Origin of the sequence: Actinomycetospora straminea, assembly GCF_028737255.1 — a bacterium.
Classification (GTDB): domain Bacteria; phylum Actinomycetota; class Actinomycetes; order Mycobacteriales; family Pseudonocardiaceae; genus Actinomycetospora; species Actinomycetospora straminea.
In genome coordinates this window covers 1-51,415 of sequence record NZ_JAQZAN010000032.1, presented here as the reverse complement: position 1 = coordinate 51,415, position 51,415 = coordinate 1, and the positions used below count along the sequence as shown (strand labels likewise).

The window sequence follows — 51,415 nt, the reverse complement described above, 5'->3', positions numbered from 1 at the left end:
GTAGCCGCCCTGGCCGTGACCCTGCTGGCCGGGGTAGCCCGGCTGGCCGGGGTAGCCCTGCTGGGCCGGCCAGCCCTGCTGGCCGTGGCCGGTGGGGGCCGTACCGGGCGCCGCTCCCGTCGCCGGGCCCTGGCCCCACGGGCCCGTGCCCGTGCCGGACGCGCCCGGGGTGGGCGGCGCGGTCTGGCCGGCGGGGCCGGTGGCGGAGGCGGAGGAGCCGGACGAGCCCCAGGGCGAGCTCGCCGCCCCGACGGCACCGGCCGCGCCCGCGGCACCGGCCGCACCCGCCGCCGCGCCGGGCGCCCACGGGTCCGGCGTCGACGGGGCGCTCCGGGTCTCCTGCCCGCTCTGCGGCCCCGCGGCGCCCGGTGTCGTGTCGCCGGACGTCGTCACGCTGCCGCCCGCGCTCCCCGACGTGGGGTGGACCGCCGTGGGACGGCTGTCGTCGCCGGCGGCGTCGGTGCTCCCCGTGCCGTCGGTGCGCGGCGACGCGGCCCCGGCCGTCGGGTGCACGGTCGTCGCGTGAGCGTCCTCGCCGGCCGCGCTGGCGCTGCCCGACGCTCCGTCGTCCGGCGCGCCCGCGCCGTCGCCCGCGGTGGCGTCGGAGAATCCGGTGCGGTGCATCGTGGTCGCGGCCTCGGACGCGGTGTCCGGGGAGGTCGCGGCGGTGCGGTGGGCCTCGGTGGCCCCCGGCTCGGGGTCCGGCGGGGCGGCGGAGCCGTCGTGCCGCGTCTCGTCGTCGCCCGCCACGGTCGCCTCCCCGCCACCCGTCCGTCGCCACGCGGACCGTAGCCCGATCGTGCGCCACTGAGGAGACGTTCAGCGCAGAATTCGTGATCACGCCGCTCCGGGAATCGGCCCAGGCACCGGCGCGTTCGGCGTTGTACATTGAAGCTTCAACAAAGGAGGGACGATGCCCGCGCTGACGGTCGCCGATCTGACGGTCCTGCCCCGCATCCCCGAGCCCGACGGCCCCCGGGTCGGCGTCACCGAGCGGGGCGTCCGCTCGATCACCACCGCCCCGCAGGGCTACGAGGGCGAGGGCTTCCCGGTCCGCCGCGCCTTCGCGGGCGTCGACCTCGCCCTGCTCGACCCCTTCATCCACCTCGACCAGATGGGCGAGGTGGAGTACGCGCCGGGCGAGCCCAAGGGCACGGCGTGGCACCCGCACCGCGGCTTCGAGACCGTCACCTACATCATCGACGGCACCTTCGAGCACGCCGACAACCACGGCGGCGGCGGGACGATCACCAACGGCGACACGCAGTGGATGACCGCCGGCGGGGGCGTCCTGCACATCGAGCGGCCGCCGGAGGCGCTGGTCGCGTCGGGCGGGCTCTTCCACGGCCTGCAGCTGTGGGTGAACCTGCCGCGCGCGCAGAAGTGGGTGCAGCCCCGCTACCAGGACCTGCGCTCGGGCGCCGCCGCGCTGCTGACCAGCGCCGACGCCGGGACGCTCGTGCGCGTCATCGCGGGCGAGATCGCCGGGCACGCCGGCCCCGGGTCGACGTACACGCCGATGACCATGGCGCACGCCTCGCTGGAGCCCGGCGCGCAGCTGCACCTGCCCTGGGACCGCGAGCAGAACGCGCTGCTCTACGTCCTGTCCGGCGACGGCACGGTGGGCGCCGAGCGCCGGCCGGTGCGCACCGGGCAGCTCGCGGTGTTCGGCCCCGGCGAGTCGCTGCGCGTGGCCGCCGACCCCGGCCAGGAGGGCCGCCACCCGAAGCTCGAGGTGGTCCTGCTCGGCGGGCGTCCGCTCCGCGAGCCCGTGGCCTGGGGCGGACCGTTCGTCATGAACACCACGCAGGAGGTCCGCGAGGCCATGGTCGACTTCCACGCCGGCCGGCTCGGCGCGATCCCCGCCGAGCGCGTCTGACACACGCCTAGCGGAACACCACCGTCCGGCCCGCGTGCACCTGCACGCGGTCCTCGAGGTGGGCGCGCAGCCCGCGCGCCAGCACGAGCTTCTCGACGTCGCGACCCCGGCGGACCATGTCCTCCGGGGTGTCGGCGTGGTCCACGCGGCTGACGTCCTGCTCGATGATCGGGCCGGCGTCGAGGTCGGGCGTCACGTAGTGGCAGGTCGCGCCGACGAGCTTGACGCCGCGGGCGTGCGCCTGGTGGTACGGCCGCGCGCCCATGAACGAGGGCAGGAAGCTGTGGTGGATGTTGATCGCCCGGCCCGCCCAGCGGTCGCACAGCGCCGGGGTCAGGACCTGCATGAACCGCGCCAGCACCACCGCGGCCGGTTCGTGGGCGTCGACGATCTCGGCGACCCGCGCGAAGGCGGCGTCACGGCCGGTGCGCGCCTCGTCGTCCTCGGCGCGCGACGGGAACGGCACGTGGTGGAACGGCACGCCGTGCGCGACGGCGACCGGGCGGAGCACCTCGTGGTTGCCGACGACCGCCCGCACGTCCATGTCGAGCTCGCCGCCCCAGACCCGCCCGAGCAGGTCGTGCAGGCAGTGCGACTCCTTGCTGACCAGGATCACGACGCGCGGCGTCTCGCTGGTGTCGCGGACCCGCCACGCCACCGGCTCGCCGCCGGGCACCTCGAGCTCGGCGGCGATCTGCCCGATCACGGGTCGCAGCACGTCGGCGCCGCCCGGCACCGAGGCGGCGTCGACGACCTGGCGCGTCACGAACCAGCCGGCGTCGGTGTCGGCGTGGTAGGCCGCCTCGGTGATCGACGCCCCCAGCCCGGCGAGCCGGCCGGTGATGGTGGCGACGATGCCGGTGCGGTCGGGGCAGCTCAGCGTGATGACGAGCCGGCGGCTCACGAGCGGTCCTGGGCCAGCCGGCGGCGCGTGAAGTCGTCCTCGGCGTCGAGCAGCTGGCCCACCTGCTCGACGACGACGCCCTCGACCCGGCCGCCGACCATCGGCACGTTCACCGCCGCCTCGCCCTCGACCGTCGTGACCGACCCGCTGCCCGAGTCCTCCAGGCGCTGCGTGCCCGTCATCGACCCGGGCAGCCCGCGCACCGTCACCTCGAACGTGCCCTCGTAGCCACCCGCGTGGCGGGGCCGCCAGGTCTCGACCCGGTCGAGGACCAGGTCGCCCCCGGTGAAGCGGCGGATGACCGACGGGAGGAACTCCGCGGGAACCGCCTGGCGCAGCTTCAGTCGCGCCCCGGAGGCGTCGACGGCGTGCTCGACCAGCGCCGGATCGTTGCCGCCCAGCTCCTGCAGGCGGGCGCGGAGGTGGTCGGCGTCGACCAGCTCGGCGTAGACGTCGTGGGCGGGGACGTCCCAGGTGGCGCGGTGGGTGATGCGGCGGGGCACGCGCGGGAGGCTACCGTCGGGGGTGATGGCACCCGGTCCGACCGCAGCAGCGACACCCGCATCCCCATCGGCGGCGTCACCAGGAGAGGCCCCCGCGTCGGCCCGCTCCGAGGGCGGCGACGTCGACCCCGCGACCCTGCTCGCGCCCCAGACCACGCTCGGCCTCGGCGGCCCGGCGCGGCGGCTCGTGCACGCGCGGACCGCCGACGAGGTCGTCGCCCGGGCCCGCGCCGCCGACGGGGCGGGCGAGCCGTTGCTGCTGGTGGGCGGCGGGTCGAACCTCGTGGTCGGCGACGCCGGGTTCGCCGGCACGGCGCTGGTGATCGACACGCAGGGGCGCCACGTCGTGCACCGCGACGCGGGCTCGGTGGTCGTGCACGTCGAGGCCGGCCACGACTGGGACGCGCTGGTCGCCGATACCGTCGCCGACGGCCTCGGCGGGCTCGAGTGCCTCTCGGGCATCCCGGGACGCACCGGCGCGACGCCCGTGCAGAACGTCGGCGCGTACGGCGTGGAGGTCGCCGACCTGCTCGTCGACGTCGACCTCTACGCACGCCGCACCGGGCGCCGCGGAGCCGTGCCCGCCGCCGACCTCGACCTCGGCTACCGCACGAGCCGGCTCAAGGGCGACCGCAACGTCGACGGCGAGATCGTGCTCGGCGTGCGGTTCCGGCTGACGACCGACGGGCTCTCCGCCCCGATCCGCTACGCCGAGCTGGCGCGTGCCCTCGACGTCGAGCCCGGGACCCGCGTGCCGGTCGCTGCGGCCCGCGAGGCGGTGCTGGGGCTGCGTCGCCGCAAGGGCATGGTGCTCGACCCCGACGACGCCGACAGCCGCAGCGCCGGCTCGTTCTTCATGAACCCCGTGGTCGACGCGGAGACCGCCGCCCGCGTCGCGGCCGTCACCGAGGCGGCGGGCCAGCACCCGGTCACCGCGTGGCCCCAGCCCGACGGGCGCGTGAAGCTCTCCGCCGCCGCCCTCATCGAGCGCGCGGGCGTGCCCCGCGGCTACCCCGGGGAGCACGCCCCGGCCCGCGTGTCGACCAAGCACACGCTCGCCCTGACCCACCGCGGCGGCGGCACCACCGACGACCTCCTGGCGCTCGCCCGCGACGTCCGCGACCGGGTGGACGCCGCGTTCGGGCTGGTGCTGCACCCGGAGCCGGTGCTGGTCGCCTGCGCGCTGTGAGGCGCGCTGAGGCGCGCTGAGGCGCGCTGAGGCGCTCTAGGGCGCGGCCGCGCCGTGCGCCCGCAGCGTGCTGGCCACGACGCCCGCGGTCCGGGAGCTGCCGACGTCGGGGCGCTGCGCGAGCGCGGTGACCACGATGTCCGGGGCGTCGGCCGGGGCCACGGCGGTCATCCAGTCGTCCACCCCGCCGCCCGGGACCGAGGGGTCCTCGGCGGTGCCCGACTTCGCCGCCACCGTGATGCCGGCGTTCCCCAGCGCCCGGCCGGTCCCGGAGGTCACGACCGCCCGCATGCCGTCGCGGACCGGTCCGAGCCGGTCGGCGAAGGGCAGCGGGGTCGGCGCCGGGTGCGGCAGGGCGACCGCCCCCGGGCCGGTGCCCACCGCCATACCCACGTGCGGCGTGACCATCGCGCCCGTGGCCACCGCGGCCGTCCACCGCGCGGTCTGCAGCGGGGTCGCCAGGATCGGCCCCTGCCCGATGCCCAGGATGACCGTCGACCCGGGATACCACGTGCCGCCGGCCGCCGTGACGCTCGCCGGGGTGCCCAGGTAGCCGGGACTCTCGCCGGGCAGGTCGATGCCGGTGGGTTGCCCGACGCCGAGGGCGCGCGCGGTGTCGATCATGTTGTCCGGCCCGAGCCCGAGCGCGAGCTTGTAGAAGTAGACGTCGTTCGACCAGGCGATGGCGTCGACCATGTCCTGCGGGGGCAGCACCCGCCAGTTGCCGAAGGTGTGGGTGCCGTAGGTGAAGCTCCCGCCGGTGGGGATGACCCGGTCCGGCGGGAAGACCGGGTGGACCATGTTCGCCGCGGCGTTGACCAGCTTGTAGGTGGAGCCCGGCGGCAGGGCCGAGGCGATGGCGTGGTTGAGCGTCGGGGTGCCGGGTGCCCGCGACGCGGCCCGGAGGGCGGCCTCGTCGAGCGGCGGCCCGTACAGGGCGTTGTCGAGGCTGGGCCAGCTGGCCAGGGCGAGCACGGCGCCGGTGCGGGGATCCATGGCCACCGCGCCGCCGACCGCCCCTCGCGGGCTCCCCGCGAGGGAGGTGGCGACGTCCGCGACCAGGCGCCGCTGCACGCCGAGGTCGATGGTCAGGGTGAGCGTCGTGCCGGGCACCGGGTCCCGTCGTTCCCCGGCGGCCACGGGGCGGCCGACCGGGTCGACCCAGTAGCACTGCTCGCCGGGCACCCCGCGCAGGACGGCGTCGTAGCTCTGCTCGACGCCCGCGCGGCCGGTCGTGCCCCGGGGATCGAGGTCGGGGTGCCAGGCGGTCTGCGTCGGGGTCGCGCGCCCGACCCAGCCGAGCACGGGCGCGAGCACCGGTCCGGTGGGGTAGGAGCGGCGGGGTGCGGGCACGACGACGACGCCCGGCAGCCCGGCACCGGCCACGGTGTCGCCGACCGGACCGGACACCGTCCCGGCGTCGAGCCCCACGACGGTGTCGGGTGCGCCGGCGATCAGCGCGTGGAGCTCGGCGGGCGGGCGGCCGAGGAGCCCGGCGAGCCGCTCGACGGCGGCGGGGTCGTGACGCAGCAGCGCGGGGGCGAGGCGGAGGCCGCGGTCCCCGGCGTCGGCCGCGAGGAGCGTTCCGTGCCGGTCGACCACGGCCCCGCGGGGCGCCGGGATCGTGACGCACCGGGTCATCTGGTCGACGCTCGCGGCCGCCGCCACCGGGTCGCGCACCACACCCGCGCCGAACGAGGCGAACGCGACCAGCACGACGGTGAGCGCCGCGACGGTGGTGCGCGCGAGCCGGGGGCGGCTGCGGGCAGCCGGCGTCCACAGGGGGCGGCGCGCCCCGTCGCGGCGGCAGCTGATCGCGAGCCCGAGCGCCGCGAGGTGCACGACGGTCGCGGTGCCGCCACCCGACAGGACCGGGAAGGGCACGCCGGCGACGGGCAGGAGGCCGAGGTTCCCGCCGGTCGAGACGACGAGCTCGACGGCGAGCAGGACGGCGAAGCCCGCGCAGAGCAGGCGTCCGGTGGCGCTGCGCGGTGCCCGCGCGCCCAGCACGCACCGCCACACGATCACGAGCCCGGCCAGCAGGGCGAGGGCCGCCGCGACCGCGCCCCAGCCCGAGGCGAGCGAGGCGAGGGCGAGGTCGGTCTCGCGCTCGGGCAGGTAGCGGGCGGCCAGGAGGTGGACCGGGTCGGTCCGGTCCCCCCACCAGCCGCCCCGGGCGATCGCGAGCCGGGCCTGGCGCACCGCCCACCCGGGCCCCTCGGCGGACTGGGAGCCGGTGAGGAAGGTCCCGAGCCGCGCGACCTGGTAGTCGCGCAGGAGCCCGATCGCGAGCGGGGCGGCCACGACCGCCGCCGCGAGGACCGGCAGCAGGTACCGGGTCGGCACCCGGGCGATGACGAGCACGGCGGCCGCCGTGAGGGTCAGCAGCGTGGCCGTCGACAGGTCGGGCTGGTCGGCGACGAGCACGATGGGCACCGCCGCGAGCGGGAGCGCCACGGCGAAGCGCCGCCAGGTGGGGCGGCCCCGGGTGAGCACCGCGGCCAGCGCGAGGGGGACGGCGATCTTCGCGAGCTCGGAGGGCTGCAGCGTGATCCCGCCGACGGCGAGCCAGCGCCGGGCGCCGTTCACCTCGCGCCCGACGACGAGCACCGCGAGCAGCAACGCCAGCGTCGTGCCGTAGACCGTCCACGCCAGCGCCGGCGTGACCGAGCGGCGTCGCGCGGCGAGGAGGATCAGGAGCGCGAGGCCCAGCCCGCCGGTCGCGAGCTTCGTGGTGGTGGCCTCCACGTCGCCCATCGCCGCCAGGTTGGCCGCGCCCAGCACGACCAGCACCCCCGCCGCCAGGAGCGCGAGGACGTCGCCCCACGCCGCGCGGGACGGCTCGGCGCCGCGCTCCTCCCGGGCCCGGGCGCGCGCCCGGCGCTGTTCCTCGAGCTCGGCCCGGCTCGGACGCCCGGAGCGGCGGGTGAGCCGGCCCAGGGCGCGACGCCACCGGGACCGGCGACGGTCCCGTCCCCAGCCGTCGCCGGGCGCCGCGCGACGCGGCGCGGGCTCGTCCCAGCCGGCCGTGGTCTCGTCGCTCAGCACGGCCCGGCCCCGATCGGCACGGCCGGGGAGGCGGCGCGGGAGGGCCCGTCGGTGACCGCGACGAGGGCGAAGGCGCGTCCGGGCGGCACGGGGGCGGCCACGGAGGCGGTCGGGGTGACCTGGCTCGCGCCCGACGCGAGGGGGACGAAGACCCCGCGGCAGCGATCGACGGCGAGCAACGTCCAGGCCGGGGACCCGGCGACGGCGCCGGGATGACGGTCGACCCCGACGAGGACGGTGCAGGTGGCGCCCGGGCGACACGGAGGATCGACCACCCGGAGTCGCACGGCGGCGACGTCGCCGGCCGCCGGCGGCGCGATCACCGGCACCGGGGGCAGCGCGGGGAGCGGGACGGTGTCGGTCGGGGCCGGGGCGCCGCCCGCGGCGTGGAGACGCGCGAGGTCGGCCTCGATGCGGTCCTGCAGGAGACCGAGCTCGAGCGCCACCACCAGCACGACGGCGGCCACGGCGGCGAGCCAGGGCCAGGTCCGGCGCCACAGCCGGGCGCCGGTGGCCCGGACGTCACGGGCCGGACGCGGCGGCGGGAAGGCCGGCGTGGGCAGCAGGCGGTCCGCGGGGAGCGCCGGCGCGGGGCGATCGACGGGGGAAGCGGCGGCGGGCGGGAGTGGGCCTCGGGGGCGGCCGGGGGCAGTGGTCACCGTGGCGTCCGGGAGCTCGGTCGGGTCGGAGGGGGTCAGGCGGGACGGATGTCCCGGGCGGGGCGCCCACCGGCGAGGGCCAGGCCCTCGGCGACGCAGGTCCGCGGCCGCTCGGGCACCTTCACCGGGAAGCCGAGCGCGGCCTCGAGGTCGTCGCGCACCGGGGGCGCGAGCGCGCTGCCGCCGGCGAGCACCACGCCGCCGGCGAACAGGTCCGGGACGCCGGCGACGGGCAGGTCCTCGAGGAACGCCCCGAGGGCGGCCACCGCGCGACGCACGACGGGCGCCACCGCCGCCTCGACCTCGGCGACCTCGACCGTGACCACCCGCGGCCGCCCGGTCGCCGCGTCGCGGCCCTCGGCGGCGAGGGGCTCGCGGGTCGAGGAGGCGCCGACCTTCAGCGCGTCGGCGGCGGCGTCGGAGAGGTGCAGTCCGTGCTGCTCGCGCAGGTGCGTCCGCACGGCGGTGGTCATCTCGTCGCCGGCGTGGCGGCAGGAACGGCGGGTCAGCACGGTGCCGCGGCAGAACACCGCGATCTCCGCGGTGCCCGCGCCGATGTCGGCCACGGCCTGGACGCGGGCGTCGGTGAGGTCGAGCCCGCATCCGAGGGCGGCGGCCAGCGGCGCCGGGAGGAGGTCGACGTGCCCGAGCCCGGCCTCCTCGGCCGACTCGACGAGCGCCCGGCGCTCCAGGGGTGTCGCGTCCACCGGGCAGCTCAGCACGGCGTGCGGTCGGCGGGCGCGCCACCGGCTCCGGGACGTGCGTCGCAGGAGCTCGTGCAGGTACGTCCGGACGAGCGAGAGATCGGTGACCGCGCCCCCACGGACCGGCCGGCCCACCCGGGCGCCGGGGGGTGTCCGCCCCTCGAGGGCCGCGGCCTCGGTCCCGAGGAGCAGCTCCCGTCCCCGGCGCGTCGGCCACTCCACGAGCACCGACGGTTCGTCGTGCACCACCCCGTCCCGCGGGTGGCACACCACGGTCGTCCCCGTCCCCAGATCGATGCCGATGTCCGCCACCCCGACCCCCCTCGCGCTGCACCCGCGCCGCCCGGCGGCGCAGGACGTTACGACCGCTGCCGGGACCATCGGCAGGGTCGATGTCCCTCCCCGAGGCGCCCGAAGGTCCCTCGCGCCGTGACTGCTCGGTGACCGGACGCCCGCCCTGCCCGGTTCGCGCCGAGACGCCGCTCACGATCGCTGGGCCACCCGTGTGAGGGGCCGCCGCGCCTGACAACCGCCTCCCGGTCGGCCGCGTCGTGCGGTCGGTGGATCGATCTCTCCGAGGGGGTGCTCCGCGGGTGCGGGGACGTCTGCAGGGTGTGCTGGCCGTACTGGTGGCGCTGGTCGCCGTCGCCGGGGTCGTCGTGGGGTGCGCGGCCGCGGGCGCGACACCCCCGGTGCCGGGCGCGCCGTCGGCGGACGCGCCCCCGAGCGTCACGACGACCGCCGCCGCGGGCCGCACCGACGTCGACCCCGGCGGCGAGATCAGCGTCTCCGCGCCCGACGCGGCCCTGCGCGACGTCGCCCTGACCGGCGCCGACGGCCGCGGGGTCGCCGGCACGACCAGCCCCGACGGGCACCGCTGGACCGCCGACGAGGCGCTGGGCTACGGCAGGAGCTACACGTGGTCGGGCAGCGCGGTGGGCGCCGACGGCGCGGTCACGCCGATCGCGGGCGGCTTCACCACGGTGACCCCGGACCGGGTCGTCCGCGCGCAGTTCGCCCAGCCCGACGACGCGACGGTCGGGGTCGCGGCGCCGATCGTCATCCAGTTCGACGGCCCGGTGACCGACAAGGCCGCGGCCGAGCGGGCCCTGTCGATCCGCACCTCGGTGCCCACCGAGGGCTCCTGGGCCTGGCTCCCGGACGACGCCGACGGCTCGCGGGTGCACTGGCGGCCGAAGGAGTACTGGCAGCCCGGCACCGTCGTCGACGTGCGCGCCGACCTCTACGGCGTCGCCCTCGGCGACGGGGCGTACGGCCGCGAGGACCTCACCAGCCACCTCACCGTCGGCCGCTCGCAGATCGTGCGCGCCGACGTCGGCAGCCACCGCATGGTCGTCATCCGGGACGGGCAGCAGGTCATGGACGTGCCGGCGAGCTACGGGCTCGGCAGCGACCCGAACCGCATCACGCGCTCGGGCACGCACGTCGTCACCGAGAAGTTCGACAACAAGCGGATGACGAGCGCCCAGTACGGCTACGACCTGATCGAGCACTGGGCCGTGCGGATCTCCAACAACGGCGAGTTCATCCACGCCAACCCGGCGTCGGCGAGCGCCCAGGGCTCCAGCAACGTCACCCACGGCTGCGTGAACCTCTCCACCGCCGACGCGCGCGCCTACTACGACACCGCGCTCTACGGCGACCCCGTCGAGGTCACCGGCTCGCCGGTCCAGCTCTCCGCGGCCGACGGCGACGTCTACGACTGGGCCATCGGCTGGGACCAGTGGCGGGGGATGTCCGCGCTCTCCTGAGGGCTGTCCTGGGCGCCGTTCTGAGTCCCTTCTCGCGCGCGGCCGTCGGTCTCCCCTGACACGATGGTGGCGTCGGGGGAGACGACGGTCGGGGGTCGCATGGGTCGGGCGCTGCGGGTCGCGCCGGGGTGGCTGGGCGCGCTGCTGCTGGTGGTGCTGACGGCCTGCGGGTCGGGCGCGCCCGCGGCGCCGAGCGTGCCGCCCCCGCCGCCCGCGACCGTCCGGGTCGAGCCGGCCGGGGCCGTCGACGTCGCGCCCCGCGCCGCGGTCGCGGCGACCACCGACGGCACGTTCACCGACGTGACGCTGACGGCCTCACCCGGTGGGGCCGTCGCGGGCACGCTCTCGCCCGACCGCAGGCGCTGGACGCCCGACGGTCCCCTGGCCTACGGCGCGACCTACACCTGGGGCGGCACGGCCGCGGGGCCCGACGGGCGCACCGTGCCGGTCACCGGCTCGTTCCGCACCGTCGCGCCCGGCGAGACCGTGCGGGCGACGCTGAACATCGGCGACGGCCGCGAGGTGGGCGTCGCCGCGCCGATCACCATCCAGTTCGCCGCGCCGGTGGAGGACAAGGCGGCGGTCGAGCGGGCGCTGCAGGTGCGCACCTCGGTGCCCACCGAGGGGTCGTGGGCCTGGCTCCCCGACCAGGACGGCGGCTCACGGGTGCACTGGCGCCCGAAGGAGTACTGGCGCGCCGGCACGCAGGTCGACGTCCGCGCCGACCTGCTCGGCGTCCCGTTCGGCGGCGGTGCCTGGGGTCGCGAGGACCTCACGACCTCGTTCCGCATCGGGCGCTCGCAGATCGTGCGCGCCGACGTCAACAGCTTCCGGCTGGTCGTCGAGCGCGACGGCCAGCAGGTGATGGACGTGCCCGCGAGCTACGGCCTCGACTCCGACCCGGCCCGCACCACGCGCTCGGGCATCCACGTGGTCACCGAGAAGTTCCCGAGCAAGCGGATGGTCAGCCCGCAGTTCGGCTACGACGTCGTCATGGGCTGGGCCGTGCGCATCAGCAACAACGGCGAGTTCATCCACGCCAACCCCGGCTCGGTGGGGTCCCAGGGCTCCAGCAACGTCACCCACGGCTGCGTCAACCTCTCGACGGCCGACGCGCGGACCTACTTCGACTCGGCCCTCTACGGCGACCCCGTCGAGGTCACGGGGTCGGGCGTGGACTACTCGGCGCGCGACGGCGACGTCTACGACTGGACGGTGCCGTGGGACCAGTGGCGGTCGATGTCGGCGCTCACCTAGCCGGAGGTGCGCCGGTGGAAGCGCATCCCCGAGGCCTGGTCGCGGGGCTTGAGGACGATCGTGTCCAGGTTGACGTGCGACGGCCGCCCCATCGCGAACGCGACGACCTCGGCGACGTCGTCGGCGACCAGCGGGGTCAGGCCCTCGTAGACCTTCGCCGCGCGGGCCTCGTCGCCGCCGAAGCGCACCAGCGAGAACTCGGTCTCCACCGCGCCCGGCGCGATCTCGGTGACGCGCACCGGCTGCCCGAGCAGCTCGCCGCGCAGGGTGCGGTGCAGCGCGCCCTCGGCGTGCTTGGCCGACGTGTAGCCCGAGCCGCCGTCGTAGACCTCGAGGCCGGCGATCGAGGTGATGGTGACGACGTGCCCGTCGCCGGAGTCGATCAGCAGCGGCAGCAGCGCCTTCGTGATGCGCATCGTGCCGAGGACGTTGGACTCCCACATCCAGCGCCACTTGTCCTCGTCGGCCTCCATCACCGTCTCGGTGCCCTGCGCGCCGCCGGCGTTGTTGACCAGGCCGCGCAGCCGCGCGCCACCGGCAGCGTCGGAGACCAGCTCGCGCACCGACGCCGCGAACGCCGCCACCGAGTCGGCGTCGGTGACGTCGAGGGCGAGCGCGGTGCCGCCGACCTCGTCGGCGATCTCCCGGCACCGCTCCAGGCGGCGCGCGCCGAGCACGGGGTGCCAGCCGTCGGCGGCCAGCGCGCGGGCGGTGGCCGCGCCGATGCCCGAGCTGGCACCGGTGACGACGGCGAGGGGGCGGTCGGTTCCGGGAGGCGTGGTCACACCGCCGCACCCTAGGACCCCACGGGTGCGGGGGCGGGTTCGGCGAGGCTCCACGGCGGCCGCGCACCTAAGCTGACCACCGTGACCCCGGCGGCGACGACGGCATCGGCGGCCTCAGCGGCATCAGCCACCCCCGCGGTTCCGCGATCCCGGGGCACGGATCCGGTCATCCGTCACCATCCCGGGCGCCCGCGTCGCGTGGCCGTCATCTCGCTGCACACGTCGCCGCTGGCCCAGCCCGGCACGGGCGACGCCGGCGGCATGAACGTCTACGTCGTCGAGACCGCGCGGCGCATGGCCCAGCGCGGCGTCCAGGTCGAGATCTTCACCCGCGCGACGTCGTCGGACCTCCCGCCGGTGGCCGAGCTCGCGCCCGGCGTGCTGGTCCGGCACGTCACCGCGGGCCCGTACGGCGGGCTGGGCAAGGAGGACCTGCCGAGCCAGCTCTGCGCGTTCACCGCCGGGGTGCTGCGCGACGAGGCCCGCCACGAGCCCGGCTGGTACGACGTCGTGCACAGCCACTACTGGCTCTCCGGGCAGGTCGGCTGGCTGGTGCGCGACCGCTGGGGCGTCCCGCTCGTGCACACCGCGCACACCCTGGCCAAGGTCAAGAACGCCTCGCTGGCCGAGGGCGACCGGCCCGAGCCGCTGTCGCGGGTGGTCGGCGAGGAGCAGGTCGTCGCGGAGGCCGACCGCCTGGTGGCCTCGACGCAGGCGGAGGCCGACGACCTCGTCGCCGCCTACGGCGCCGACCCCGACCGCGTGCGCACCATCGCGCCCGGCGTCGACCTGCGCACCTTCACGCCCACCCGCGACCGCGAGGCCGCCCGGGCCGCGCTCGGGCTCGCGCCCGACGCCGTCACGCTCGCGTTCGTGGGGCGCATCCAGCCGCTCAAGGCCCCCGACGTGCTCCTGCGCGCGGCCGCCGCGATGCTGGCGCGGCGCCCGGAGCTGCGGCGACGGCTCGTCGTCCTCGTCGTCGGCGGGCCCTCGGGCACCGGCCTCGCCGAGCCGGAGTCGCTCGTGTCGCTCGCGCGCGAGCTGGGTATCGCGGACGTCGTGCGCTTCCTGCCGCCCCGCGGCGGCGACGACCTCGCCGCGGTCTACCGGGCCGCCGACGTCGTCGCGGTCCCCAGCCACTCCGAGTCGTTCGGTCTCGTCGCGCTCGAGGCCCAGGCGTGCGGGACGCCGGTCGTCGCCGCGGCCGTCGGTGGGCTGCCGACGGCCGTCGCGCACGAGCGCTCGGGGCTGCTCGTCACCGACCACGAGCCCGACCACTGGGCCGACGCGCTGGCGCGGGTGGGGCTCGACCAGGCCGAGCGGCAGCGGCTCGCGGCGGGCGCCGTCGAGCACGCCGCGATGTTCTCGTGGGACCGCACCGCCGACGCGCTGCTCGCCACCTACGCCGAGGCGTCGCGGGCCCAGGCGCGCGACCGGGCGCGGGAGGTGGCGGTGTGAGCGGTGACGTCGACCTCGAGGAGGTCGAGAAGGTGCTGGTCGCCGCGCTCGAGGAGCGCGAGCTGACCTACCTGCGCCGCGGGCCGGGGCGTCTGTTCGTCACGCTGCCCGGCACGAAGAAGCTCGCCACGCACTGCTGGCTGGTGCTCACGCCGCATGCGCTGCTCGTCGAGGCGTTCGTCTGCCGGCGCCCGGACGAGAACTTCGAGGAGGTCTACCGCTTCCTCCTGCAGCGCAACGCCCGTCTCTACGGCGTGCACTACACGATCGACCGCGCGGGCGACATCCACCTCGTCGGCCGGGTCGGGCTGCACGCGGTCACCGACGACGAGGTCGACCGCATCCTCGGGCAGGTGCTCGATGCCGCCGACGGCGACTTCAACACCCTGCTCGAGCTGGGGTTCGTCACATCGATCCGCCGCGAGTGGGCGTGGCGCGAGTCGCGGGGCGAGTCGTTGGCGAACCTCTCGGCGTTCGCGCACCTCGTCGACGGCGGCGACGGCGGGGAGAACTGAGCGGGGAGGCCGCAGGGCCACACCGCCGGCGTGGGACGGGGGGCATCCGACGCCGGCGGCGGGCGACTCGGGGCGCTCGCGCGGAGCGGCCGGTCCGCCGACCGACCCGTGGCGTCGAATCGGCTGACAAGGATTGAGCGTCCCACCACGCTGCACACAGGACAAGGCATCGCTCTGCGCTGAACGGGTGACGCGGGACGTCCCGGACGCCGGACTCGATCACGCAGGGATCGGCACGACCGCGTACCGGCAGGTAGGTTGGCCGCGCACCGCGGTCCGGCTTCGAGGAGGACGCCCCATGATCGTTCGCAGCCCGTACGACGACGTCGACGTCCCCGACGTGGGCCTGCCCGAGTTCCTGTTCGGCGACCTCGGGGACGCCGCGGAGCGGGTGGCGATCATCGACGGGCCGTCCGGGCGCGAGGTGACCTTCGGGGAGCTGGCCGGCGCGGTCGACCGCTTCGCGGCCGCGCTCGGCGAGCGCGGGCTCGGACGCGGTGACGTCCTCGCCCTGTTCGCGCCGAACAATCCCTACTACCCGGTGGTGTTCCACGGGGCGCTCGCCGCCGGCCTGGCGGTCACCACGATCAACTCGCTCTACACCCCCGACGAGCTGGCCTTCCAACTGCGCGACTCCGGCGCGAAGATCCTCGTGACGATCTCGCCGTTCCTCGACCGCGCCCGCGCGGCGCTGCGCGAGGAGGGGCTCGCGATCCAGGAGACGATCCTCCTCGACGACGCGCGCGACGAGGCCACGACGCCGATGCCGGAGAGCACGCTGGCCGACGCCCTCGCGACGACCGCCGAGCGCCCGCAGGTCACCGTCACCGGCGACGACGTGGCGGCCCTGCCCTACTCGTCGGGCACCACCGGGCGGGCCAAGGGCGTCGTGCTCACCCACCGCAACCTCGTGGCGAACCTCGTCCAGTTCCAGGCGGTCAACGCGAGCACCGGCCCCGACTCGAAGATCCTCGCGGTGCTGCCGTTCTTCCACATCTACGGCATGACCGTGATGATGAACCACGGCATCTACGTGCGGGCGACCGTCGTGACGATGCCGAAGTTCGACCTGGCCGACTTCCTCCGGACGATCTCGGAGCACCGGGTCGACCGCGTCTACATCGCCCCGCCGATCGCCGTGGCGCTGGCCAAGCACCCCATGGTCGACCAGTACGACATCGACTGCGTCGACATCGTCTTCTCCGGTGCGGCCGCCCTCGACGCCGAGCTCGGGCACGCCGTCGGCGTGCGGCTGAACTGCACCGTCCTGCAGGGCTACGGGATGACCGAGCTGAGCCCGGTCAGCCACGCCATGCCGCAGGACCGGCCCGACATGGACCTCAGCTCGATCGGCGTGGCGCTGCCCAACATCGAGTGCAAGCTCGTCGACCCGGAGTCCGGGGAAGAGGGCGTCGAGCGCGGCGAGCTGTGGGTCCGCGGACCGAACGTCATGCGCGAGTACCTCAACAACCCCGAGGCCACCGCCGCGACCCTGGACGCCGACGGCTTCCTGCACACGGGCGACGTCGCCACCGTCACCGACGAGGGCGTGTTCTACATCGTCGACCGGGTCAAGGAGCTGATCAAGTACAAGGGCTACCAGGTCCCGCCGGCCGAGCTCGAGGCGCTGCTGCTGACCAACGACGGCATCGCCGACGCCGCGGTGATCGGGGTCAAGGACGCCGAGGGCGAGGAGATCCCCAAGGCGTTCGTCGTGCTCCAGCAGGGCGCCGACCTCTCCGGCGACGACGTCATGTCCTTCGTCGCCGAGCGCATCGCGCCGCACAAGAAGGTCCGCGTCGTGGAGTTCGTCGACCAGATCCCGAAGTCGGCGTCGGGCAAGATCCTGCGCAAGGACCTCCGCGCCCGCGAAGCGGCCAACGCGTAGGGTCTCTGACCCGCTGTTTCGGGCCGCTGACCTGCACCAACGCCGAATGACCGTTGTGAAGTCTCTGTGAGGCTCCCCAGTGGTGCGGTGTTGTGTCCGGGTTCCCACGGAACAGTCACGGAACGGATCTTGCATAGTCGATCAAGCCTCTCCGTCGAGTAGATCTTGGATGCGGGCGTTGTAGGCGTCGCGCTCGCCGTCGAGGCACGCGGCGTAGACCGAGAGCAGGACCTTCACCGAGTGGCCGGCCCGCTCGGCGACCTCCGTGGGCGGCACCCCAGCGTTGAGCCATGACGACAGCGCCGCGTGCCGGAGGTCGTACGGACGGGCCGCCAGCGGTGACGCCGCCTGCGCCGGGCTCAGGCCGATCTCACGGGCCTCTTTCCAGATGCGCGTGTAGACCGACTCGCGGACCCGGCCGCCGCTCAGTGCCGGAAACAGCCGGCCGTCGGCTGCGGCGCCGTAGTGGTCGAGGTGCTCGCGCAGGATCGCCACCAGAGCCGGTGGAGCGGGCACGCGGCGCACCGCTTCGCGGCGGCGGCGCTTGAGCGGGCGGACGTCGGGATAGCGCAGGCCGTCGTTGTAGTGCTCGCCCGAGACGCCGGTCAGCGACCCGGAGAGGACCAGCTCGCCCCAGCCCGCGGCCGGGAGCTTCGCGTCGGTGTCGCGGAGCTGCTGGGCCTCGCCGGGACGCAGACCGGCGTAGTACAGGCAGGCGAAGAACGCCCGCAGGCGCCAACCCCGCTCACGATCGCTAGGCCGACGCCCAGACACGTAGGTGACCGCGGCGAGAAGCTGACGCGCCTGAGCAGGATTCACCACCACCCGCGGGTCGACGCCCCCGGTCACCTGCGCCGTGCCGGTGCGCCGACCCGTGACGGGGTTCGCAGCCAGGACGCCGGTGTCGACCGCGTAGCCGGCCACCCGGTGCAGCACCGCGCGGCGCTTGTCGTGCGTGGAGGAGGTGGTGGCCCGGCCGTCGGCCGCAGTGCCGAGGTCGTGCAGGAGCGCGCCCAGGGCAAGGGAGTCGGCGAGGTCGGTGGCCGGGCGAGAGGCGCGGCGCAGCCACGCCACCGCGGCCCGGTCCTCGGGGCTCAGGGCCTCGTCACGACGCGGCGGTGGCAGGAGGTGTGTGCTCGCGAGGCGCTGGAGGTCCGTCTCGTCAGGGCCGTGCTCGAGGGGACGGACAAACTTCGGCGTGATCGCGGCCAGGCTCACCACCGCGGCGCGCCGGCTGTTCGGCGGCGCGGTCGGCCAGATGTGGTCGACGTAGGCCACGGCCAGCTCGAGGAACGTGCCGACACCTCGCTTGCGGGTCAGCGACGGCGGAAGCCCGGTGGCGACGTCGAACGCCTCGCCGGCCCGGCCCGCGCGGACGAGCTCGGCCCGGAACGACTCGGCCAGCGCCTTCGTGGCGTACCACTCGGAGTGCTCCCGCCCGGCCGTCCGCCAGCGCACACCCCACGGCCGACTGCGACCCGTGCGCTTGGTCAGCTTCCAGAACTGCACCTGAAAGGTGCTCTCGTCGCTCATGCCGCGCCGTCCCGGTGGGCGTCGAGCCAATCGAGCAGATCGCCACGACGGACCCGCAGGTGCCCGTTCGGGAGGCGGAAGCACGGCGGCGCCACCCGGCGCTCCCGCCACTCGTAGAACGTGTCGCGGGAGACCCCGCCTAGCTCGGCGAGGACCTGGCGCACAGTCAGCAGCTCGTCGCGCTCGGAGTGCGCTCGCTTGGTGGTCGTCATGTCAGCTCCTTGTCGTGGTGGTCGTGCGGTGGGGTCGTGCCTGCCGGGCGCGCTGGAGGAGCCCGGCGACGGCGAGAGCGCGCTCGTCGCGGCCGATGTGAAGTCCGACCGGCGGCCGGACCAGGGCGTCGATGTGTCGACCGAAGGCACGGACGTCCACGCGGCCCGTCATGGCTGCTGTCCGTCGTGCGGGATGTCGGCGGCGCGGTCGGTGGCGGCGCCGAGCTGGTAGGCGAACTCGCCGGCACTACTGGACACGGCGGGCCCGAGGGTGGGGAAGGCGGCGAAGAGCAGCACAAGGGTCACGACCCCGGAGAACAGCGCGGGCGCGGCCTTGTGGCTCTTGACCAGCAGGGCGGTGACGAGGCCGGCGATGATGACGATGGCGATGAGGTTCATGACTCGGCCCGCCGTCCGTAGGACTGGATGCGGTCGACGTACTCGCCGTAGTCGCCGAGGTGGGGCACGCGGATGCGTTCGCAGTCCCGGCCGAGGCCGGAGAGGTAAGCGATGCCGGGATCGGCGTTGGCGTGCTCCTGGCCAAAGGGGCGGGCGTCGTCGCCGTGCAGCATCGCCAGTGAGTCGGCGGGGACCCGGAACGAGAGCCGGAGGGCGAACTGGTCGCGGGCGTAGCCGCCGCCGACCGCTGTGGCCTCGAACCGCTGTGCGAGCGTGAGCACGCGGAACGCTGCCTTGCGGCCCTCGGAGAGCAGCCGCAGCTGGGCCGAGACGATCCGCTCGGCGAGGCTCTTGCCGCTCTTGGGCTTCGGCACCGCGCCGGCGGCGCGCAGGAGGCCCGGGAACTCCTCGAGGACCACGAGGACGGTCGGGACGGTGACCGTAGGCGTGATCTTGTCCTCACGCCGCGGGATGGTGGCCAGCCGGCGGTCCATCTCGGCGACGAGCTGCTCGAGTAGCGCGGCGTGGGCCTCGAGGTCGTGGGTGCCGACCACCTGCCACTCGCGATGGGCGGTGTCGTCCCAGACGCGTCCGAGTAGCAGGCCGGTGATGTCGGAGCCGGCGACCAGGACGTCGGGTGCGGCGCAGAGCTGGGCGAGCAGCCCGTAGACGAACGCGGATTTCCCCGAGCCGTTCATCCCCTGCACCGCGAGGTGTGCGGGGTCGGCGATGGCGTGCCCGAGGGTGGTCCGGTCCTCGGTGCGGCCGAGCAGCACGGTCTCGGTGCCGGAGCCGGCTGTCACTGGCGGGAGTCCAAAGTGCTCGGCGAGCGGGTCAGCCTCGAGCAGCACGAGTCGGACCCAGCGGCCGGCCAGCGGTTCGATGCGCAGGCCGTGGGCGCCGAGGGTGTGGGCCATGCGCCTTCCGGGCTTGCGGAAGTCTTCGGGCTCTTGGCCGGGCATCAGCTCGACGGTGAAGCTGATCGGCGGTCCGACGCGGACCTCGCCGACGCGCGGGGTGCGCACGGTGATGCCTGCGGCCACCGAGACGTAGTGGCAGACGCGCAGGTACTCGCACGCGTCGCGGAACTCGCCCTTGAGCGTGTAGGCGAAGGTCAGGACCGACGCCTCGTAGTCGCGCTGGGCTCGACGCTGGCGCATGCGGCCGAGGAAGCCGGGGGCGCGGTCGCGCCCCGAGCGATGGCCGGAGGGGCGCGGTCGGAGGTGCTCGATCGCAGGCATGGTCAGGCTCCCTTCTCAAATCGGTCCTGGCAGGAGGGGCAGAGCTGGCCGTCCACGGCGGGCGTCGAGAACAGCAGCGAGCAGCCGGGGCACATCGGCTCGAGGTCGACGTCGGGGTGCGGGACGCCGGCTGTGCGCTGCCGCCGGATGGCGCGGAGCTCGGTGGGCGTGCGCCCGGCCCAGATGCCGAAGGACTGGCCGGAGTCGACGGCGTAGGTCAGGCACTCCCGGCGCACCGGGCAAGAGACGCAGACCTTGGCGGCGGCGAAGAGCTGGGCCGCCGTCTCGGGCGCGGTGTAGTCGTCGACCTCGGGGAAGAACAGTTCCGGGTCGGTGTCGCGGCAGGCCGCGAGCTGCTGCCAGCTCATGGCTACGCCGCCTCGTCGCGCTTGGCCGGACGCGGCGCGGGGGCTGCGGCGGGACGGATGCCGTCGGCGGAGAAGGACACATCGACGCCCTTCGCGCCGTTCCGCGCGCCGCGCACCTTCGCCCGCAGGCCGAGCAGGTCCACCGGCGAGTAGGGCGCCAGCTCCGGGGCCTCGTGGGAGACGACGCGGACGCCGTGCAGCTCGTGGCGTCCGTCGCGGCCGGTCGGGAGCATGACGTCGTAGATGCGCACCGGTGCACCGGTGTCCTCGTCGATCAGTGGCTGGCCCGTCGAGCGGCGTCCGTTGGGTCCGTCCTCCCAGCGCTCCATGGTCTGTCCGTGGCCGGTCGCGATGGCCTGCATCTGCCCCGTGTCGATCGGGGCGTTGAACTCGAACATCGGTGGTTCTCTCCTGTTTGCATTCGCGAAGCCGTTCTTCGCGCTGACACCAGGAGACGGCTCTGAGCAGGGCGAACGGGAGCCGACAGGGGGTGACACGGGGGTGACACGGGCGCTGTCACCCCTTCTCTGAGCAGGCCTGATGCCGCACACTCGGGATCGGATCTATGAGGGAAGGGGGTGTCGGGGTGACGGAGCTGCGTCGAGCGCGCGAGTCGTTCGGGTGGTCGCAGACGAAGGCCATGAGCGAATTGCGGCGTCACGCCGGCACCCGCGGGATTCGCCTTCCCGAGCCGGCGTCGCTGAAGCGCTACTTCTCGCGGTGGGAGAACGGCGTCGTCGAGCCCGGCGAGATGTACAGGGACCTCTTCTGTGCGGCCTACCGACGCACCGCCGCCGAGCTGGGTTTCACGCCAGTGCGGCACGCGCCGGCGGTGCAGGCCGAGCAGCTCCTTACGAGCTTCGCGCTGTCTGAGGCGGCGGGCCCGGGGAGCGGCGCCGAATACGCGCTGCGTCTCGACGCCGTGCGGGTCCTGGACCGTCAGCTCGGAGCACCGGCCGCGCTCGAGCAGCTCAGGGCGTTGTCTACGTCGGTGGAGCAGCTCCTCAAGCACGCGGTGCTGCCGACAGCGAGGCGTCCCATGGCTGGCGTGCTGGCCGACGCCGCCTCGTTAGCGGGTTGGCAGGCGCTCGACACCGGCGATCTGGACCAGGCGTGGACGCTGCACCTCACGGCCCAGCACGCGGCTCGCGAGGCCGAGGACCACCCTGCGCTCGCGCACGCGATGGCGCAGCAGGCGTATGTGCTTCTCGACGTCGGCCGTCAGGGCGACGCCCTGGCCCTCGCGGTGGCGGCGAAGGACGCCATGCGGGGCGGCGCGCCAGACGTGCTGACGGCCTGGCTCCACGCCGTCGAGGGTGAGATGGCGGCCGCGTGCGGCGACGAGCTCGGCGCGCGCCGAGCGCTGGACCTCGCGGCCGCGGTCGTACCCGAAGAGGGCGCCGACTCCGACCCCCTGCCCTACATCTCGCTCAACGCCTCGCACCTGGCCCGGTGGCGCGGGAACGTCCTCGCTCGCATCGGCGACGTCCAGGCCACCGAGGACCTGTTTAGCGCACTTGGGGGGATGGACCCGACCTTCACCCGAGCAGGCGCGTCCCTGCGCTGCGACCTGGCTTCATCGATGCTCGCCCAGCACGACCAGCCCGAGGCGCGTAAGCACGCGGCCGACGGGCGCGTCCTGGCGCGAAAGGCCGGCTCAGTGCGCCAGCGCCGGCGTCTGGACGCGCTCCCGCTGTCGGCCTAGGACTTGCCCTGTCGCTCCATCAGGAGCGTAAGCAGGCCGACGAGCGGGCCCGAGCCCGCAATCTCACCCCGCTTGACCATGTCCAGGATATTCGCCAACGGTATCCATTCGATGATGGCCGCCTCCTCAGCGTCCGTCGGCTCGCCAACCTTCTTAGCTCCCTGAGCAGTCCAGACCTCGTGCGGCGTGTCGACCATCCCCGGCATCGGCTGGAACGAGACGAGATGACGCAGCGGCCCCGTCGCGCGCCAGCCCGTCTCCTCCTCAAACTCCCGCGCAGCCGTCTCCGCTGCGCCTTCTTCGATGTTTGCGATACCGCCAGGGAGCTCCCACCCCCACTCGTCGACCGCGAATCGGTGACGCCACATCATCAATACCTCGTCGTTGCCGTTCACTACCGCTACTGCGACCACTCGAGCCAACCTAACAACGTGATGTTCGAACCTGGCGGTACCCGGTGGCTCAATGTCCACTAGCGCAAGGCGCACCCACCGGTTGTCATATACAATTCTCTCCCCGTACACCTTCGTACGTAATGGTCGCCCTTCGCCAGTCGCGCCTACGCTCAATTCCCGCCTCCAAAGGATGCAATGCTGCAAGGCACGACGTCAGATATTCCTTCCGCACGCAGTGCAAGTGTTCTGTCCGGCCTCGTTCCGAGTTCTGCATCGGATGCATTGCCAGTACGAGGGTGCCTCGGCCACGAAATCGGGAGGCTCCCAGTTAGCCGGCACTTCGTCCTCCATCCTCGCTCGGACCGAATCGTCCGGATGATTCATCAAGAGGCGGTAGTATCGGTGTCTATCCGAGGTAGTCGGAGTTGGCGAGTTGGCGACGAAGATTGCGGCGGCGAATCGCAGAGCGGGGTCGTCGTCGTAGAGCCACTGCGACCAAAGTGCTTCAGACTCTACGGTGCTCTTAAGCAGAGCGATCGCGACGTTGAATCGAGCCGAAGAGCTGCGCTGGGGCGGTAGCGCACTCAAGGCCTCATGCACCTGAGACGACTTAGTTCTGCCTATGAGGCGCTGAGCAAGACGTGTCTCGAGTTCATCAGTACTTTGGATCAGTCCGACGAGGAAGGCAACTGACTCATCGTCAAACTCACGCTCTCGAAGCACCGGTATCAATATTGGTGATGGAGCGGCCGTGAGTAGTGAGTAGAATGGGTCAGGCTCGCCGCCTCCACGATCAAGCAGCTCAGCAGCCTGGAAGCACACCCGGTCAAAGCTGATATCTGCACAATGCGCGAAAAGAAGTGCGAGACGATAGTAGTCGTACGTCGTCATGTCGCTGTAGGCGACCGTTCGAAACGAGAGGTTTCCCAAGTTCATCACATCAGTGAGGTCCGCGTAGTCACGAAGCATCCAGTCCCTCGCGTTCTCAAGCCAGAATGGTTCGGTCGGAGCGTGACTTGCTAGAATGGAGTGGTGTTCGTCGCGAGACTCTCTAACGAGCTCAATGGCGGGAGCAAACATCTTACTCGGCTTTGCAAGATGGCTCATATACTCAGCCATTGCCTGTGGATGGCCCTTGTCGCGAAGCAGCGTCGCGATCTCTAGGTTGTCGTCAACGCCAGCACGAGCAGCAAGAGCGGCCGCCTTCTCCGCGTCCGCTTCATCGAGCTCGATGCTGGATACAGCAGCTATTAAGGCTAGATCGCGACCAGCAACGCGCTTGTCTCCTCCAAGGAGACGGAAAACCTTTCGGCGCCTCCCCCTCTCGTCAAATTCATACGTCTCTTCCGAGTCGACTTTCGGAGGTAGTTCGAGGTCCAAGACGTCCCGCAGCGCAGCAACTTCGCTCGGCGTAGGCGGGGAGCCGCGTCGCTTGGCCTGAGCCCACGCGCTGAGAGCGTGCAAGATCACTCTTCTTTCGCCCGAGAAAATCGCGACCGCGTGCAGTCTCCGCAAGTTCTCGTCATCAGGCAGCGGCAATTGGGCGTAGTCCAACCATCGGGACCAGAGGTTATCGCTACTTCCGGGATCGGATTGGACCAAATGGTGCAGCGTTCTTCCCACCATCGTGCAGTGATCGGATGTAGGAGACTCCGATTCGCGCACTATCCGGAGACAAGCATCAAGGAACATGTCGCGCAAGCTCGAGTCTTGAGACGACAGTTGGATAAACTGAAGGTCGCTAATTTCCTGATCGAGGAGACACGCCAGAACAAGCGCCTCCTGACGTTCCGGGTCAACACTCCTCTCGCCATGCCATGTCACCTTCACGTCTCGCGTCTGCTCAATAGCCCATCGTGCGTCCGCGATTTCTGCAAACAATTTGCTTCGAGGGCGGAGATGGCCGGACGTCCCGTCTTCGACGAACACTCCGACGCCCTCATCCCAGTAGCGCACGACCTCGGCCGCGACACGGCGGCCACTTTGGCGGCTAAGTGAGAGTACGTTGCTCATGTCGCGGCCTAGACGGTCGGTGATCTCTTGTCTGGAGGTAATCCCTTCTGCCAGGTAGTGCCCGAGTGCGGTGAAGGCATCAAGGAGCTGATCGACGTCCAGATTTCGGGAATTCGCAAACATGTCGGGCTGCTTCGAGCGGACCGCTTCCCAGTCTTCAATGCTCGAGTCAATGACGCGCGCGAGTAATTCGCCCCGCGAGCCGGGCAGATCGTCGGGCCTGCTTGTCTTACAAGCTAGTAGCGTCATCAAAGTAGAGAGAAGTGGGACGCTCCACAACTCTTTGTCACGGCGCGTGTGCGACGAAATCCAATTCCATCGACGCTCTTCCCATTCGGCCTGCAGTGCTGCCGGAGCCGCTATGGTGGCGGCGCGGCTAACGATCTCCCTCAGAATCGATGTTAGATTCGTTGGCGGCAAGAGAACTGCCTTAGGAAGACCAAACCGGTCAGTTCGACGGTGCACTGCTTCGCGTGCCGTCAGGATCACGGGGCAGTCCATGTGTATGGATCGAAGGACGGCATCTATCGTAGACGCAACGTAACCCGTTGCAGCGCCACACTCGTCAAGAGCATCGAATAGAAAGCCGACCTTACCCTCCGCAGCGCCCTTCGTAAGCAGCTCGCGCATGTACGGTTGGCTCTCGTCTGGCAGGGAGCCAGTCGCAAGGTCGATCACCTCGGAAGGGGACAGCGCTTTACCCAATTCGGCACAGACACGAGCGAGGTCGCTGAGTCGAACATGGATTGGGGTCGGGGCCCACTCGTCGAGCGCCCACTCAGCCGCAACTTGCTCCAGCGCCGTGGATTTCCCACTACCCGGCAGGCCTAGCAAACACAGACGCCCCCAACGACGGGCCAGGATGGTGAGTTTCTCCTGGTGCAATCTCGAGTCCGACCTCGAAGTAGACGCCTTCCAGTACTTGTCCTCTAATACTTCGTAGCCTTCGAGGAGTGCAGGCACATCAAGGTCGGGAAGAAAGCTACCAAGGAGACTGAACGAGATCTTGTTGCGTCGAGCGATGAGTTGCCCCAGGTATTGGTCCGTGGCCCGCGCAGCGAGGACAGATCGTCCTGATGGTGAAGAAGGGAGCGGCGTCAATGGCACAGCTGCTGCCGATAGAACGTTAACCCAGTCGTTCACCGTCGCGCCAAATCTCTTGCTAGCTCTCTGGTGCGCCGATGAGCGCAACGCGGTTATACCTGCGTAGCCAAAGCCAGGCTCGACTACACTACGCTCTAGCAGAAGTCGTGCCTCACGCATGGCCTGTCCACTTGGAGACTCAGCGTCCAGGATGATCACATAGGAGCGCCGAAGGAGTACTGCGCGCTGCGCTTCCGAGAGACTTGGCGTTCGCTGCCGAACCGCACTTATAACGTCATTCTCCGCCTCCGAGTAGGATGTTTGTACGGACTCGCGAAAGCGATCCAGCGCGTCGCGGATAGTGCGCAACTCGACGTTGTCGACGTCGGCGCAGACACACATCAGAATATTGCTTGAATCCGCACTGCTCAAGACCGACGGAGCGAACTGGGACTCGACGACGCCCAGGAAGGTCGACTTGCCGACGGAGCGTTTAGCTTGAATGTGAAGCTCGACGTCACTTCCGCATTCACAAACGATGTCGTCAATGGGCGAATCTGCTTCTAGGCGGATCGTAGACGGCATCGGACGCCCCGGAAGCTGAGCGAGCGGTTCACCGGACAGCACGTGCGCGGCCAGGTACGCTACTAGGCCGCTACGGAACTCCGAACCAGCCTCGTTGCGGGACCCGCCAAGGGCTCCCCTCGTGGGACCGCTTCTCCTAGCTGGCTGGCTCTGCTGAGCGGGTTCAGGCACCTAGAGATTATGACCTTAGGTTCTGCGCGTGTCATGAGCCTCGTCGAGGTGAGCAAGCCACAAACGGAGGCTCGCTAGTCCGCCGAGCTCGGCGTCGTCCGGCACGCACGCGCACCGCGACGTGTCCTGTACACGTCGCCATAGAAGGCCCGGCAGCTTGAGCGTGGTATCTACGCCTGGCAACTCCGACGCTACTTCCTGGTCGTCGGCCTCGCGACCGAGCTGCGCAAGGTGACGTAAGTCCGGATTTCTAGTGCTCCGAGCCGGTTGTCTCCGTCCTTCACTTACGGCGTCCCACTTCCACCAACGAGCGACGTCGCTGACCTCGTAGTGTTGACTGCGTTCGCGAGGATCTGCATGGAAGTACGACCGCCCTGCGGTAGGCCTGGGCGTCCACCTGGGCCACCCCTCGGGGCGGTGCCACCTATTGTCTCTATCCAGGCACGCCGGCGCCGTGGTTTCTCGGACCGACGCGCCCTTCCGTCCAGGCGAGGCCGTGGCGTCGGAGCCAGGTGCAGGCAGCCTCCAGACCACCGGCCTCGGCCACTGTCAGAAGCTCCGTCTCTCGATGGGTGCGGCGCAGCCAGTTCCAGGCGTCGGCCGCCAGAGCGAGGCGGACGTCAGCTTCCTCGTCTTCGGCCGCGATCTCCTCGTCGGTCGCCTCGCGACCGAGGCCAGCGAAGGTGCGGAGGTCGCGGCGGCCGGTGGACCAGGTCAGCTGACGACGACCGTCGCTCGCGGCCTCCCACTCCCACCATCGTGCCATCGCAGCGGCCTCATAGGTGTCGACAGCGTCAGCGAGGAGCTGCATCGGAGTGCGTCCGCCGTGGGACTTGGTGTCCTTCCGATGCCCCGAGGTGACCTCGTGGGCCATTTTGGTGAAGTAGTCGGCCAGGTCGCCGTCGCCGAGCTGGGCGCGGCGCAGGTCCCAGCCGTGCTCGACGGAGGCGGAGAAGCCGCGCCGATCGAGGGCACGGCGCCAGCGGCCGAACATTCGAGCACCGATGCTGGCGGCGACGATCTCGGCGGAGACCTGTTCGGCGAAGCAGAGCAGGACGTGGATGTGCACGTGCCATCCGTTGCGCTCGCTCCACGTGGCCTCGACGGCGCGAGACCAACCCAACAGACCGCCGAACAGCCCGGCATCCTTCTGCCAGGCGGCTCCGGATGTGACTGCGGACCAGGCGTAGCCCAGGACGTCCCAGCAGCCTTCGCGGGCCTTGATGGAGTCGAGTTCGATCTCCTCGGCCTCGGCGGCGCGCTCGTCGACGTCCCAGCCGTTGGCCTCGGCGACCTGGCGATCCGCGCGGCGCTCCTCGAGCTGATTGCGGCGAGTCCGATCCTCCCGCGACAGCCCAAGCCGATCGCGGCGGTCGTGGCGCATCGTCAGCGTCAGCATGAACGCCGACCCGCCGGCCTCATCGACCGCGCGCATCACCGTCGCCAGGTCGTCGGCGCGGCGGGTGGCGATCTTGGCGGCGCACACCGGGCACACCCACACCGACCCGCACGTGGTCAGCCCGCCGTAGGCCGCCGAGCGGGAGCCGTCCGGGTTGGTGATCACCCCGAGCGTCGGCCCAGACCCTGAGGTGGCCACGGCGTGCCCGCAGGTGCGGCAGCGCTTGAGGCTGCTTAGCTTGCGAAGCTGACGGCGGCGGGACCATCGCTGATCCCGGCCCGACCGTGCCGCCGCGATGCGCTCTGGACAGTGGGGGCGGCTGCCCTCGCGGCGCCGGCGGTCCGGGTGAAGACTTGTTGCCCCTTTACCGAGAACCCGCCCGCTCACCGGACACCACCAGCGGTCAGAGCCGGCGCTGGCGCGCCGGCGTGGCCCGGCCCTGCGGGGCCACGCCTCCCCGCACCCCCAATGACTGCGTCGGGGGCGGGGCGGCGGACCCGGGCGGGCCAGGCCACCACGACGACGACAGCGACGACCTGGACCACGGCGGACGCCGGGAGCAGGACAAGGCTCGGCCTCCGGCGGCCAGGCGCTCCGCCCTGGACCAGGGCACCGACCTCAGGAGAGCCCACGAGTGCGACGAGCTCCGGCGGATGGTGGTGGTCGGGGCGGGGCCTCTCCCACGACGGCGCGCCCGAGGGCTGCCAGACCGCCCGCACAGCTGCAAGCGCCACCACGAGCCACAGCCGGCGGTCCACGACGGCAGGGGCGCTTGCACCCGCACGGGCGGCCCGGCAGGGCAGAGCCCGCGCCGCCGAGGGAGAGACCCCGGAGCCGCTCCGTGCGCGAATAGTCGGAGCGGTCGCTGTTTGAAGCGGCGTTGGCGTCGGGCAGCCAGGTTGCGCTGGTTCACCAGCGCAGCCAGTCGGGACGGCTTCGTGCGCGGCGACCACGGTTGTTGCGGCGGGGTCGTCGCCGACGTTCACCGGTCGGTCGGGCTGCGTAGGCCGCGGCGTGTCGCGTGCACGGTTCGCTAAGCAGCTAGAGAACACCAGCCGTGATCGGAGTTGGGGCGCGGTGTCTTGTCGGGTGCGAGTCCGGTGGTCCCGGTCTTCGACCGCATGCGGAACGATGCTCGCCACGACCGGCGCGACCGGATCGACAGCCCTCTCCGTGACCGATGATGCGCGATCGTGACCCCGTGCCCACTGGTGAGTGACCTGAGCCAGGCAGACGCTGAGGACCCACAATCTGAGCGGGGGCCGCTCGTGTTCGCCGAGACGCCACGCACGATCCTTCTGGTCGGCGCTCTGGGCGCCCCCGAGATAATGAGTATCGCCAACTACTGCGACCAGCTCCACCGTGGCGGCCAGGCCGCGCTGCACCTGAACATGGCCGGCGTGACCGACTGCCACCGGGCTGGCCTCGACGGGCTGCAGGCCCTTGCCGCCGGGCCGTCCACCATGACGATCTCCATCAGCGGTGCGCGCTGGGGCCAGTTCATGGTTCTCCTCAGCCGGGCACCCATGCTTGAGGTCCAGGACCTGTGCGACTCCGTCCGCGCGCTCATCCGTGGCGCGCCACCATCCATCGCGGGCGCTACCGGCGAGCCAAAGCTCGCCTAACCTGCCTCTGGGCCAGGCCACGCACCTGATGTCGAACGCGCACAGCGACGCGACCTCGCGGGATTGAGCGGCTCGAGCCGCGAACTCGGAGGTCGAGGGCCCCGTCCGGCCAACTCGGCACTCGGCGGTATGAGCGTGCGGGCGACGGGGACATCCTTGCCCATACCCGTAGACCCTGAAGGTTCGGGAGCGGATAGGCGCCGGGGCTCGGTCCGAGACGAGGGGCGCCCCGGCGCCGGCCACTACGGGTGGAAGCTGAACCGCCCGGCCCGCATCACCGTCAGCTGCGCTGGGTCGCGTGAAAACGCCGCCCGAACCCAGGACTCGTGGACGGCGCCTTGGCGAGCTCCGCCACACGTCACGCACTGCAGGCGTGCGCGCCTGATCCTGAGCCGGCCTGCGCTGCGGCACCGCCCGGCACCGTACGGAGGCGTCCGTGAGCCTTAGGGCGGGGACCACGGAACCACGACGGAACAGAATCGCGATCATGAGCGCCGCGAGGAGCTGTCTTGCCAGGTTGGAGCACTGCGAACCAAGATCGCCCGAGGTCCTGCGCAAGGACCTCCGCGCTCGGGAGAACGCTCCGGCCTAGGGGTCGCTGACCCGCTGTTGACGGCGCGGTCTCCTGATCGGCCCGCATGCGCCAGTGACGCGACGCCGTTGATGGGCCAAGGCCTTCGTTATGGGTCCGTTGACCTGTGACGATGCTCTGGAATAGTGCTGTGGCAGACGTTCAGAGGGCGCGCTGATCGCGGGGGCGGCTGGGGGGCGGGGCGGCCTCGTGCTCCGCTACTCCTCGGCGCGCGAGGCCGTCACCGGCCGCACCGTGAGCGCCCGCGAGCTCGGGTGTCCGCACGGCGAGCGAGACACCGCAACGACGAACCGGAACGGTGGCGGCCGACGTGCGCGTGACGCCGAATCTCGACACGACAGCTCTCGATGTCGATCTGGCCCGACTCCACGTGGCCAGCCGAGCTGTGCTCGACTGGGCCGGCGACCTCCCGGACGGCGCCCTCCACGGCGCCCAGCTCGAGCAGGTGCTCCACCACGCTCGCGTCCTGGTCGACATGCGAGGGGTGGAAGCCTCGCCGTTCGCGGCGGTTCGAGCCCATGCGTTGAACGTGCGCAACGGATTGGTCTGGCTCGCGAGCGAGCGTTCACTGACCCTGGCGGTGTGGTTCGACGACGCGCTCGGTCTGGCGTCCTCCCCGGGGCGTCCGGTCTCGATCGACCCCGCCGAAGACGAATGATCCCCGCCCCGACGCCACCTCAGCGTGTACACAGGCCCGACGTGGCGGCCGGGCGCTCCGCCCTGGGGCGAGGACCGAACCTCGAGTGGGCCCCACCGCGTCGGTCGGGTGAGGGTCTCTTCGCTGCGTGAGAGTGGGCAGCCTGAGCTGACCGGTCCACCTCGAGCGCCGGCTCCTGGATCAGCCAGCAGCCCGCCACCTCGGGGAGATGCCGATGCGACGGAATCCAGGACAGCTCAGCGCCGGCGCGGCCTTCTCCCACGCGGCCGAAGCGACCGCTGCCGCCCGTGCAGCCCGGCTGCGCAGCAGCGCGATCAGGCTCGAACAACAGCTCGCGGCACGACCACGCAGACCTGTCGATCTCGACTCCGAGACGGAGGCCCTCCTCCGAGCGCGCCTCACGAAGCCGGGATACGCCTCGGCAGGCAGGACCCGGTGACGGCGTGCGGTGTCCGCAGGCCTCGGGCACAGGGCGCGCAGACACGCTGGAACACCGATCCGTCCGGGACGATCATCACCGTCCGATTCCTCAGCTCGGCCCGCCGCGAGTCCTGATCGCCCGAGGGGTTCGCACAGACCACCGGGCGAGGTCGGTGCACTTGTCCGATGGGCTGGTCGACGTCTGCCCGTTGAAAGCCCCGTGGCCGGTCCGGTACTCATAGCCACGCGGGCTCCCTGCAGTCGACTCAGCGGCTGGCTCGGAGGACTGGACGAGCACTCCTGAGGAGCAGCCATGACGCTGCCGGATGCCAACGATCAGTTCACCGCTCCAGCCGACGTGTACCGGGCCGAAGGTGCCTTGATCGAGAGGCTCGGCCTGGACGCCGACGCGGCCGGGCGGATGCTGCGGAGGGAAGCAGCGCTGCGAGCGATCGACATCGTGGACGTCGCCCGTGAGGTGCTCACGCGGGAACGCTCGTCCGTCGACGGAGTCGCCGACCCATGGGGAAGCTGTTAGATCTGACCCGATCTGACGGCGAATGCTGACAGCAGTACTGCGGCAGTCGGAGACGTGCGCAACCGGCCTCCTGTCCTCGGCCGAGGGAGAGCCCCCGAGTCTTTGCCGGTGACGTCGGGCGTGCTCGTCTTTCGCGCCATGGGCCGGTCGGGCAGCATCAGAGTCGCGGTTCACCACGGTGCCGACTCCTGCCGAAGCCAGCCGTTCGCGAAGGTGAGACGAGCCGCCCTGATGGCGCACCAGATGCCCGAACACCTGCAGCGCGTCCTGTGTCGTGCCAGTGCAGCGGTCGACCACGCTGACGTGGTGGCGGAGCGGGCGTTCCACATCGCGATCGAGGCAAGACTCCACCAGGTCGACCGTTCGCCGCTCGAGATCGACCCGGAGACGGACCGGCGACTCCGCGCCTGTCTGACTCACTGATCGAGTTCTCGCCTGCGTTCGCACGAGCCGTTCACGGGAGGCAGCTGCCGTGTCCAGCCGGCCGCCGGCCGGGCGGGCCCTGCGCGACGACCGGAGCCCACCGCGACCGATGCTGGCGAAGCCGTCGCCGTCTGCGCGAACCTGTGAAAACCGGGCGGGAGCCCGGTTTCGAGCAGGAAGGAGCAAGGAGGTGGTGACGTTGGAGGACGACTTCGGCGCCGAAGCCGTCTCACGGGTGTCAGCGCGCGTTGCCCAATCCCAGTACCTCTGCGACGTCGCGATGAGGCTGCTCGAGACCACGGAGCAGAGGTTGAGCCGCCGACGGCTTGCCGACGGTGCGGGCCTCGCCGAGGCACCGCGCCCGCGTCGACCTCTGCGGTCGGAGGAGCCGGCCGACCACGCCGACCGGGCTCGTACGCCAGCCCATCGGACGGCACGGAACCGCGACGGAACAACGGCCGACCGCTGATCAGGAACAAACGGTGTCCTCGCAGGTGAGGAACCTGTAGCGGTCTCCGGCGCCAGGTCCTGCGGGAGGACCGCCGCGCCCGGGAGAACGCCTCGGCCTGAGCGGACGGCGCGCCACAGCGGCCAGGAGCGCCCGCCCTGCACCGCCCATCTCCCTCGACGCGTGTGTTGACGGCGCACCCCCGTCGGGCACCCTGGCCGCACCGGTCGACCGCACGCGCGGGACCCAGTCCGACTCCTCACCGGTCCGAGGTGGACACGATGGACGACCCGGTCCTCGCACGGGTCGGGCACGCGCTCGACCGTGCCCGCCAGATGGTGGACGACGCGACCCGGGCCCGGGAGCGGTCGCGGGAGAGGCGTCGGGTGTGGCGGCTGCGACGGACGCTGGTGCTCGGGCGTCCGCCTCGGGAGGAGCTGACCGGCGCCGCCGGCTCCGCGGAATGGCCGCAGGACGTCGGCGCGGCGAGTGGTCACCACCGCCCGCAGGTCGACCCCGCGACCGACGCCGTGCTGCAGGACCACCTCGGGGCACGTCCGGCGGAGGGCGGACGGTCCTGATGGGGCCCGACGGCGACCTCGTGGGTGCCCTCGCCGACGACCCGCCGGCGCCCGGCGCGCCCACCGCGCTGTCGGCGTGGCTGCGGGACCAGGACCTCGAGACCCTTGCGGAGATCGCCCGCGACGCCCGCCGTTCCGGCGGTTCCTTCGGCCGGCATCTCCGCTCCGGGGAGACGGCACATCCCTGCCCACGCTGTACCGGGACCGAACACCATGACCGCTTGACGAACGTCTGAGGTACGAGGGACGGTGTGACCGAGCCGCGACGCTGCGCCTCGCGGCTCGGCGCGGCCGTTCGCGGTCGTCCGCCCGGACCCCGCCGGCCACCCCTCCCCCCATGTGGTCGGCGGGGCCTCGGGTGGGCCTCGCACGGGTCCGCGCCGGGTCCCGGGTCGCTCGTACCGTGGGGGCGTGGACCGCGGTGAGGAGCGCAGTGCGCCGGGCGTGACCGCCGTCGTGACGGGTGCGGCGGCGGTCGCGGTCCTGGGCGTCGCGGCCGCGATGCTCCTGGCGGGGACGACCGCGCTCGCCGCGGTGCTGACCCTGCTGCTCGTCGGCGTGCAGGGCGGGCTGCTGCTCGCCCGCCCGCACGGCGCCCGACGGACGCGGCAGTTCCTGCTGGCCGGCTCGGCGCAGGCGGGCCTGACCCACCTCGTGGCCGGGGAGCCGACCGTCGCCTCCGCGCTGGTCTACCTCGGGGTGGGCGTGGTGTTCGCGGCGATCGTCGTCGCGGGTCTCGCGCTCTGGCCGCCGGCCGCCGACCCCGAGCCGGTGGAGCGCCGCGGCGACACGGCGCCGCTGCCGGTGGTGGACCGCGACTGAGCCCGCCTCAGCGGTGGGCCGCCCCCGCCGTCTCGTACTCGTCGTGGCGGCGCCACCAGACGTACGGGTCGGACTGCGGCGTCCCGGCCGGCGCGTCCTCCCAGGTCTCCTGGCGGCCGAACGGCACGAGGTCGAGGAAGGACCACACGCTGCCCAGCGCCTCGGTGCCCCGACCCTCGATCATGTACGCGCGGTAGACGTCGTCGCCGTCGCGGAGGAAGACGTTGAGGGCGAAGCCGTCGCCGAGGCCCAGGTCGGCGTAGAGGTCGCTGCCGGCCGACGAGTACCAGGGTGTCGTCCAGCCCATCCGCTGGCGGTAGGGCAGCGTCTCCTCCAGCGGGCCGGAGCTGATCACGGCGCGCGTGACGTCGCGGGCGTGGAGGTGCGCGGGGTGCCCGAACTGGTCGACGAACAGCGAGCAGCCCTCGCAGGGGCTCGCCGGGTCGTGCCACATGAACTTGTAGGCGACGAGCTGGTGGCGCCCCTCGAAGACGTCGACCAGCCGCACCGGGCCGTCGGGACCCTGGAGCACGTAGTCCTTCTCCAGCTTGACCATCGGCATGCGGCGCCGGGCCGCGGCGAGCGCGTCGCGCGCGCGGGTGAGCTCCTTCTCGCGCACGAGCATCTCCCGGTGGGCCTGCTCCCACTCGGCGGCGGAGACGACGGGGCGCGCGCTGAGGTCCATGCGCCGATCCTAGAAGAGGACTATGTAGTTCTGTCAAGGGATTCGAGTCGGCGCTGTCGGGGTCCCCGGCTACCGTCATGCCCATGAGCGCGACGGGGGAGGACCAGGAGCAGGACCAGGGGCTCGGTCTCGACGAGGTGCTGCTGGCCCTGCGGCGCGACCTCGTCGCCGCCCGCGGGCGCCGCGGCGAGGGCTACGGGCTCGGGGTGCGCGAGGTCGAGATCGAGCTCGCCGTCGAGGTCCGGCGGCGTCGCGAGGCCGAGGGCTCCGTGGGCGCGAAGTGGTTCGTGCTGTCCGGCGACGTGTCCGGACGCGGCGAGCGCGAGCGGTCCGACACCCACCGCATCCGGCTCACCCTCGGGCCCGTGCTGCCCGACGCCGAGGAGCGCGACCGCGCCGGCGGCACCGTCGACGCCGAGACGGGCGGGGAGACCGCGGCGGGCGTGGTCGGGCCGGCGATCGCCGGGTCGCTGCCGGAGGACGCGCCCTGACCCACGCGCCCCGGTCCGTGCCGTGACTCAGCGGTGCCCGGCGCGCCCGGTGCGGTAGTGCCCGGGGTCGCGCAGCTGCAGGTCGCGTCGGGTGCCGTGGTCGGGCCCGATGCGGTGGGCGAGGCGCCCGCCGTGCAGGGCGACCAGGCCCTCCTGCAGGGGCTCGTGGTGGGTGGACGCCGTGGCGTCGACGAGGGCCTCGCCCACGACGTCGGGCCGGCCCGCCCGCCGGGCCGCGCGGTCGACGGCCTCGACGACCCACAGGTGCTCGGGCAGGGCGGCGAGGCGGTAGAGGTCCGCGAGTGCCGGGTCGACGCCGCGGTCGAGCAGGCCCTCGAGGAAGTCGTCGGTGCGCACGACGTAGGTGCGGAAGGTCAGCTCGCCGGCCGCGGCGGCCCGGGCCACCGGCTCGTCGTCGCCCGCCCGGCGCAGGTAGCCCGCGAACCACAGGCGCCCGGCGGCCTCGGCGCGCTCGGCGGTCACGTGGATCGCGGGCAGCAGCGGCAGGATCGCCGTCTGCCAGGGGCGGTGCGCGTCCTCGGGCTCGGCGAAGGGGTCGGCGACCTCGAGGTACGGGCCGCGCGCGTCGTCGTGGCGCCACAGCGTCACCCGGCGGTCGTCGTCCGGGTCGCGCCGGTACCCGACGACCACCCACGCGTGGCTCGCGGAGATGACGATCGGCGGGAGCTGGCTGTTGACGTAGCGGCAGAGCACCGCGCGCAGCGAGAGCCGCCCGGCCTGCGGGTCGGCGCGCCCGCCCGGTGCGGCCTGGGCGGGCGGGGTGACGGCGTCGGCGGCGGCGTCCTCGTCGCGCGTCGCGGGCAGGTGCATCAGCCCCGGCGACAGCCCGAGACGCGTGGCGCCGGCGAGCATCTGCTGCACCGAGAGGCCCTCGCTGGGGATCTGCCGGCCGACGATCACTCCGCCGAGCGCGGCGTCGTGCACCTCGGCGGTGAGCCGGCGTGGCAGGCCGTGGGCGAGGTGCGCGTGGCGCAGCACCATCCACAGCGTCGCGTGCGCGCAGCGCAGGTACTCGGCGTCCTGGCTGGTGAACGGCATCGCTGTGATCCACAGCGGGCGCCCGAACAGCGACACGCGCTCGGTGGCCTCGCACCGCACGGCGTCGGCGAGACCGGGCGGCGGCGCGATCATGGTGCGCCCGACGGGCGTCGAGGGCAGCGGCCGGAGCACGACGTAGCCGCGGTAGGCCTCGGGGCGCAGGCGGGAGAGGTCGTCGGGGACGTCGTCGGTGAACAGGTGCCAGCGGTGGCACACCGAGGGGCGGCGGCGGAACAGCTGCCCGTGGAAGGCGCCGTGCTCGCTGCGCCAGTCGTGGTCGAGGTGGCGCTGCTCGACGACGACGCTCCGCACCCCGTGCTCGCGGGCCAGCTCGACGACCCGCTCGAGCGGGCGGCTCCCCGCCCCGCCGGCGTAGAAGTCGAGGAGCTCCTCCCACACCCCGGGCACGGTGACGTCGTAGACCGCGCCGGCGGCGTCGTCGGGCGACCACGAGAGGAAGGACCAGGTCATGCCAACGTCCGGTCCTGCGCATCTCCTCGGCGCGACCGGTCAGTGCAGGCGGACGCCCTCGGTGTCGACCTCGGCGCGCAGCTCGGCGTCGCGGACGCGCGCGAGGTCGGCGCGGTAGCGCTGCTGGAGGGCCGGGTCGTCGAGGTGGAGCCGGGCGGCGAGGTCGCCCGCCGGCTCACCGGGCTCGACGATGCGTCGCCGTCCCGTCCGGGCCGGCCCGTCGTCCGTACCACGCGCCATGGCGTCTCCCGGGTGGTGTGCTCTCCATCCAGGCTACCGGCGCGCGGCCACCGGGGCGACGGGTCGACCTCGGACACGGCGTCACCGTAGCCGCGGCCCCCGACAGTGCCGGGTCACGCGCCGAGCGCGGCGTCCAGCGTGATGGTGGTGCCCGCGAGCGCCTTCGAGACCGGGCATGTCTTCTCGGCGGTGGACGCGAGCTCCTGGAACCTCGCCTCGTCGACACCGTCGACGTCGGCGCGCAGCGTCACGGCGATGCCGCTGATCTCGAAGCCGCCGCCCTTGGCCGGCGACAGCGTCACCTCGGCGCTGACGTCGATGGCCTTCGCGGTCAGGCCCTCGCCGCCGAGCACGCCGGAGAGGTTCATGGCCAGGCATGACGAGTGCGCCGCGGCGATGAGCTCCTCGGGGCTCGTCTGGCCGTTGGGGTCCTCGGCGCGGGTCGGGAACGAGACGTTGAACTGGCCCGCGTTGGACGAGTCGAGCGTCACCTGGCCCTTGCCGTCCTGGAGGCCGCCCTCCCAGTGCGTGGTCGCGTCGCGGCTCGGCATCGTCGTCTCCTGTCAGCTCGGGTGGATCAGCCGGCGGACGACCCGCCGTCGACGCCGCGGAAGGCGGCGGTCGAGGCGGTGATCGTCCGGAGGAGCACGATGAGGTCCCGGCGGGCCCGGTCGTCCAGACCGAGCGCGCACCCGATCGTCCGCGGGACGTGCGTGACGCGGCCCCGCAGCGCGCGGCCGTCGTCGGTGAGGTGCACCGTGACGGTCCGCTCGTCGCGGGGATCGCGACGACGTTCGATCAACCCGGCAGCCTCCAGCCGCTTGAGCAGCGGCGAGACGGTGCCGTAGTCGAGCGCGAGCGCGGCACCGACGTCCCGGACCGCCCGCGGCTCGGACTCCCAGAGGGTCAGGAGGACGAGGTACTGCGGGTAGGTCAGGCCCAGCTCGGCGAGCAGGGGCCGGTAGACGTCGGTGACCGCGCGGGACGCCGAGTAGAGCGCGAAACAGGCCTGCTCGGAGAGCAGCAGGTCGTCCGTCGCCCCCTCGTCCGTGCTCACGTTCAGAAGCTAGCGCACGATCTCATCGTGCACAATCTATCGGCGAGCGCGCTTCCGGCCCGTGACGCGGTTGTAGATGATCAGCAGGATGATCGCGAAGATCACGGAGCCGATCCAGCCGAGCGGGTTGGAGAGCTCGATGCGGCCGCTGAAGAGCGAGAACACGAGCCCGCCGACGACCGAGCCGAGGATGCCGAGCCCGATCGTCGGGAGGATGCCGATGTCGTCCTTGCCGGGGACCAGGGCCCGCGCGATGAAGCCGACGATCAGTCCGAAGACGATCCAGCCGAGGATGGTGAGGATCATGGGTCCTGCTCCGTTCGAGGGTGACGTGCCGTGCAGCCGCCACGTTCCCGCGGATCACGGCGCTCAACCAGTCCCCGGCGAGAGGTTCACCCCCCGGCCACCGCGCCGAGCGCCCCCACCCCCGGCAGACCGTCCGACACACCGGACGAGTCGGTCAGGGACTCGAGGTCGTAGACGCGCATGGACGCCGCGCGGCCCGCGGAACAGGTCAGCGGCGTCGGCGAGGCGACCCACCGCTCGCGCACGACGACGGTGAGCGGGCCCCGGTCCGCGCCACCGTCGAGGCGCACCTCCGTGAGCCCCGGCTCGCGCACCTCGACGCCGAGCACGCGCAGGGCGTCGACGTGGTGCTCGTCGTAGGCCAGGCGGGCGTGGTGCTGCGCGGCCTGGGCGGGCGGGGAGAGGAACGTGCGGCCCCGCACCCAGGTGGTGTCGACCTCCCCGGCGGCGTAGCGCCGGACGACCTCGACCGCCTCGGTGGCCGGCACCCGCCCGAGCACCAGGCCGTGGGGGAGCAGGACGACGTTGGCGGCGAAGCGGTCGCCACCCGTGTGCGTGGTCTCCCAGGTGCGCTCCGGGTACTCCATCGCGAGCGCGGCGGCGACCGGGCGCCCGCGCATCGCGCAGCAGGCGTCGTGACGGCCGTGCGCGCACACGAGGTAGACCGGCTCGGTCGACGGCGTCGTGACGGCCTCGAGGTCCGCGAGCGCCGCGGGCAGCTCCGCGGGCGAGCCCACCCGGCCCCACCGCACCGATTCGGCGCCCGGCGTGGTGTCGACGAGGGCGAACCTTCCCCGGTCCGCCGCGGCCTCGCCCCGGGCGCGGGAGCGGCGGATGAGCTGGAAGCGCGCACCGCGGGCCCGGCAGAAGGCGTCGATCGCGTCGAGCACCTCGTCCGGGTAGCCGGCGTCGCCGAGCGCCTGGTGTCCCCACGGGCCCGGGTGCTCGACGAGCAGCCAGCACCGGGCCGGCGGCGCGGTCGCGACGAACGGGTCGGCGCGTTCGCGGGCCGCCTCCGAGCAGCGGAACGTCGCTGCGCGCTCGGGAGGATCTGCCGGCTCCGGCGTGGTCATCTCCCCGTCATACCCCGCCCGGGCGGGGATGGACACCCGGACGGGGAGACTGAGGTAAGGATGACCTCACCTCGTCGCTCACCTGGCCGCTCACCCCGTCGCTCGCCCGTCGCTCAGACCGGGACGAGCACGCCCTCGCGCAGCAGCCGGCGCACGACGACGGCACCGTCCTCGGGCGACAGACCCGGCAGGTCGCCGGCTCGCGCCGGGTCGCCGTCGAGCAGGCGCGCGACCGCGTCGCGGGTGCCGGCGGGCAGGGTGAGCGTGCGGTCGGGCAGCTCGAGGACCACGGCGGCGCCGTCGGTGCCGTCGGTGCTCTCCGGGCGCAGCCGGTGGTGCAGGCCCCGGCGCAGCCGCACCGTGGTCGACGCGTCGGCCCCCGTCGCCGCGGCGGCCTGGGCCAGCGGGGCGACGGTCTCCGGGCGGTTGCCGTGCCAGACGCGCCGTCGCACGCTGCGCGCGACCCGCTCGGTGCGTCGCGGGTCGGGCGCGGCGAGGGTCTCGGCGAGCCGGGCGGCGACCGCCTCGACGTGCGGGGCGAGCGCCGCGGGGTCGGCGGCGTCGATGCCGAGGGGCAGCGAGCCGCGCAGCTCCGGGTCGTGCGTCAGCGCGTTCAGCAGGGCGTCCACGAGCGCCCAGCGGGTGAGCACGTGCACGCCGATGGTCAGGTGCGCGCTGACCTCGCCCTGCGCGGTGGCCGAGTGGAGGTAGCCGCGCGGCAGGTAGAGGGAGTCGCCGGGCTCGAGGACCTCGTCGATCAGCGGCTCCTCGGCGGCCCGGGTCGCCACGGCGTCGGCGTGGTCGTTCCAGGGCTGGGAGCGCAGCGGGTCGGGGTGCACGGGGGCGTGGACGTGCCAGCGCTTGGTGCCCGCGACCTGCAGGACGAAGACGTCGTGCACGTCGTAGTGCGCGGAGAAGCCCTGCGACGACGCCGGTGTGACGTACGCGTTGGTCTGGGCCGGGTGCCCGAGCTCGGCGGCGAGCTCGGTGGCGAGGTCGGCCACCGGACCCCAGGTGCGGTGCACGCCCTGCAGCACGACGGTGTGGCCCTCGGCGAACAGGGCCGCGACGCGGTCGTCGTGCACCTGGTCGGACACCTCGGCACCGACGCCGCCCTCGCCGGTGAAGTGGCGGGAGTCGACCACCGTGCCCTGCTTGGCGATCCGCAGGAATGGCGTGCGCAGGCCGCGCCGGCTCAGCAGCTCGTCGACGGCGGCCAGGTCGAACAGGTCACCGAACGCCGGGGGGTGCTCGGCGCCCTCGGCGTGCTTGGCGAGGTCCGCGGCGCGCGAGAGGCGGGCCTCGCGGCCCCACGCCGCGGCGGCGAACTCGTCGAGGTCGCCGGCGACGAGACGCCGCAGCGCCGGGCGGGCGTGCCCGGCGCCGCGATCCGTGGAGCCGTGATCGGGGGACCGGTCGCCCGCCGGCGCCACGGTCGTCTCGGTCGTCACGAGGCCTCAGGCTCCCCCGTCGGCGCCGCCGTCGGAGCCGCCGCCACGGGCACCGCCGTCGGCCGGGCCGTGGCCGGCACCGCCGTCCGCGCCCCCGTCGGCACCGCCGTCCGCGCCCCCGTCGGCACCGCCGTCGGAGCCGCCGCCGCGGGCGCCGCCGTCGGCCGGGCCGTGGCCCGCGGAGCCGTCCGCGCCGCCGTCGGCCGAGTTGCCGAACGCACCGCCGTCGGCCGGGCCGTGGGCGCCACCGTCGGCGCCCCCGTCCGCCCCGCCGTCCGCGCCCCCGTCGGCGCCGCCGCCGCGCGCACCGCCGTCGGCCGGGCCGTGGCCCGCACCGCCGTCGGCGCCGCCGTCGGCGCCCCCGTCGGAACCGCCGCCCGCCGCGCCGCCGTCGGCCGGCCCGTGGCCCGCGCCGCCGTCCGCGCCGCCGTCGGCGCCCTGGCCGCTCGCGCCGCCGTCGGCGGGGCCGTGCCCGCCGCTGCCGCTGGTGGTGATGTCGTCGTCGTTCACGTCGGACTCCTGGAGTCGTCGCTGACCCGGGGCGGCCCGCGCGGTGTGCGGGCCCCGGTCTGGTGGTTCGCTGTGGTGGTCACGGCGGTCGCCCGCCGACGACGGAGGCCGTACCCGGCCCGGGGTGATCTCACGCGCCCGTGACCCCGGCGGCGTGGTGCGTGCGGCGGGCCGCTGGCAGGGTCTCGCGTCATGAACCCGGAGGGAACCGTCGGCACGCTCGTCCTCCTGCGCCACGGGCAGAGCGACTGGAACGAGAAGAACCTCTTCACCGGGTGGGTGGACGTCCCGCTGTCGCCGCTGGGCGAGCAGGAGGCCCATCGCGGCGGGGAGCTGCTCGCCGACGCCGGCCTGCTGCCCGACGTCGTGCACACCTCGCTGCTGCGCCGCGCCATCAACACGGTCAACATCGCCCTCGACGTCGCCGACCGCGCGTGGATCCCGGTGCGCCGGGACTGGCGGCTGAACGAGCGGCACTACGGAGCGCTCCAGGGCAAGGACAAGAAGCAGACCCTGGAGGAGTACGGCGAGGAGCAGTTCCAGATCTGGCGTCGCTCCTACGACACCCCGCCGCCACCGATCGACCCGGACGACGAGTACGCCCAGACCGGCGACCCCCGCTACGCCGACCTCGGCGACGCGATGCCGCGCACCGAGTGCCTCGCCGACGTGCTCGAGCGGCTGCTGCCGTACTGGCAGGCCTCGATCGTCCCGGACCTGCGCTCCGGGCGGACGGTGCTGGTCGGGGCGCACGGCAACTCGCTGCGGGCGCTGGTCAAGCACCTCGACGGCATCGACGAGCAGACGATCCCGGGCCTCAACATCCCCACGGGGATCCCGCTGCGCTACGACCTGGAGAGCACGGGCGACGGCGAGCTGCGGCCCACCAACCCGGGCGGCACCTACCTCGACCCGGACGCCGCGCAGGACGCGATCGCGGCGGTGGCGAACCAGGGCCGGTAGGGGCGCACCGCCCCGTTCGGTGAACGGCGGCCGAACAGCAGGCCAACCCTGTCCCCCGGAGGCGTTGGACAGCTCACGCGAGTGACACCCGGGGAGCCACGGCGCCCTTACCATCGGGAAACGTGACCGTCCCGGTGCTGGTGACCGTCGTCGTGGCCCTCCTGGCCGCGGCGCTCGGCGCCGTCGCCGGGGCCGCCGCGGTGCGGTGGAAGCGCGACGAGCCCGGCCGCGAGCGGGCCCGCGGGGTGCGGGGCCCGACGGTCGCCGAGCTCCTGGCGCGGCTGGTGCGCCGGTCGCAGTCCGGCATCGCCGTCATCAACCGCTTCGGCGACGTCGTCCTCGCCAACGAGCGCGCCGAGGCGCTGGGCGCCGTCGTCGACGCCCGCCCCGACCCGCGGGTCACCGCGGCCGCCGAGCGAGTCGCCACCGGGGCCGAGCCGTGCGAGGTCGACCTGTCGCCGGCGACCCACCCGCCGGGCTCGACCCCGCGCCCGATCGTCGCGCACGTCCGCCCGCTCGGGGACGGCTTCGTCGTCGTCGACGCGACCGACACCTCGGCGGCGGTGCGCCTCGAGGCCGTGCGCCGGGACTTCGTCGCCAACGTCGGGCACGAGCTCAAGACGCCGGTCGGCGCGCTCGCGGTGCTGGCCGAGGCCGTGCTCGACGCCGACGACCCCGACGAGGTCGCGCACTTCGCCACCCGGATCCTCAACGAGTCCCACCGCCTCGGCGCGCTCGTCACCGAGCTCATCTCGCTCTCGCGGCTCCAGGGCGCCGAGCGGCTGCCCGAGCTCGTGCGGGTCGACGTCGACGAGGTGCTCGGCGAGGCGCTCAAGCGCGTGCGGGTGCCCGCCGAGGCCGCGGCGAGCGCCGCGCCCGAGGACGCCTCCGACCCCCGCGAGCGCTTCCTGCTCGACGCGCCCAGCGGGCTCGAGGTCGCCGGCGACCGGACGCTGCTGGTCACCGCGCTGACCAACCTGCTCGAGAACGCCGTCGCCTACTCCCCGGAGGGCACACCGGTCTCGGTGCGCCGCCGCCGGCAGGGCGACCGCATCGAGATCTCGGTGACCGACCGCGGCATCGGGATCGCCCCCGAGCACCAGCAGCGGGTGTTCGAGCGCTTCTTCCGCGTCGACCCCGCCCGCTCGCGCGCCACCGGCGGCACCGGGCTGGGGCTCGCGATCGTCAAGCACGTCGCCGCCAACCACGGCGGGGAGGTGCGGCTGTGGAGCCAGCCCGGCGTGGGCTCGACGTTCACGCTCCGGGTCCCCGCCGCACCGGCCGACGACGACCCCGACGACCGCGAGGCCGACCCCGACCTCGACGACCTCGACGCCGACCTGGCGTACAGCGCGACGGCCGGGCACGACCCGGCCCCGTCCGTCCCCGGAGGATCTCCATGACCCGCGTGCTCATCGTCGAGGACGAGGAGTCCTTCGCCGACCCGCTGGCCTACCTGCTGCGCAAGGAGGGCTTCGAGACCTCCGTGGCGGGCACCGGCGCGGCCGCCCTCGACGACTTCGAGCGCCACGGCGCGGACATCGTGCTGCTCGACCTCATGCTCCCGGGCATGAGCGGCACCGACGTCTGCAAGGCCCTGCGGCAGCGCTCCTCGGTGCCCGTGATCATGGTCACCGCGCGCGACGCGGAGATCGACAAGGTGGTCGGGCTCGAGCTCGGCGCCGACGACTACGTCACCAAGCCCTACTCGGCGCGCGAGCTCATCGCCCGCGTCCGGGCGGTGCTGCGCCGCGGTCAGGACGCCGAGACCGACGGCGGGCCCGCGCCCGCCGGCGGCGAGCGCCAGCTGCTCGAGGCCGGCCCGATCCGCATGGACGTCGACCGGCACGTCGTCACCGTCCTCGGCGACGGGGTCGACGGCGCCCCCACCGAGGTCCCGCTGCCGCTCAAGGAGTTCGACCTCCTCGAGTACCTGCTGCGCAACGTGGGCCGCGTGCTCACCCGCGCCCAGCTCATCGACCGCGTCTGGGGTGCCGACTACGTCGGCGACACCAAGACCCTCGACGTCCACGTCAAACGGCTGCGCGCCAAGCTCGAGCCCGAGCCGTCGGCGCCCCGGCACCTCGTCACGGTGCGGGGGCTGGGCTACAAGCTCGACGCCTGAGCGCCCCGGTTAGACTCACGGCCGTGCGACTCGGGGTGCTGGACGTGGGGTCGAACACCGTGCACCTCCTGGTGGTCGACGCCCAGCGCGGCGGTCACCCGACGCCGACCCACTCCACGAAGACCGCGCTGCGGCTCGCCGAGCACGTCCGCGAGGGCCGCCTCGAGGACGAGGGCGCCGACGCGCTGGTGGCGGCCGTCGCCGACGCCCGCCAGCAGGCCCTCGAGCTGGGCTGCGAGGACCTGCTGGCGTTCGCGACCTCCGCGGTGCGCGACGCCTCGAACTCCTCGGCGGTGCTCGAGCGGGTCCAGGACGAGGCCGGTGTCGACCTGCAGGTGCTCTCGGGCCCGGACGAGGCGGCGCTGACGTTCCTCGCCGTGCGCCGCTGGCTGGGCTGGTCGGCGGGCCACCTCCTGGTGCTCGACATCGGCGGTGGCTCGCTGGAGATGGCGGTCGGGCGGGACGAGGCCCCCGTGCACGCGATCTCGGTGCCGCTCGGCGCGGGTCGCCTGACCCGGGACTGGTTCACCGCGGACCCGCCGCAACGACGCGAGGTCAAGTCGCTCGCCGAGTACGCCCACGAGGTGCTCGCCTCGCCCGCGACCACGCTGCTGGGCGAGGGCCCGCCGGACCGGGCGGTGGTCACCTCGAAGACCTTCCGGTCGCTGGCCCGGCTCACCGGCGCCGCCCCCCGCAGCGCGGGACCGCGGGTGCGTCGCACGCTCACCGCGACCGGCCTGCGCCAGGTCGTGGCGTTCATCTCCCGCATGAGCTCGTCCGACCTCGCCGAGCTCGAAGGGGTGTCCGCGAGCCGCAGCCACCAGCTCGTCGCCGGGGCCGTCGTGGCCCACGAGGCGATGACCGCGCTCGGCCTCGACCAGGTCGAGGTGTGCCCGTGGGCGCTGCGCGAGGGGATCATCCTGGGTCGTCTCGACCAGCTACAGCCGGGCGGTGGGATGCTGTCGGTCGGCGGCCCCCTCGCGACTGGACGCCCGACACTGCACGAGGCACGGTAGGGGTCGTGAACAGGGACGACGGGCCCCGTCCGGGAACCCAGCGCAGTGTGGCCGAGCTCCTGGCGGCCTACAGCGCGGAGTCCCAGCAGCCCCGCCGTCGCCGCACGCCGGAGCCCGAGGACGAGCCCCGCGGCGCCGCGCCGGACCCGGGCGGCTACGCCTACCGCGCGCCCGAGCCCCCCGCGGACGACCGCTACGGCCACGACCCGGGGTACGACACCACCTACGACGCCACCTACGACACCCGCTACGACACGGGCTGGGACACCGGCCGCTACGACGGCGGCTACGAGACCGGTGGCTACGACACCGGCGGCCACGACGCGGGGTACGACCCCGGCCACGACACCGGGACCCGCGGCTACGGAGCCGTCGCCGGATCCGGCTACGGCTCGGGGTACGACGGCCAGGGCTACGGCGGCTCGCCCTACGACGGTCAGGGCTACGGCGGGCAGGGCTACGGCGGGCAGGGTTACGGCGGGCAGGGCCGGGGACCGGGCCAGCCCGCCAACGGCTTCGACCGCGGCGGCCCGGGTCACGGAGGCCCGGGGTACGGAGCCCCGGGGTACGGCGGCCCCGGGTACGACGGTCCCGGGTACGACGGCGGCCGCAACGGCTTCGGCCCCGGCCCCAACGGTCACCCCGCTCCCGAGCACCCGGCACCCCGCGACCCGTGGGGCGGCGCCGCGGCCGCCCCGTCGCCGCCGCCCGCCCCGCCCGTCGCACCGGCCGGACCCCCGCCCGCGCCACCGGCCCCGCCCGCCGGGCCGCCGCCGGCCGCCGCGCAGCAGCCCGCGCCCCCGGTCACCGGCACGCAGGCCTTCGGCGCCCCGCCGGCCCGTCCTGCCGGCCCGGTCCCCGGTGCGCCCGGCCACCCCGGGGTGCCGGCCGCGCGCGTCGGCGACGCCGGGCCCGCCACCACCGCGTCGCCCGCCGCCCGCCCGCCCGGCGCGCCCCCGCAGCGCGGTGGCCCGATGGACGACGGCGGCCCCTCCACGGCGGCCTCGCCGCTCGCCCGCCCGGACCTCGACGACGACGAGGACCTCGAGGACGAGCACGACGGGTACGACGGGTACGACGCGTACGACGACGGGTACGAGGACGAGCGCGACCCCCGTGACGTGCCCGCCGGCCTGGGCCGCCCGCCCCGCCGCGACCGGGTCGACGACCACCTCGACGACCTCGACGACCTCGACGAGGACGACCTCGAGGACGACGAGCCCGAGCCCCGCGCCACGTCGGCGCGCGACTGGGCGATCATGATCGTCCAGCTGGTGCTCGGCGCCCTGCTCGGCGCCGTGCTGTGGACCGTCTTCTCCTACCTCTGGCAGGAGCAGCCCGTCGTCGCCCTCGTGCTCGCCGCCGCCGCGACCACGGGCCTCGTGTTCGGCGTGCGCGCGCTGCGGAAGTCCGACGACCTGCAGACGACGGTGCTCGCCGTCGTCGTCGGGCTGGTGGTCACCGTGTCCCCGGCCGCGATCGTGCTGCTGAGCCGCTGATCCGTGCGCCCTCCGACGCCCCCGCACGGGGGCCCGCCGGTCGCCATGTCGACGGCCTCGGTCTTCCCCGAGGACATGGACTCCGCGTTCGCGGTGGCCGCCGAGCTCGGCTACGACGGCGTCGAGCTCATGGTCTGGACCGACCCCGACAGCCAGCACCTCGCCTCCGTCGCCCGGGCCTCGGAGCGCACCGGGATGCCGGTGCTCGCCGTCCACGCCCCCTGCCTCGCGATCACCCAGCGCGTGTGGACGCCCGACCCCGCCGAGCGTCTGCGCCGCAGCGCCGTCCTCGCCGCGAGCCTCGGCGCCCCGACCGTCGTGCTGCACCCGCCCTTCCGCTGGCAGCGCCGCTACGCCCTCGGGCTCTCCCGCCAGATCGACGAGCTCGAGCGGGCGCACGGCGTGCAGATCGCGATGGAGAACATGTTCCCGCTGCGGCGGGGGCGGCTGCGGTGGTCGAGCTACACCCCGGGCCACGACCCGACGGGCACCGGCGCCCGCTGGTACACCCTCGACCTCTCCCACACCGCGACGGCCGGCGACGACGCCCTGGCCCTGCTCGAGCGCATGGGTGACCGCCTGGTGCACCTGCACCTCGCCGACGGCACGGGCCTCGAGCGCGACGAGCACCTCGTGCCGGGGCGCGGCACCCAGCCGTGCGCGGAGGTGTGCCGGCAGCTCGGGACGTCCGGGTTCGCCGGCAGCGTGGTCGTCGAGATCAGCACGCGGCGCGCGCGCTCGCGCAACGAGCGCCTCGACATGCTCGCCGAGTCGCTGCTGTTCGCGCGGCTGCACCTGGGCACCGACCTGCCCCGCTCGCCGGTCTGAGGGCCTGCGGGAGGATCGCCCCATGAGCAGCACGGTGGCGGTCCTGGGCGGCGGGAAGATCGGCGAGGCCCTGCTGGGCGGGCTCGTGTCCGCCGGGCACGACCCGGGCTCGCTGCTCGTCGTCGAGAGCGTCGCGGCCCGCGCGCACGAGCTCGGCGCGCGCTACGGCATCGGCCCGGTCGACGCCCCGGAGGCGGCGCGCCGGGCGGACGTCCTCGTCGTCGCCGTCAAGCCCGCGGACGTGCCGACCGTGCTCGACGCGGTGCGCGACGTCCTCGCCGGCCGGGCGCCGGGGCAGGACCGGCCCACCGTCGTCTCGCTGGCGGCGGGTATCCCGACGTCGGCGCTCGAGGCGCGCCTGCCGGCGGAGACGGCCGTCGTGCGCGTCATGCCGAACACCCCGATGCTCGTCGGCCGCGCGATGTGCGTGCTCTCGGCCGGCTCCGCGGCGGGGGACGCGGAGCTGGCCGCCACGGAGGAGCTGCTCTCCGCGGTCGGTCGCACCGTGCGCGTGCCGGAGAGCCAGCAGGACCTCGCGACCGCGCTGTCGGGCTCCGGGCCCGCCTACGTCTTCCTGCTCGCCGAGGCCATGATCGACGCCGGGGTGGCGCTGGGCCTGCCGCGCCCGGTGGCGACCGAGCTGGTGACGGCGACCGTCGAGGGCGCGGGCGGGCTGCTCACCACCTCGGGCAGCGACGGGCGCGAGGGCGTGCCGCCGCACCCGGGCCTGCTGCGCGAGGCGGTCACCTCGCCGGGCGGGACCACCGCCGCCGCGCTCGGCGTGCTCGAGGCCGACGGCCTGCGCAGCGCGCTCGCGCGCGCCGTCACGGCCGCCCGCGACCGGTCGGTGGCGCTCGGGCGGCAGTACGGCTGATCGCGCCGGGCGGAGGTCCGGCGACCGTTCGTCGTGACGAGATCGTGTTCGGGCGCCGCGGCGTGGTCGCTTGACGCGCGAGCGTGCGCGGCCGACGCACGAGCGGGTGTACTCGAACCAGACGTCACACGCGTCCCGCTACCCTCACCCGCACAGCACGGCGTGTCGAACCGCCGGGAGGGGAAGCCCGGCGGCACGGCCTGTGCACGGAAGGCGTGAGACCCATGCCCAACAACACGACGGGCCCCGGCCCGCGACGGGCGGACGGGGACAATCTGGCGAGGGTGCAGTTCCTGACCGTCGCCGAGGTCGCCGCCGCGATGCGCGTGTCGAAGATGACCGTGTACCGGCTGGTGCACAACGGAGAGCTGCCCGCGGTCCGCGTGGGCCGCAGCTTCCGGGTGCCCGAGGACGCGGTGCACGAGTACCTGCGCGGCTCCTACTTCGACGCCGGCTAGCCGGTCACACCCGCACCCCTCCACCACCGGTCGCCGCCAGGGCGGCCGGTACGGTGGTGTGTCTGCGACCGCCCCGGTCGCCCCTGTCTCCACCCGCGGTTCACGAGAGGTTCCCCCTATGGGCTCGGTCATCAAGAAGCGTCGCAAGCGGATGTCGAAGAAGAAGCACCGTAAGCTCCTGCGCAAGACCCGCGTGCAGCGTCGCAAGCTCGGCAAGTAGGGCTCACGTCGGCCCTGGCCCCGCGCACGGGGCTCGGGTCGGGGCGGCCGGTCGGGTCGTCGCCAGCTATTCCGGGGGAGTTGTCCAGGGCATGTCCGAGGCGCCGTCCGTCGTCCTCGTCACCGGGGTGAGCCGCTTCCTGGGCGGCCACCTCGCGGCGCGCCTGGCGGCCGACCCGTCGATCGAGCGGGTCCTCGGCGTCGACACCACGCCGCCGTCGCGGGAGATGCGGCGGCGGATGGGTCGCGCCGAGTTCGTGCGCGTGGACATCCGCAACCCGCTGATCGGCAAGGTCATCTCCACCGCGAAGGTCGACACCGTCGTCCACGCGTCCCTCTCGGGCAACCCCGGCGCGTCCGGCGGCCGCTCGATGATGATGGAGATGAACGTCATCGGGACGATGCAGCTGCTCGCGGCCTGCCAGCGCTCCGAGACGGTGCGGCGGCTCGTCGTGAAGTCGACCAGCGCGGTCTACGGCGCGAGCCGGCGCGACCCCGCGACGTTCACCGAGACCACCGAGCCCAAGGCCATCCCGCCCGGCGGGTACGCGAAGGACGCCGTCGAGATCGAGGGCTACGTCCGCAGCTTCTCGCGGCGCCGGCCCGACATCCCGGTGACGACGCTGCGGTTCGTCAACCTCATCGGGCCGCGGATCGACACGTCGTTCGTGCGGTACTTCTCGCTGCCGGTGGTCCCGGTGGTGCTCGGCTACGACGCGCGCGTCCAGCTCCTGCACGAGGAGGACGCGGTGGCGGTGCTCGAGCGCGCCGCCGCGCAGGACCTGCCCGGGGTGTTCAACGTCGGGGGCGCCGGGGTGCTCATGCTCTCCCAGGCGATCCGGCGGGCGGGGCGGCTCTCGCTGCCGATCCCGCAGCCCGCGGTGCCGCTCGTCGGGCGGTTCACGCGCCGTGCCCGTCTCGTCGACTTCTCGCCCGAGCAGATGCGGCTGCTGAACTTCGGCCGCGTCGTGGACACGACGAAGCTGCGCACCGAGTTCGGCTTCACCCCGCGCTGGACGACCGTCCAGGCCTTCGACGACTTCGTGGCCGGGCGCAACCTGCGCCCGGTGATCGATCCGGCCACGTGGGGCCGGGCGCAGGATGCGGCGCTCGCCGTCGCCCGGGCGCTGCCCTCCGGTGCCTGACACCCCGCGCGACCCCTCCGCCCCGCCCGCCCGTCTCCCGGAAGGTGACGTCATGCCCGAGGCCCGGGTGATCCCGCTGCGTTCCGACGGCGGGGGTCCCCGACACCGTTCGCGTCCCGCGCCGCGCCGGGCGAGCCGACCGGGTGTCGGGTCGCTCCAGGAGCGCACCGCGGCCGCCCGGGGCCTCACCGGCGGCACGGACGAGGTGACGGGCGAGGTGAGGGAGGCCCCGGCGGGCGAGCTCGCCGCGCTGCCCACGCCCGGCCCGACCGAGCTCGAGGCGCGGGTCGCCGAGGTCGGCGAGTTCCTGCAGCGTCGCCTCACCGGCCGCTACACCGTCGACGACTTCGGCTTCGACCGCGACCTCACCGAGCACGTCGTCATGCCGCTCCTGCGGCCGCTGTACGAGAAGTGGTTCCGCGTCGAGACGATCGGCACCGAGAACGTGCCGTTCTCGGGCGGGGCACTGCTCGTCGCCAACCACTCCGGCACGCTGCCCCTCGACGCGCTGATGACGACGGTCGCGGCGCACGACGACCTGCCCGTGCCGCGCCACCTGCGGATGCTGGCCGCCGACCTCGTCTTCGGCCTGCCCGGGGTCGGCGCCGCGGCACGCAAGGCGGGGCACACGCTGGCCTGCAACGCCGACGCCGAGGCCCTGCTGTCGGCGGGCGAGCTCGTCGGCGTCTGGCCCGAGGGCTTCAAGGGCATCGGCAAGGACTTCGCCGACCGCTACAAGCTGCAGCGCTTCGGCCGCGGCGGCTTCGTCTCGGCGGCGCTGCGCTGCGGGGTGCCGATCATCCCGTGCTCGATCGTCGGCGCCGAGGAGATCTACCCGAAGATCGCCGACCTCGGCCCGGTCGCGCGCCTGCTCGGCGTCCCGTACTTCCCGATCACGCCGACCTGGCCGCTGCTCGGGCCGCTCGGCCTCGTGCCGCTGCCGTCGAAGTGGTACATCGAGTTCGGTGAGCCGATCCACACCGACGCCTACGAGCCCGGCGCGGCGGACGACCCGATGCTGGTGTTCAACCTGACCGACCAGGTGCGCGAGAACATCCAGCAGACGCTCTACCGCCTGCTCGCGGGCCGCCGGAACGCCTTCCTGGGGTAGATCGCCGGCTAGAGCGTGTCTGGCGGATCATGAGATCCAGGCCAGGGTGGCGCGGAAGGTGA

At 73.5% G+C, this 51,415-nt stretch carries 50 protein-coding genes and 1 pseudogene; 26 read left to right on the top strand and 25 right to left on the bottom strand.

Going from position 1 to position 51,415, the window contains the following annotated elements; all coding sequences use genetic code 11:
* Window positions 1–750, bottom strand: a pseudogene (locus tag PH190_RS28885) (hypothetical protein); the annotation flags it as partial.
* Between the two features lie 163 nt (window positions 751–913).
* Here PH190_RS28885 and PH190_RS28880 point away from each other — a divergent pair.
* Entirely contained in the window at window positions 914–1,879 is a 966-nt protein-coding gene (locus tag PH190_RS28880; protein ID WP_274234994.1) for a pirin family protein, read from the top strand.
* Between the two features lie 7 nt (window positions 1,880–1,886).
* On the opposite strand, the gene purU is transcribed toward PH190_RS28880, so the two are convergent.
* Both purU and PH190_RS28870 read right to left on the bottom strand, forming a co-directional pair.
* Window positions 1,887–2,783 (bottom strand): formyltetrahydrofolate deformylase, encoded by an 897-nt coding sequence (gene purU, locus PH190_RS28875; protein ID WP_274234993.1) that lies wholly within the window; start codon window positions 2,781–2,783, stop codon window positions 1,887–1,889.
* Window positions 2,780–3,286: a DUF2505 domain-containing protein gene (locus PH190_RS28870; protein WP_274234992.1), complete on the bottom strand. Its 507-nt coding sequence runs from the start codon at window positions 3,284–3,286 to the stop codon at window positions 2,780–2,782. Before PH190_RS28870 ends, purU begins: the two co-directional genes overlap by 4 nt.
* A gap of 25 nt (window positions 3,287–3,311) precedes the next feature.
* Between PH190_RS28870 and PH190_RS28865 the strand changes: the two genes are divergently transcribed.
* The gene (locus tag PH190_RS28865) at window positions 3,312–4,475 is read left to right on the top strand and encodes a UDP-N-acetylmuramate dehydrogenase (protein ID WP_274234991.1); all 1,164 of its coding nucleotides are present in this window, start codon (window positions 3,312–3,314) and stop codon (window positions 4,473–4,475) included.
* 36 nt (window positions 4,476–4,511) lie between these two features.
* Here PH190_RS28865 and PH190_RS28860 read toward each other — a convergent pair whose 3' ends face one another.
* Genes PH190_RS28860 through PH190_RS28850 form a run of 3 tightly spaced genes read right to left on the bottom strand, consistent with a single transcriptional unit; the run spans window position 4,512 to window position 9,198 of the window.
* Window positions 4,512–7,523: an FtsW/RodA/SpoVE family cell cycle protein gene (locus PH190_RS28860; RefSeq protein ID WP_274234990.1), complete on the bottom strand. Its 3,012-nt coding sequence runs from the start codon at window positions 7,521–7,523 to the stop codon at window positions 4,512–4,514.
* Complete coding sequence (locus PH190_RS28855; RefSeq protein ID WP_274234989.1) at window positions 7,517–8,182, bottom strand: hypothetical protein; 666 nt, start codon at window positions 8,180–8,182, stop codon at window positions 7,517–7,519. Before PH190_RS28855 ends, PH190_RS28860 begins: the two co-directional genes overlap by 7 nt.
* A 35-nt stretch (window positions 8,183–8,217) precedes the next feature.
* Complete coding sequence (locus PH190_RS28850) at window positions 8,218–9,198, bottom strand: rod shape-determining protein (RefSeq protein WP_274234988.1); 981 nt, start codon at window positions 9,196–9,198, stop codon at window positions 8,218–8,220.
* 281 nt (window positions 9,199–9,479) lie between these two features.
* Between PH190_RS28850 and PH190_RS28845 the strand changes: the two genes are divergently transcribed.
* Both PH190_RS28845 and PH190_RS28840 read left to right on the top strand, forming a co-directional pair.
* On the top strand, window positions 9,480–10,658 hold the full coding sequence (locus tag PH190_RS28845; RefSeq protein ID WP_274234987.1) for a L,D-transpeptidase: 1,179 nt from the start codon (window positions 9,480–9,482) through the stop codon (window positions 10,656–10,658).
* A gap of 63 nt (window positions 10,659–10,721) precedes the next feature.
* Window positions 10,722–11,915, top strand: coding sequence for a L,D-transpeptidase (locus tag PH190_RS28840; RefSeq protein ID WP_274234986.1), 1,194 nt, complete (start codon window positions 10,722–10,724; stop codon window positions 11,913–11,915).
* Here the strand turns inward: PH190_RS28840 and PH190_RS28835 are convergent.
* Window positions 11,912–12,700, bottom strand: a complete 789-nt coding sequence (locus PH190_RS28835; RefSeq protein WP_274234985.1) for an SDR family NAD(P)-dependent oxidoreductase — start codon at window positions 12,698–12,700, stop codon at window positions 11,912–11,914. The two genes, PH190_RS28840 and PH190_RS28835, sit on opposite strands and share 4 nt — an antisense overlap.
* Window positions 12,701–12,868: 168 nt before the next feature.
* Between PH190_RS28835 and mshA the strand changes: the two genes are divergently transcribed.
* From mshA to PH190_RS28820, 3 genes are all read left to right on the top strand, one after another.
* Window positions 12,869–14,158 (top strand): D-inositol-3-phosphate glycosyltransferase, encoded by a 1,290-nt coding sequence (gene mshA, locus PH190_RS28830; protein ID WP_274234995.1) that lies wholly within the window; start codon window positions 12,869–12,871, stop codon window positions 14,156–14,158.
* Window positions 14,159–14,190: 32 nt separating this feature from the next.
* Window positions 14,191–14,673, top strand: coding sequence for a type III secretion system chaperone family protein (locus PH190_RS28825; protein ID WP_420791721.1), 483 nt, complete (start codon window positions 14,191–14,193; stop codon window positions 14,671–14,673).
* Between the two features lie 298 nt (window positions 14,674–14,971).
* Window positions 14,972–16,561 carry an AMP-binding protein gene (locus PH190_RS28820; protein ID WP_274234983.1) on the top strand — a complete coding sequence of 530 codons (1,590 nt, stop codon included), beginning with the start codon at window positions 14,972–14,974 and terminating at the stop codon, window positions 16,559–16,561.
* A 141-nt stretch (window positions 16,562–16,702) separates the two neighbouring features.
* On the opposite strand, the gene PH190_RS28815 is transcribed toward PH190_RS28820, so the two are convergent.
* The 6 genes from PH190_RS28815 to PH190_RS28790 all read right to left on the bottom strand — a co-directional run bounded on the left by PH190_RS28815 (window position 16,703) and on the right by PH190_RS28790 (window position 20,712).
* Window positions 16,703–18,094 carry a tyrosine-type recombinase/integrase gene (locus PH190_RS28815; protein ID WP_274234982.1) on the bottom strand — a complete coding sequence of 464 codons (1,392 nt, stop codon included), beginning with the start codon at window positions 18,092–18,094 and terminating at the stop codon, window positions 16,703–16,705.
* Entirely contained in the window at window positions 18,091–18,306 is a 216-nt protein-coding gene (locus PH190_RS28810; protein WP_274234981.1) for a helix-turn-helix transcriptional regulator, read from the bottom strand. The genes PH190_RS28815 and PH190_RS28810 overlap by 4 nt, the downstream gene beginning before the upstream one ends.
* Before the next feature lie 168 nt (window positions 18,307–18,474).
* A complete protein-coding gene (locus PH190_RS28805) occupies window positions 18,475–18,705 on the bottom strand; it encodes a hypothetical protein (protein ID WP_274234980.1) in 231 nt (76 codons plus the stop codon).
* Window positions 18,702–19,946 carry an FtsK/SpoIIIE domain-containing protein gene (locus PH190_RS28800; protein WP_274234979.1) on the bottom strand — a complete coding sequence of 415 codons (1,245 nt, stop codon included), beginning with the start codon at window positions 19,944–19,946 and terminating at the stop codon, window positions 18,702–18,704. Before PH190_RS28800 ends, PH190_RS28805 begins: the two co-directional genes overlap by 4 nt.
* 2 nt (window positions 19,947–19,948) lie before the next feature.
* Window positions 19,949–20,314 (bottom strand): WhiB family transcriptional regulator, encoded by a 366-nt coding sequence (locus PH190_RS28795; protein ID WP_274234978.1) that lies wholly within the window; start codon window positions 20,312–20,314, stop codon window positions 19,949–19,951.
* Window positions 20,315–20,316: 2 nt separating this feature from the next.
* Window positions 20,317–20,712, bottom strand: a complete 396-nt coding sequence (locus tag PH190_RS28790; RefSeq protein ID WP_274234977.1) for a hypothetical protein — start codon at window positions 20,710–20,712, stop codon at window positions 20,317–20,319.
* A gap of 188 nt (window positions 20,713–20,900) precedes the next feature.
* On the opposite strand from PH190_RS28790, the gene PH190_RS28785 reads away from it, so the two are divergent.
* Complete coding sequence (locus tag PH190_RS28785; protein WP_274234976.1) at window positions 20,901–22,019, top strand: NsdA family TPR-like regulatory protein; 1,119 nt, start codon at window positions 20,901–20,903, stop codon at window positions 22,017–22,019.
* On the opposite strand, the gene PH190_RS28780 is transcribed toward PH190_RS28785, so the two are convergent.
* The 3 genes from PH190_RS28780 to PH190_RS28770 all read right to left on the bottom strand — a co-directional run bounded on the left by PH190_RS28780 (window position 22,016) and on the right by PH190_RS28770 (window position 27,830).
* Complete coding sequence (locus PH190_RS28780; RefSeq protein WP_337993866.1) at window positions 22,016–22,432, bottom strand: NUDIX hydrolase; 417 nt, start codon at window positions 22,430–22,432, stop codon at window positions 22,016–22,018. The two genes, PH190_RS28785 and PH190_RS28780, sit on opposite strands and share 4 nt — an antisense overlap.
* Window positions 22,433–22,627: 195 nt before the next feature.
* The gene (locus PH190_RS28775) at window positions 22,628–26,266 is read right to left on the bottom strand and encodes an NACHT domain-containing protein (protein ID WP_274234974.1); all 3,639 of its coding nucleotides are present in this window, start codon (window positions 26,264–26,266) and stop codon (window positions 22,628–22,630) included.
* Window positions 26,267–26,699: 433 nt separating this feature from the next.
* Entirely contained in the window at window positions 26,700–27,830 is a 1,131-nt protein-coding gene (locus PH190_RS28770) for a rep family protein (RefSeq protein WP_274234973.1), read from the bottom strand.
* Between the two features lie 1,103 nt (window positions 27,831–28,933).
* On the opposite strand from PH190_RS28770, the gene PH190_RS28765 reads away from it, so the two are divergent.
* The 6 genes from PH190_RS28765 to PH190_RS28740 all read left to right on the top strand — a co-directional run bounded on the left by PH190_RS28765 (window position 28,934) and on the right by PH190_RS28740 (window position 33,772).
* Window positions 28,934–29,290 carry a hypothetical protein gene (locus PH190_RS28765; RefSeq protein ID WP_274234972.1) on the top strand — a complete coding sequence of 119 codons (357 nt, stop codon included), beginning with the start codon at window positions 28,934–28,936 and terminating at the stop codon, window positions 29,288–29,290.
* An 890-nt stretch (window positions 29,291–30,180) separates the two neighbouring features.
* Window positions 30,181–30,540, top strand: a complete 360-nt coding sequence (locus tag PH190_RS28760; RefSeq protein WP_274234971.1) for a hypothetical protein — start codon at window positions 30,181–30,183, stop codon at window positions 30,538–30,540.
* A gap of 733 nt (window positions 30,541–31,273) precedes the next feature.
* Window positions 31,274–31,498, top strand: coding sequence for an ANTAR domain-containing protein (locus PH190_RS28755; protein ID WP_274234970.1), 225 nt, complete (start codon window positions 31,274–31,276; stop codon window positions 31,496–31,498).
* Window positions 31,499–31,606: 108 nt separating this feature from the next.
* Window positions 31,607–31,921 (top strand): hypothetical protein, encoded by a 315-nt coding sequence (locus PH190_RS28750; RefSeq protein ID WP_274234969.1) that lies wholly within the window; start codon window positions 31,607–31,609, stop codon window positions 31,919–31,921.
* A gap of 729 nt (window positions 31,922–32,650) precedes the next feature.
* Complete coding sequence (locus PH190_RS28745; protein ID WP_274234968.1) at window positions 32,651–32,950, top strand: hypothetical protein; 300 nt, start codon at window positions 32,651–32,653, stop codon at window positions 32,948–32,950.
* A gap of 411 nt (window positions 32,951–33,361) precedes the next feature.
* Window positions 33,362–33,772, top strand: coding sequence for a hypothetical protein (locus PH190_RS28740; RefSeq protein WP_274234967.1), 411 nt, complete (start codon window positions 33,362–33,364; stop codon window positions 33,770–33,772).
* Window positions 33,773–33,779: 7 nt separating this feature from the next.
* On the opposite strand, the gene PH190_RS28735 is transcribed toward PH190_RS28740, so the two are convergent.
* On the bottom strand, window positions 33,780–34,457 hold the full coding sequence (locus tag PH190_RS28735) for a DUF899 domain-containing protein (protein WP_274234966.1): 678 nt from the start codon (window positions 34,455–34,457) through the stop codon (window positions 33,780–33,782).
* An 83-nt stretch (window positions 34,458–34,540) separates the two neighbouring features.
* Here PH190_RS28735 and PH190_RS28730 point away from each other — a divergent pair, with 83 nt between their 5' ends.
* Window positions 34,541–34,948 (top strand): trypco2 family protein, encoded by a 408-nt coding sequence (locus PH190_RS28730; RefSeq protein ID WP_274234965.1) that lies wholly within the window; start codon window positions 34,541–34,543, stop codon window positions 34,946–34,948.
* Window positions 34,949–34,975: 27 nt separating this feature from the next.
* On the opposite strand, the gene PH190_RS28725 is transcribed toward PH190_RS28730, so the two are convergent.
* From PH190_RS28725 to PH190_RS28690, 8 genes are all read right to left on the bottom strand, one after another.
* On the bottom strand, window positions 34,976–36,478 hold the full coding sequence (locus PH190_RS28725) for a hypothetical protein (protein ID WP_274234964.1): 1,503 nt from the start codon (window positions 36,476–36,478) through the stop codon (window positions 34,976–34,978).
* A gap of 39 nt (window positions 36,479–36,517) precedes the next feature.
* Complete coding sequence (locus PH190_RS28720; protein ID WP_274200442.1) at window positions 36,518–36,718, bottom strand: hypothetical protein; 201 nt, start codon at window positions 36,716–36,718, stop codon at window positions 36,518–36,520.
* 113 nt (window positions 36,719–36,831) lie between these two features.
* Window positions 36,832–37,269, bottom strand: a complete 438-nt coding sequence (locus tag PH190_RS28715; protein ID WP_274234963.1) for an OsmC family peroxiredoxin — start codon at window positions 37,267–37,269, stop codon at window positions 36,832–36,834.
* Window positions 37,270–37,295: 26 nt separating this feature from the next.
* Window positions 37,296–37,775, bottom strand: a complete 480-nt coding sequence (locus tag PH190_RS28710; protein ID WP_274234962.1) for a MarR family winged helix-turn-helix transcriptional regulator — start codon at window positions 37,773–37,775, stop codon at window positions 37,296–37,298.
* A 36-nt stretch (window positions 37,776–37,811) separates the two neighbouring features.
* Entirely contained in the window at window positions 37,812–38,081 is a 270-nt protein-coding gene (locus tag PH190_RS28705; protein WP_274234961.1) for a GlsB/YeaQ/YmgE family stress response membrane protein, read from the bottom strand.
* Window positions 38,082–38,167: 86 nt separating this feature from the next.
* The gene (locus tag PH190_RS28700) at window positions 38,168–39,154 is read right to left on the bottom strand and encodes a sucrase ferredoxin (protein WP_274234960.1); all 987 of its coding nucleotides are present in this window, start codon (window positions 39,152–39,154) and stop codon (window positions 38,168–38,170) included.
* A 113-nt stretch (window positions 39,155–39,267) separates the two neighbouring features.
* Window positions 39,268–40,605, bottom strand: a complete 1,338-nt coding sequence (locus PH190_RS28695; RefSeq protein WP_274234959.1) for a cupin domain-containing protein — start codon at window positions 40,603–40,605, stop codon at window positions 39,268–39,270.
* A gap of 6 nt (window positions 40,606–40,611) precedes the next feature.
* Window positions 40,612–41,115 (bottom strand): hypothetical protein, encoded by a 504-nt coding sequence (locus PH190_RS28690; protein ID WP_274234958.1) that lies wholly within the window; start codon window positions 41,113–41,115, stop codon window positions 40,612–40,614.
* Window positions 41,116–41,307: 192 nt separating this feature from the next.
* Here PH190_RS28690 and PH190_RS28685 point away from each other — a divergent pair, with 192 nt between their 5' ends.
* The 11 genes from PH190_RS28685 (at window position 41,308) to PH190_RS28635 (ending at window position 51,353) form a co-directional block, all read left to right on the top strand.
* On the top strand, window positions 41,308–42,078 hold the full coding sequence (locus tag PH190_RS28685; protein ID WP_274234957.1) for a phosphoglyceromutase: 771 nt from the start codon (window positions 41,308–41,310) through the stop codon (window positions 42,076–42,078).
* Window positions 42,079–42,200: 122 nt separating this feature from the next.
* A complete protein-coding gene (locus PH190_RS28680) occupies window positions 42,201–43,481 on the top strand; it encodes a sensor histidine kinase (protein ID WP_274234956.1) in 1,281 nt (426 codons plus the stop codon).
* The gene (locus tag PH190_RS28675; protein WP_274234955.1) at window positions 43,478–44,203 is read left to right on the top strand and encodes a response regulator transcription factor; all 726 of its coding nucleotides are present in this window, start codon (window positions 43,478–43,480) and stop codon (window positions 44,201–44,203) included. The genes PH190_RS28680 and PH190_RS28675 overlap by 4 nt, the downstream gene beginning before the upstream one ends.
* A gap of 23 nt (window positions 44,204–44,226) precedes the next feature.
* Window positions 44,227–45,219 (top strand): Ppx/GppA family phosphatase, encoded by a 993-nt coding sequence (locus tag PH190_RS28670; RefSeq protein WP_274234954.1) that lies wholly within the window; start codon window positions 44,227–44,229, stop codon window positions 45,217–45,219.
* Window positions 45,220–45,224: 5 nt separating this feature from the next.
* On the top strand, window positions 45,225–46,718 hold the full coding sequence (locus PH190_RS28665) for a hypothetical protein (RefSeq protein ID WP_274234953.1): 1,494 nt from the start codon (window positions 45,225–45,227) through the stop codon (window positions 46,716–46,718).
* A 45-nt stretch (window positions 46,719–46,763) separates the two neighbouring features.
* On the top strand, window positions 46,764–47,546 hold the full coding sequence (locus tag PH190_RS28660; protein WP_274234952.1) for a sugar phosphate isomerase/epimerase family protein: 783 nt from the start codon (window positions 46,764–46,766) through the stop codon (window positions 47,544–47,546).
* A gap of 22 nt (window positions 47,547–47,568) precedes the next feature.
* Window positions 47,569–48,420, top strand: coding sequence for a pyrroline-5-carboxylate reductase (gene proC, locus PH190_RS28655; protein WP_274234951.1), 852 nt, complete (start codon window positions 47,569–47,571; stop codon window positions 48,418–48,420).
* A 284-nt stretch (window positions 48,421–48,704) separates the two neighbouring features.
* A complete protein-coding gene (locus PH190_RS28650) occupies window positions 48,705–48,878 on the top strand; it encodes a helix-turn-helix domain-containing protein (protein WP_274234950.1) in 174 nt (57 codons plus the stop codon).
* Window positions 48,879–48,996: 118 nt separating this feature from the next.
* A complete protein-coding gene (locus tag PH190_RS28645; protein ID WP_010241351.1) occupies window positions 48,997–49,098 on the top strand; it encodes a 30S ribosomal protein bS22 in 102 nt (33 codons plus the stop codon).
* Window positions 49,099–49,189: 91 nt separating this feature from the next.
* Entirely contained in the window at window positions 49,190–50,242 is a 1,053-nt protein-coding gene (locus PH190_RS28640) for an NAD-dependent epimerase/dehydratase family protein (RefSeq protein WP_274234949.1), read from the top strand.
* A gap of 52 nt (window positions 50,243–50,294) precedes the next feature.
* Window positions 50,295–51,353 carry a lysophospholipid acyltransferase family protein gene (locus PH190_RS28635; protein WP_274234948.1) on the top strand — a complete coding sequence of 353 codons (1,059 nt, stop codon included), beginning with the start codon at window positions 50,295–50,297 and terminating at the stop codon, window positions 51,351–51,353.
* Window positions 51,354–51,415: the final 62 nt, after the last annotated feature.

Bases quoted from the DNA above. Each gene is read 5' to 3' on its own strand.
- PH190_RS28820 (WP_274234983.1), top strand. From the start codon at position 14,972: ATGATCGTTCGCAGCCCGTACGACGACGTCGACGTCCCCGACGTGGGC.
- PH190_RS28720 (WP_274200442.1), bottom strand. From the start codon at position 36,718: ATGGCGCGTGGTACGGACGACGGGCCGGCCCGGACGGGACGGCGACGC.
- proC (WP_274234951.1), top strand. From the start codon at position 47,569: ATGAGCAGCACGGTGGCGGTCCTGGGCGGCGGGAAGATCGGCGAGGCC.
- PH190_RS28685 (WP_274234957.1), top strand. From the start codon at position 41,308: ATGAACCCGGAGGGAACCGTCGGCACGCTCGTCCTCCTGCGCCACGGG.
- PH190_RS28795 (WP_274234978.1), bottom strand. From the start codon at position 20,314: ATGAGCTGGCAGCAGCTCGCGGCCTGCCGCGACACCGACCCGGAACTG.
- PH190_RS28635 (WP_274234948.1), top strand. From the start codon at position 50,295: ATGCCCGAGGCCCGGGTGATCCCGCTGCGTTCCGACGGCGGGGGTCCC.
- PH190_RS28745 (WP_274234968.1), top strand. From the start codon at position 32,651: ATGGACGACCCGGTCCTCGCACGGGTCGGGCACGCGCTCGACCGTGCC.
- PH190_RS28735 (WP_274234966.1), bottom strand. From the start codon at position 34,457: ATGGACCTCAGCGCGCGCCCCGTCGTCTCCGCCGCCGAGTGGGAGCAG.
- PH190_RS28660 (WP_274234952.1), top strand. From the start codon at position 46,764: ATGTCGACGGCCTCGGTCTTCCCCGAGGACATGGACTCCGCGTTCGCG.
- PH190_RS28705 (WP_274234961.1), bottom strand. From the start codon at position 38,081: ATGATCCTCACCATCCTCGGCTGGATCGTCTTCGGACTGATCGTCGGC.
- PH190_RS28865 (WP_274234991.1), top strand. From the start codon at position 3,312: ATGGCACCCGGTCCGACCGCAGCAGCGACACCCGCATCCCCATCGGCG.
- PH190_RS28810 (WP_274234981.1), bottom strand. From the start codon at position 18,306: ATGACGACCACCAAGCGAGCGCACTCCGAGCGCGACGAGCTGCTGACT.
- PH190_RS28880 (WP_274234994.1), top strand. From the start codon at position 914: ATGCCCGCGCTGACGGTCGCCGATCTGACGGTCCTGCCCCGCATCCCC.
- PH190_RS28715 (WP_274234963.1), bottom strand. From the start codon at position 37,269: ATGCCGAGCCGCGACGCGACCACGCACTGGGAGGGCGGCCTCCAGGAC.
- PH190_RS28790 (WP_274234977.1), bottom strand. From the start codon at position 20,712: ATGTTCGAGTTCAACGCCCCGATCGACACGGGGCAGATGCAGGCCATC.
- PH190_RS28725 (WP_274234964.1), bottom strand. From the start codon at position 36,478: ATGACCTGGTCCTTCCTCTCGTGGTCGCCCGACGACGCCGCCGGCGCG.
- PH190_RS28700 (WP_274234960.1), bottom strand. From the start codon at position 39,154: ATGACCACGCCGGAGCCGGCAGATCCTCCCGAGCGCGCAGCGACGTTC.
- PH190_RS28840 (WP_274234986.1), top strand. From the start codon at position 10,722: ATGGTGGCGTCGGGGGAGACGACGGTCGGGGGTCGCATGGGTCGGGCG.
- PH190_RS28800 (WP_274234979.1), bottom strand. From the start codon at position 19,946: ATGCCTGCGATCGAGCACCTCCGACCGCGCCCCTCCGGCCATCGCTCG.
- PH190_RS28645 (WP_010241351.1), top strand. From the start codon at position 48,997: ATGGGCTCGGTCATCAAGAAGCGTCGCAAGCGGATGTCGAAGAAGAAG.
- PH190_RS28805 (WP_274234980.1), bottom strand. From the start codon at position 18,705: ATGAACCTCATCGCCATCGTCATCATCGCCGGCCTCGTCACCGCCCTG.
- PH190_RS28755 (WP_274234970.1), top strand. From the start codon at position 31,274: ATGACGCTGCCGGATGCCAACGATCAGTTCACCGCTCCAGCCGACGTG.
- PH190_RS28640 (WP_274234949.1), top strand. From the start codon at position 49,190: ATGTCCGAGGCGCCGTCCGTCGTCCTCGTCACCGGGGTGAGCCGCTTC.
- PH190_RS28815 (WP_274234982.1), bottom strand. From the start codon at position 18,094: ATGAGCGACGAGAGCACCTTTCAGGTGCAGTTCTGGAAGCTGACCAAG.
- PH190_RS28730 (WP_274234965.1), top strand. From the start codon at position 34,541: ATGAGCGCGACGGGGGAGGACCAGGAGCAGGACCAGGGGCTCGGTCTC.
- PH190_RS28675 (WP_274234955.1), top strand. From the start codon at position 43,478: ATGACCCGCGTGCTCATCGTCGAGGACGAGGAGTCCTTCGCCGACCCG.